52 protein-coding genes (1 of these 52 cut by a window edge) are annotated in these 56,467 nt (G+C 65.0%); 29 read left to right on the top strand and 23 right to left on the bottom strand.

Annotated features, from left to right (window positions below; translation table 11 throughout):
- From JQC81_RS17095 to JQC81_RS17085, 3 genes are all read right to left on the bottom strand, one after another.
- A protein-coding gene (locus JQC81_RS17095; RefSeq protein WP_203272991.1) for a chromosome segregation SMC family protein crosses the window boundary here: on the bottom strand, nt 1–855 show its start. The gene continues 2,604 nt to the left of window position 1, outside the view; the window shows 855 of its 3,459 coding nt (coding positions 1–855); its start codon is at nt 853–855; its stop codon lies beyond the left edge, outside the window.
- A gap of 45 nt (nt 856–900) precedes the next feature.
- Nucleotides 901–1,539 carry a DsbA family protein gene (locus JQC81_RS17090; protein WP_203272990.1) on the bottom strand — a complete coding sequence of 213 codons (639 nt, stop codon included), beginning with the start codon at nt 1,537–1,539 and terminating at the stop codon, nt 901–903.
- A 72-nt stretch (nt 1,540–1,611) separates the two neighbouring features.
- Nucleotides 1,612–2,121 (bottom strand): DUF721 domain-containing protein, encoded by a 510-nt coding sequence (locus JQC81_RS17085; RefSeq protein WP_203272989.1) that lies wholly within the window; start codon nt 2,119–2,121, stop codon nt 1,612–1,614.
- 57 nt (nt 2,122–2,178) lie between these two features.
- On the opposite strand from JQC81_RS17085, the gene mutY reads away from it, so the two are divergent.
- Entirely contained in the window at nt 2,179–3,297 is a 1,119-nt protein-coding gene (mutY, locus tag JQC81_RS17080; protein WP_203272988.1) for an A/G-specific adenine glycosylase, read from the top strand.
- Nucleotides 3,298–3,444: 147 nt separating this feature from the next.
- Here mutY and JQC81_RS17075 read toward each other — a convergent pair whose 3' ends face one another.
- Nucleotides 3,445–4,341, bottom strand: a complete 897-nt coding sequence (locus JQC81_RS17075) for a LysR family transcriptional regulator (RefSeq protein WP_203272987.1) — start codon at nt 4,339–4,341, stop codon at nt 3,445–3,447.
- 321 nt (nt 4,342–4,662) lie between these two features.
- Here JQC81_RS17075 and JQC81_RS17070 point away from each other — a divergent pair, with 321 nt between their 5' ends.
- Entirely contained in the window at nt 4,663–5,529 is an 867-nt protein-coding gene (locus tag JQC81_RS17070) for an alpha/beta fold hydrolase (protein WP_203272986.1), read from the top strand.
- 50 nt (nt 5,530–5,579) lie between these two features.
- Here JQC81_RS17070 and JQC81_RS17065 read toward each other — a convergent pair whose 3' ends face one another.
- From JQC81_RS17065 to JQC81_RS17045, 5 genes are all read right to left on the bottom strand, one after another.
- A complete protein-coding gene (locus tag JQC81_RS17065; RefSeq protein WP_203272985.1) occupies nt 5,580–7,391 on the bottom strand; it encodes an ABC transporter permease in 1,812 nt (603 codons plus the stop codon).
- Nucleotides 7,388–8,365: an ABC transporter substrate-binding protein gene (locus JQC81_RS17060; RefSeq protein ID WP_203272984.1), complete on the bottom strand. Its 978-nt coding sequence runs from the start codon at nt 8,363–8,365 to the stop codon at nt 7,388–7,390. The genes JQC81_RS17065 and JQC81_RS17060 overlap by 4 nt, the downstream gene beginning before the upstream one ends.
- A gap of 148 nt (nt 8,366–8,513) precedes the next feature.
- On the bottom strand, nt 8,514–9,710 hold the full coding sequence (locus JQC81_RS17055; protein WP_246520490.1) for a site-specific DNA-methyltransferase: 1,197 nt from the start codon (nt 9,708–9,710) through the stop codon (nt 8,514–8,516).
- A 157-nt stretch (nt 9,711–9,867) separates the two neighbouring features.
- The gene (gene rnhB, locus JQC81_RS17050; RefSeq protein WP_246520489.1) at nt 9,868–10,509 is read right to left on the bottom strand and encodes a ribonuclease HII; all 642 of its coding nucleotides are present in this window, start codon (nt 10,507–10,509) and stop codon (nt 9,868–9,870) included.
- Between the two features lie 161 nt (nt 10,510–10,670).
- On the bottom strand, nt 10,671–11,852 hold the full coding sequence (locus JQC81_RS17045) for a PA0069 family radical SAM protein (protein WP_203272982.1): 1,182 nt from the start codon (nt 11,850–11,852) through the stop codon (nt 10,671–10,673).
- A 124-nt stretch (nt 11,853–11,976) separates the two neighbouring features.
- On the opposite strand from JQC81_RS17045, the gene JQC81_RS17040 reads away from it, so the two are divergent.
- Both JQC81_RS17040 and JQC81_RS17035 read left to right on the top strand, forming a co-directional pair.
- Nucleotides 11,977–12,468, top strand: coding sequence for a glycosyltransferase family 2 protein (locus JQC81_RS17040; protein WP_203272981.1), 492 nt, complete (start codon nt 11,977–11,979; stop codon nt 12,466–12,468).
- Nucleotides 12,469–12,475: 7 nt separating this feature from the next.
- On the top strand, nt 12,476–13,237 hold the full coding sequence (locus tag JQC81_RS17035) for a hypothetical protein (RefSeq protein ID WP_203272980.1): 762 nt from the start codon (nt 12,476–12,478) through the stop codon (nt 13,235–13,237).
- Nucleotides 13,238–13,255: 18 nt separating this feature from the next.
- Here the strand turns inward: JQC81_RS17035 and moaB are convergent, their stop codons facing one another.
- The 4 genes from moaB to JQC81_RS17015 all read right to left on the bottom strand — a co-directional run bounded on the left by moaB (nt 13,256) and on the right by JQC81_RS17015 (nt 16,388).
- A complete protein-coding gene (moaB, locus tag JQC81_RS17030; protein WP_203272979.1) occupies nt 13,256–13,810 on the bottom strand; it encodes a molybdenum cofactor biosynthesis protein B in 555 nt (184 codons plus the stop codon).
- Nucleotides 13,811–13,987: 177 nt separating this feature from the next.
- Nucleotides 13,988–14,854, bottom strand: coding sequence for a KPN_02809 family neutral zinc metallopeptidase (gene ypfJ, locus JQC81_RS17025; protein ID WP_203272978.1), 867 nt, complete (start codon nt 14,852–14,854; stop codon nt 13,988–13,990).
- Between the two features lie 77 nt (nt 14,855–14,931).
- On the bottom strand, nt 14,932–15,750 hold the full coding sequence (locus JQC81_RS17020) for a uracil-DNA glycosylase (protein WP_203272977.1): 819 nt from the start codon (nt 15,748–15,750) through the stop codon (nt 14,932–14,934).
- Between the two features lie 71 nt (nt 15,751–15,821).
- Nucleotides 15,822–16,388, bottom strand: a complete 567-nt coding sequence (locus JQC81_RS17015) for a methylated-DNA--[protein]-cysteine S-methyltransferase (RefSeq protein ID WP_203272976.1) — start codon at nt 16,386–16,388, stop codon at nt 15,822–15,824.
- Between the two features lie 240 nt (nt 16,389–16,628).
- Between JQC81_RS17015 and JQC81_RS17010 the strand changes: the two genes are divergently transcribed.
- From JQC81_RS17010 to JQC81_RS17000, 3 genes are all read left to right on the top strand, one after another.
- Complete coding sequence (locus JQC81_RS17010; RefSeq protein ID WP_203272975.1) at nt 16,629–18,293, top strand: electron transfer flavoprotein-ubiquinone oxidoreductase; 1,665 nt, start codon at nt 16,629–16,631, stop codon at nt 18,291–18,293.
- 303 nt (nt 18,294–18,596) lie between these two features.
- Nucleotides 18,597–20,387, top strand: coding sequence for a tetratricopeptide repeat protein (locus tag JQC81_RS17005; protein WP_312887543.1), 1,791 nt, complete (start codon nt 18,597–18,599; stop codon nt 20,385–20,387).
- A 163-nt stretch (nt 20,388–20,550) separates the two neighbouring features.
- Nucleotides 20,551–21,423: a 4-(cytidine 5'-diphospho)-2-C-methyl-D-erythritol kinase gene (locus tag JQC81_RS17000; RefSeq protein WP_203272999.1), complete on the top strand. Its 873-nt coding sequence runs from the start codon at nt 20,551–20,553 to the stop codon at nt 21,421–21,423.
- 211 nt (nt 21,424–21,634) lie between these two features.
- Here JQC81_RS17000 and JQC81_RS16995 read toward each other — a convergent pair whose 3' ends face one another.
- Nucleotides 21,635–22,654, bottom strand: a complete 1,020-nt coding sequence (locus JQC81_RS16995) for a polyprenyl synthetase family protein (RefSeq protein WP_203272998.1) — start codon at nt 22,652–22,654, stop codon at nt 21,635–21,637.
- Nucleotides 22,655–22,763: 109 nt separating this feature from the next.
- On the opposite strand from JQC81_RS16995, the gene JQC81_RS16990 reads away from it, so the two are divergent.
- Nucleotides 22,764–22,988, top strand: coding sequence for a putative signal transducing protein (locus tag JQC81_RS16990; protein WP_203272974.1), 225 nt, complete (start codon nt 22,764–22,766; stop codon nt 22,986–22,988).
- The gene (locus tag JQC81_RS16985) at nt 22,981–23,721 is read left to right on the top strand and encodes a tRNA1(Val) (adenine(37)-N6)-methyltransferase (RefSeq protein ID WP_203272973.1); all 741 of its coding nucleotides are present in this window, start codon (nt 22,981–22,983) and stop codon (nt 23,719–23,721) included. The genes JQC81_RS16990 and JQC81_RS16985 overlap by 8 nt, the downstream gene beginning before the upstream one ends.
- Before the next feature lie 28 nt (nt 23,722–23,749).
- Here the strand turns inward: JQC81_RS16985 and JQC81_RS16980 are convergent, their stop codons facing one another.
- Nucleotides 23,750–24,109 carry a hypothetical protein gene (locus JQC81_RS16980; protein WP_203272972.1) on the bottom strand — a complete coding sequence of 120 codons (360 nt, stop codon included), beginning with the start codon at nt 24,107–24,109 and terminating at the stop codon, nt 23,750–23,752.
- A 147-nt stretch (nt 24,110–24,256) separates the two neighbouring features.
- Between JQC81_RS16980 and JQC81_RS16975 the strand changes: the two genes are divergently transcribed.
- From JQC81_RS16975 to JQC81_RS16945, 7 genes are all read left to right on the top strand, one after another.
- Complete coding sequence (locus tag JQC81_RS16975) at nt 24,257–25,141, top strand: S49 family peptidase (protein ID WP_203272971.1); 885 nt, start codon at nt 24,257–24,259, stop codon at nt 25,139–25,141.
- A 75-nt stretch (nt 25,142–25,216) separates the two neighbouring features.
- The gene (locus tag JQC81_RS16970; RefSeq protein ID WP_203272970.1) at nt 25,217–26,158 is read left to right on the top strand and encodes a glycine--tRNA ligase subunit alpha; all 942 of its coding nucleotides are present in this window, start codon (nt 25,217–25,219) and stop codon (nt 26,156–26,158) included.
- 47 nt (nt 26,159–26,205) lie between these two features.
- Nucleotides 26,206–28,500 carry a glycine--tRNA ligase subunit beta gene (gene glyS, locus JQC81_RS16965; protein ID WP_203272969.1) on the top strand — a complete coding sequence of 765 codons (2,295 nt, stop codon included), beginning with the start codon at nt 26,206–26,208 and terminating at the stop codon, nt 28,498–28,500.
- A gap of 146 nt (nt 28,501–28,646) precedes the next feature.
- The gene (locus JQC81_RS16960) at nt 28,647–29,285 is read left to right on the top strand and encodes a L,D-transpeptidase (RefSeq protein ID WP_203272968.1); all 639 of its coding nucleotides are present in this window, start codon (nt 28,647–28,649) and stop codon (nt 29,283–29,285) included.
- A 291-nt stretch (nt 29,286–29,576) separates the two neighbouring features.
- The gene (gene ppdK / locus JQC81_RS16955; RefSeq protein ID WP_203272967.1) at nt 29,577–32,255 is read left to right on the top strand and encodes a pyruvate, phosphate dikinase; all 2,679 of its coding nucleotides are present in this window, start codon (nt 29,577–29,579) and stop codon (nt 32,253–32,255) included.
- Nucleotides 32,252–32,530 carry a hypothetical protein gene (locus JQC81_RS16950; protein WP_203272966.1) on the top strand — a complete coding sequence of 93 codons (279 nt, stop codon included), beginning with the start codon at nt 32,252–32,254 and terminating at the stop codon, nt 32,528–32,530. The genes ppdK and JQC81_RS16950 overlap by 4 nt, the downstream gene beginning before the upstream one ends.
- A gap of 18 nt (nt 32,531–32,548) precedes the next feature.
- Nucleotides 32,549–32,905 carry a GFA family protein gene (locus JQC81_RS16945; RefSeq protein ID WP_203272965.1) on the top strand — a complete coding sequence of 119 codons (357 nt, stop codon included), beginning with the start codon at nt 32,549–32,551 and terminating at the stop codon, nt 32,903–32,905.
- Between the two features lie 262 nt (nt 32,906–33,167).
- Here JQC81_RS16945 and JQC81_RS16940 read toward each other — a convergent pair whose 3' ends face one another.
- Nucleotides 33,168–33,569: a hypothetical protein gene (locus tag JQC81_RS16940; RefSeq protein WP_203272964.1), complete on the bottom strand. Its 402-nt coding sequence runs from the start codon at nt 33,567–33,569 to the stop codon at nt 33,168–33,170.
- A gap of 125 nt (nt 33,570–33,694) precedes the next feature.
- On the opposite strand from JQC81_RS16940, the gene JQC81_RS16935 reads away from it, so the two are divergent.
- From JQC81_RS16935 to acuI, 5 genes are all read left to right on the top strand, one after another.
- Nucleotides 33,695–34,540, top strand: a complete 846-nt coding sequence (locus tag JQC81_RS16935) for a helix-turn-helix domain-containing protein (protein WP_246520492.1) — start codon at nt 33,695–33,697, stop codon at nt 34,538–34,540.
- An 80-nt stretch (nt 34,541–34,620) separates the two neighbouring features.
- Entirely contained in the window at nt 34,621–35,874 is a 1,254-nt protein-coding gene (locus tag JQC81_RS16930) for a cell wall hydrolase (protein ID WP_203272996.1), read from the top strand.
- Between the two features lie 87 nt (nt 35,875–35,961).
- Complete coding sequence (locus JQC81_RS33885) at nt 35,962–37,374, top strand: M10 family metallopeptidase (RefSeq protein WP_203272963.1); 1,413 nt, start codon at nt 35,962–35,964, stop codon at nt 37,372–37,374.
- 134 nt (nt 37,375–37,508) lie between these two features.
- On the top strand, nt 37,509–38,750 hold the full coding sequence (locus tag JQC81_RS16920) for an MFS transporter (RefSeq protein WP_203272962.1): 1,242 nt from the start codon (nt 37,509–37,511) through the stop codon (nt 38,748–38,750).
- Between the two features lie 84 nt (nt 38,751–38,834).
- Nucleotides 38,835–39,821, top strand: coding sequence for an acrylyl-CoA reductase (NADPH) (gene acuI / locus JQC81_RS16915; protein WP_203272961.1), 987 nt, complete (start codon nt 38,835–38,837; stop codon nt 39,819–39,821).
- Nucleotides 39,822–39,958: 137 nt separating this feature from the next.
- On the opposite strand, the gene JQC81_RS16910 is transcribed toward acuI, so the two are convergent.
- Nucleotides 39,959–40,906 carry a LysR family transcriptional regulator gene (locus tag JQC81_RS16910; protein WP_203272960.1) on the bottom strand — a complete coding sequence of 316 codons (948 nt, stop codon included), beginning with the start codon at nt 40,904–40,906 and terminating at the stop codon, nt 39,959–39,961.
- A 170-nt stretch (nt 40,907–41,076) separates the two neighbouring features.
- Between JQC81_RS16910 and wrbA the strand changes: the two genes are divergently transcribed.
- Nucleotides 41,077–41,679 (top strand): NAD(P)H:quinone oxidoreductase, encoded by a 603-nt coding sequence (wrbA, locus tag JQC81_RS16905; protein ID WP_203272959.1) that lies wholly within the window; start codon nt 41,077–41,079, stop codon nt 41,677–41,679.
- Between the two features lie 123 nt (nt 41,680–41,802).
- Here wrbA and JQC81_RS16900 read toward each other — a convergent pair whose 3' ends face one another.
- A complete protein-coding gene (locus JQC81_RS16900) occupies nt 41,803–42,792 on the bottom strand; it encodes an L-threonylcarbamoyladenylate synthase (RefSeq protein ID WP_376772415.1) in 990 nt (329 codons plus the stop codon).
- Between the two features lie 107 nt (nt 42,793–42,899).
- On the opposite strand from JQC81_RS16900, the gene JQC81_RS16895 reads away from it, so the two are divergent.
- From JQC81_RS16895 to JQC81_RS16880, 4 genes are all read left to right on the top strand, one after another.
- Entirely contained in the window at nt 42,900–44,678 is a 1,779-nt protein-coding gene (locus JQC81_RS16895; RefSeq protein WP_203272958.1) for an acyl-CoA dehydrogenase family protein, read from the top strand.
- A 4-nt stretch (nt 44,679–44,682) separates the two neighbouring features.
- A complete protein-coding gene (locus JQC81_RS16890; RefSeq protein WP_203272957.1) occupies nt 44,683–45,534 on the top strand; it encodes an SDR family oxidoreductase in 852 nt (283 codons plus the stop codon).
- 171 nt (nt 45,535–45,705) lie between these two features.
- Complete coding sequence (locus JQC81_RS16885) at nt 45,706–46,701, top strand: magnesium transporter CorA family protein (protein WP_203272956.1); 996 nt, start codon at nt 45,706–45,708, stop codon at nt 46,699–46,701.
- A 174-nt stretch (nt 46,702–46,875) separates the two neighbouring features.
- Nucleotides 46,876–47,625 (top strand): SOS response-associated peptidase, encoded by a 750-nt coding sequence (locus JQC81_RS16880; RefSeq protein ID WP_203272955.1) that lies wholly within the window; start codon nt 46,876–46,878, stop codon nt 47,623–47,625.
- A 134-nt stretch (nt 47,626–47,759) separates the two neighbouring features.
- Here the strand turns inward: JQC81_RS16880 and JQC81_RS16875 are convergent, their stop codons facing one another.
- Nucleotides 47,760–49,010, bottom strand: coding sequence for a class I SAM-dependent RNA methyltransferase (locus JQC81_RS16875; protein ID WP_312887541.1), 1,251 nt, complete (start codon nt 49,008–49,010; stop codon nt 47,760–47,762).
- A complete protein-coding gene (locus JQC81_RS16870) occupies nt 49,003–49,731 on the bottom strand; it encodes a TlyA family RNA methyltransferase (protein ID WP_203272953.1) in 729 nt (242 codons plus the stop codon). The genes JQC81_RS16875 and JQC81_RS16870 overlap by 8 nt, the downstream gene beginning before the upstream one ends.
- Nucleotides 49,732–49,837: 106 nt before the next feature.
- On the opposite strand from JQC81_RS16870, the gene JQC81_RS16865 reads away from it, so the two are divergent.
- Entirely contained in the window at nt 49,838–50,551 is a 714-nt protein-coding gene (locus JQC81_RS16865) for a superoxide dismutase (protein ID WP_203272952.1), read from the top strand.
- 134 nt (nt 50,552–50,685) lie between these two features.
- On the opposite strand, the gene dxs is transcribed toward JQC81_RS16865, so the two are convergent.
- A complete protein-coding gene (gene dxs / locus JQC81_RS16860) occupies nt 50,686–52,593 on the bottom strand; it encodes a 1-deoxy-D-xylulose-5-phosphate synthase (protein WP_203272951.1) in 1,908 nt (635 codons plus the stop codon).
- 321 nt (nt 52,594–52,914) lie between these two features.
- On the opposite strand from dxs, the gene JQC81_RS16855 reads away from it, so the two are divergent.
- Together JQC81_RS16855 and JQC81_RS16850 are read left to right on the top strand one after the other, a co-directional pair.
- Nucleotides 52,915–54,168, top strand: coding sequence for an O-antigen ligase family protein (locus JQC81_RS16855; RefSeq protein ID WP_203272950.1), 1,254 nt, complete (start codon nt 52,915–52,917; stop codon nt 54,166–54,168).
- A gap of 9 nt (nt 54,169–54,177) precedes the next feature.
- On the top strand, nt 54,178–55,380 hold the full coding sequence (locus JQC81_RS16850; protein ID WP_203272949.1) for a glycosyltransferase family 61 protein: 1,203 nt from the start codon (nt 54,178–54,180) through the stop codon (nt 55,378–55,380).
- A 16-nt stretch (nt 55,381–55,396) separates the two neighbouring features.
- Here JQC81_RS16850 and JQC81_RS16845 read toward each other — a convergent pair whose 3' ends face one another.
- Together JQC81_RS16845 and JQC81_RS16840 are read right to left on the bottom strand one after the other, a co-directional pair.
- A complete protein-coding gene (locus tag JQC81_RS16845) occupies nt 55,397–55,645 on the bottom strand; it encodes an exodeoxyribonuclease VII small subunit (RefSeq protein ID WP_190844970.1) in 249 nt (82 codons plus the stop codon).
- Nucleotides 55,646–55,805: 160 nt separating this feature from the next.
- Nucleotides 55,806–56,324 carry a tyrosine phosphatase family protein gene (locus JQC81_RS16840; protein WP_203272948.1) on the bottom strand — a complete coding sequence of 173 codons (519 nt, stop codon included), beginning with the start codon at nt 56,322–56,324 and terminating at the stop codon, nt 55,806–55,808.
- Nucleotides 56,325–56,467: the final 143 nt, after the last annotated feature.

Below are 56,467 nucleotides of genomic sequence, written 5' to 3'. Positions count from 1 at the left end.
CTCCTGGCGCAGGCCGGGCAAGGCATGGGCGGCAACCGCCTGGGCGGTGGCCGCGCGGGTCTGCTCCTCAGTGGCATCGGCCACGGCCTTCAGGGCGTCCGCGACCTGGCGTTCGGCCGTGGCTGCCTGCTCCCGCGCCTCGGAGAAGCTGATGGCGTACATCAGGGCTTCAAGCCGGCGGATCTCGGCCGAGAGGTTCTTGTAGCGGGAGGCCTGGCGGCCCTGGCGCTTCAGGCTCTCGATCTGGCTTTCCAGCTCGCGGGTCACGTCCTCGACGCGAACCAGATTGTCCTCGGCGGCCTTCAGCCGCAGTTCCGCTTCATGGCGACGGGCATGGAGACCCGCGATGCCGGCGGCGTCTTCGAGGATGCGGCGGCGGGCCTGGGGCTTGGCCGAGATGATCTCGCTGATCTGACCTTGGCGCACCAGCGCGGGCGAGCGGGACCCGGTGGCGGCGTCGGCGAACAGGATCTGCACGTCGCGGGCGCGCACTTCCTTGCCGTTGACCCGGTAGGTCGAGCCTTCCTCGCGCTCGATCTTGCGCGAGATTTCCAGCAGGTCCGTATCGTTGAAGGCGGCGGGCGCCGTGCGCTCTGCATTGTCGATGGTGAGCATCACCTCGGCCCAGTTGCGGGCCGGGCGGCCGCCGGAGCCGGAGAAGATGACGTCGTCCATCCCCGTGGCGCGCATGTTCTTGAAGGAGTTCTCCCCCATGACCCAGCGCAGGGCCTCGACGAGGTTGGACTTGCCGCAGCCGTTCGGCCCGACTACGCCGGTCAGGCCCGGCTCGATCAGGAAGTCGGTGGGCTCGACGAAGGTCTTAAAGCCTGCAATGCGAAGGCGCGTCAGCTTCATGGACGCGCCTTCCCGTCCCGCCCCAGGGGGGCAGGGGAGGAGAGCTTACTCTCCCAGGATCGGCTTGATGACCTTTTCAATCTCATCGATCGACAGGCTTCCAGGATGACGCTGGCCATTGATGAAGAAAGTGGGCGTGGAGTCCACACGGAACTGCTCCATACCCCGGTTCTTCACCGCGTTGACTGCGTCATATAGTTTCTGGTCCTTGAGGCAAGCGTCAAATTTTTCCTGTGAAAAACCGGCCTGGCGCATCAGGCCGCGCAGGGCGTCGAGAGGCTTGTCGGTGAAAGCCCAGTTCCGCTGCTGCTCGAACAGCAGGTCCGTGATCGGGTAATACTTGTCGGCGCTGTCGCAGCGGGCGAGCATGAAGCCGGCGGTGGCGAGCGGGTCGAGAGGGAACTCGCGCAGGACGAAGCGCACCTTGCCGGTGTCGATGTAGCGCTTCTTCAGCTCCGGCCAGGTGGTCTTGTGGAAATTGGCGCAATGGGAGCAGGTGAGCGAGGCGTACTCGATGATCGTCACCTTGGCGTTCTCAGGCCCCAGGGCCACATCGCCCAGCGGTCCCTGGACCGCGAGATCGGATGCGGACACGTTCTGGGCGAGGGCCGGCAGGCTGGTGGCGAAATAGGCCGCAACGGCTGCGGTTCCGAGAAGCTGAAGCGTCTGACGCCGGGTGATCATCGTAATGGAACTCCTGAAGGGATTTCTGTCTGCGGTAGAATGCCTTGCCTCAAGAGGCAAGTTCCGGCCATGTCACGCTTTCGTGCGTGAACCGGAGCTGACGATCGCCTGGCCCAGCCGGTCGAGGGCCGCCTTGAGACCCTCCTCCTCGATGGGCTGAACGGCCCTGTCGACCTTCTCCCGGTCTGCCGGGGTGAGGGCTGGAGGAGCCGGGCGCTTCTTCTCAACCCGCCGAACCGGCCCTTGTTTCAGCACGACCTTCCCGATGCAGCGCCAGCCGTAATAGGTGTTCACCCGGTCGATGACGGTGGGGGCCATGTGCTGGAGCTCGAGGCCAAAGGCGCTCTCCACCCGGATCACCAGGGTCGCAGGGTCCGGCCGCGTCTCCGGATCCGCATGGGGGGCTTTGCGTTTCCACTCGATCTTGAGCGGCTGGGTGAAGGCGGCCAGCCGCTCGCCGACGATCTCGGGCCAGGCCATGATGATGTCCGACGTGGCAAAGCCCTGCGCCGCCAGGCTGGGGGACAGACAGACGTCGAGGAACTCGGCAAGCGGGCGGGCGAGGGGCCGCGGTCGTCTCATGTTGAATGTCCAAAAGCCGCGTTGGAATATTCGGTATAGAACGCTATTCCAAAGCCCATGTTAACGCCCGCTTCGAGCGCGACCAAGCCCGACCCGCAGGATCTTCTCGTCTGGTACGATCGTCACCGGCGCGACCTGCCGTGGCGCGCCAAGCCAGGCGAGACCGCAAACCCTTATCGCGTCTGGCTGTCCGAGATCATGCTGCAGCAGACGACGGTCGCGGCGGTCAAGCCCTATTATCTGAAGTTCCTGGAGCGCTTCCCCACGGTCGAAGCCCTCGCGGAAGCGCCTTCGGATGCCGTGATGCACGCCTGGGCCGGGCTCGGCTACTATTCCCGCGCCCGCAATCTCCATGCCTGCGCCAAGGCAGTTGTAGACAAGCACGGCGGAAAATTTCCGGCGACTGAGGCCGAACTCCTGAAGCTTCCCGGCATAGGTGCCTATACGGCAGCAGCGGTCGCGGCCATCGCCTTCAACGAGAAGGCCGCGGCGGTGGACGGCAATGTGGAGCGGGTCATGTCCCGCGTGTTCATGGTCGAAGAGCCGCTGCCGAAGGCCAAGCCTCTCATTCGCTCCCTGACCGAAGAGCTGGTGCCGGAGGATCGTCCGGGCGACTTCGCCCAAGCCGTGATGGATCTCGGCGCCACCATCTGCACGCCCAAGCGCCCAGCCTGTGCGCTCTGTCCCTGGATGGTGCCTTGCCGGGCCCGGGCCGAGGGCCTGCAGGAGACCTTTCCGAAAAAGCAGAAGAAGGAGGCCGGGCAATTGCGCAAAGGCGCGGCCTTCGTGGTTCTGCGCGCTGACGATACGATCCTGCTGCGCACGCGGCCGCCGACCGGTCTTCTCGGCGGCATGGTCGAGCCGCCGACGAGCGAGTGGGTGCCGGATTACGAGCCCTCCCGCGCCGTGCTCGACGCCCCCATCGAGGCGCGCTGGCAGCGCCTGCCGGGCACGGTGCGTCACGTCTTCACCCACTTTCCCCTGGAGCTGACGGTGCTTTTCGCCAAGGTGGCGAAGGGCACGCCCGCCCCGGACGACATGCGCTGGACGCCACGCCTGCAACTGCACGAGGAGGCGCTGCCCGGCGCAATGAAGAAGGTGCTGGCGCATGCGCTTGGCGAGTTGCCGGGTGCGAAGGCGAAAGCGTCGGGGCAGAAGCAGGCGAAGGGCACCTAAGCCACCCGCAAGGCTCACTCACAGCCTCATCCTGAGGAGGTGCGTCAGTACCGTTGCGAAGGGCGAGGCGTCTCTAGTGTCTGCTGGAGCCTCCTTCGAGACGCCGCTTTCAGCGGCTCCTCAGGATGAGGTTTGTATTGTGCAAATTCACCCGCCTACTAGCGCCTTCTGATTACGTTTGAACAGCGTCGCGAGCGCATTCGCCACCCGCGTCACGTTGGGGCGGTTGCGGCTGCGGCGGTGCATGACGAGGAAAACATCCTCGATCAGGTCGCCCTCGGGCTTCATCACCTGGACGAGGTCAGGGTCGGAGTCGCCGAGCCAGCAGGGGAGGAAGGCCGCGCCTAGTCCTGCCTTGGCAGCCTGATAGCGGATCGGCATGTCGCCGATGCGGGCCGCGATGGTGCGGCCTTGCGCGAACTCGGCCACATAGGCGGCTTGCCGCGACAGGGTCGGATCCTCCGGCGGGGCGATGACGGCTGTGGGGTTTTCGTCACGGGCATAGATGGCAAAGGCGATCTGGCCGATCTTGCGGGCCACGAGATCGTCCGTGCCCTCCGGCAGGGTGCGCATGCGCAGCCCGATATCGGCTTCGCCTGAGGCGAGATCGAGCCGTTGCCGGGTTGGGATATAGGCGATCTCCACGGGTGCTGCGGCCTCGTGCAATTCCGCCGCGTGAAGCGACAGGAACAGGGTGACCGAGGCGGTCGCGGTGACGCGCACGGGAGCGTCGGGGTCGGGCCGGTAGGCCGCGGCGGTGCGGGACACGATGGCGGCGGCCTCGCCCATGGGAGCGGCCGCTTCGAGAACGGCGTGCCCGGCTTCCGTCAGCTCGAGATTGTTGGGGCCGCGCTGAAAGAGGGTAAGTCCGAAGGTTTCCTCCAGCACCTTGATGCGCCGGGCGATAGTCGGCTGGCTCTGGCCCAGCGCCTTGGCGGCGCTGTTCATCGATCCATGAGCCACCACGGCGAGAAAGATCCGAAGGTCGTCCCAGGACGGTTCGGTGAGGGCGAGGCGGAAGGGGTCGAGAGACGAAGGAGCCATGTGAGGATGCTAAAGCGCTGAACCGGGTTAGGCATAGGGGAATGTTCCAGCCTTGGAAGGTGTCCACACCATCGCCCAAGGCACATCAACCCGCAGCCCGTCAGGCGCATGGGAGACCTCTTCAGTTTTGAAGGAGAGCCGGGGCCTTCACAAATCTTCCCGTTTGAGCGAGAAAGGCCGCCCGACATCGAAGGACATCCCCCATGCGCCTCATCCGTTAGCGACGCGATCCGTCAAACCCTCGTGGCCGAGGAGCCACGACTTGTTTGCGCCGAAACGCCCGTTTCGGCCGGATCATCACGCATGGATGAAGGGATCATCATGTCTGACAGCAATCGCGCCGTCTCGCGCGGAACCATCCACTCGGGCCCGTTCGAACTGGCCTATTCCATCGAGGGCGAGGGGAAGCCCGCTCTCGTGATCGGCAGCGCGGTGTATTACCCGCGCGTCTTCTCGCAGAACCTTCGGCAGTCAATGAAGCTGATCTTCGCCGATCATCGCGGCTTCGCGCAGCCGACGGACGCATACACCGCCTCCGATTACACGCTGAATGTCGTGCTCGACGACATCGATCTCGTGCGGCGGCACCTCGGCTTGGAGAAGGTGATCATCGTCGGCCATTCCGGCCATGGATACATGGCGCTGGAATACGCCAAGCGCTATTCACAACATGTATCCCATGTAGTGATGATCGCCACCGGTCCGAGCCACAGCGTCACGCACCAGGCCGCGACGGAGCAGTACTGGCAGGAATCCGTCTGCCCGGAGCGCAAGGCGAGACTCGATGCCGACCTCGCCGGGCTGCCGGCGGAGATCGAAGCCGCGCCCGACAGGCGCTTCGTCACCTTCTGCGTGAGGATGGGCGCGCGAAGCTGGTACGATCACACCTTCGACGCCGCGCCCCTGTGGGACGGAGTTCACGTGAACATGCCGGTCTTCGACCATCTCTGGGGCGAGGCCTTCCGCGACATCGATATTGCGCGAGGGCTGGAGCATCTCGACGTGCCGGTTTTCCTGGGGCTTGGTCGCTACGACTATCTCGTGGCTCCATACGCGATGTGGGCGCCGTATCGGGAGCAGTTCAGGGACCTGACCGTTCGCGTCTTCGAAAAGAGCGGACACACGCCGCCCTTCGAGGAGAGCGATCTCTTCGACGCAGAGCTGCTGCAGTGGCTTTCAGCGCGGTGATGGTCTGAAAATGCATCATGGCCGGGTTGCTCGGCCATGATGCTCGCACCTTAAGCGCTCAGGGCCGGCCTCGGCTCAACCTGAGTGATCGTTCCTGGGCGAATGAGTGCCTGGTTTGGCCTGCGGGCTGAGGCTGCTGCGCCCTCTCCCTCGATATGCCAAGGCAAGGTGCCCGCAGGAAGGTGTCGGCCCAGGGCATTCAGCGCCAGCATGGCGAGGGTGATGACGGCCACGATCACGATGGCGACCGCCGAGGCTTGGCTCGCGAGCCCTGCCTCCTCGAGATTGTAGAGCACCACCCCGATGGTCTCCGTGCCGGCCGACCAGAGCAGGGCCGAGACGGTGAGCTCGCTGAAGGCGAGCAGGAACGCCATCAGGCCGCCTGCGACGGCAGCGGGAAGCAGCGAGGGCACAATAACATCCATGAGGCGACGCCTGAGACGTGCGCCATCAAGGGCTGCGGCCTCCTCCTGCGCAAGATCGACCTGAGTCATGCCGGCGAGCGCGGGCTTGAGCACCACCGGGAGAAAGCGTGCGAGATAGGCGAAGACGATGATCCACGGCGTGCCATAGAGCGATACGCCGACGAGCGGCAGCGGCTTCAGGAACAGCAGGATGCAGGCGATGGCAAGCACGATGCCGGGCAGCACATAGGAGATCTCGAGCAGGGCCGTGGCCGGGATCCTCATCGATCCCATCAGCCTGACCAGCCCATAGGCCATAGGGATGGCGAAGCACGCAAGCAGGCAGGCCGCTCCGCCTGCATAAAGCAGCGAATTGAGGAACGCCCGGACGGTGACCTCCTGCCGTGCCAGAACCTCGACGAAGTTGTCGGAGGTGATCGTCGAGAGCGTCAGCGGCATGCCGTAGGAGGGAACGAGCGCTGCAGTCAGGAGCGACAGCATCGGCAGCACGAGCGTGACGGCAATCACCGCAATGACGAAGGTCTCCGCGACCGCGCCGGCGCGCCCCAGCATCCAGAACGGCTGGAGCGGTGCATCCTCTTCCAGGAGCACATCGCCCCGGCGGGCCAGGATCTGGCTTGCCGCTACGCACACGATGGCGATGACCGCCACGAGCAGTCCGAGCGCCGCAACGTCGCCGAGGATGTCCGTGCCGAAACTCGACAGACGGCGATAGATGAGCACGGGCAGCGTGAGGTAGTTCACCGGGGCGCCGAGCAGCGCCGGAATGCCGAAATTGCCGATGCCGGCCACGAAGGCGAGCAGGCCTGCGCTCATCAGATGCGGCCGCAGAAGCGGCAGGAGATGATCAGTCACGACCCTGAGCGGCGGCGAGCCATCCATGCGAGCGGCCTCGACCACGGCGAGCGGAATGCGCTTTAGGCCCGAGCTCATGATCACATAGACAAGGGGCGCATGATGGAGTCCTAGCACGAGAATAATGCCCAGGCGCCCGAGCATCGGGTTGGCGCTGCCGGCCTCAGGTGCGAGTCCCAAGGTGTTCAGGATCGGGGAGGCGGGACCGGCAAGATGCAGGAAGGCGAGCGCGATCACCTGCGGCGATATCATCAGCGACAGGACGAACAGAAACGACGCGAACCGGCGGCCGCGGATGTCGGTGACGCCGAGCACCAGCGCCATGAGAGTGCCGAGGGGCAGGGCCAGCAGCGTGGAGAAAAAGGCGGTCTCCAGCGTGGCCCAAGTAGCGCGGACCGCCGAGCGGCTCGCAAGCACCGCGAGTGCCTTGTCGGGATCGAATACACCGCCGGGTGCTAACGCCGTCAGCAGCAGGCGACCGGCGGGCAGAAGATCGAAAGCCAGGATAGCCAAAGCAATCGGAGCGAGGAGGCCGAGACCTCCCCGCTCCAGGAATGACTTGGCGTGCGTACGGTGTCTCACTGACCGAAGATGTCGGCGAAGGTCGCCTTGTTCTTGGTCTCGTCGGCCACCGCCTTGGCGGCGTCGAAGCCCATGACCTTGATCTCACCGCGGGACGGATAGCCGGCCGGCAGCGCCACGGCCGGGTGGGCTGCGATGTAGCCCTGCTTCAGCGCCAGCTCCTGACCCTCCTTGGAGAGCAGGAAGTCCACGAAGGCACGCGCCGCGTCGGCGTTCTTCGTGGTCTTGAGAATGGCGATGGGCTCGGACACAGCCGAGACGCCCTCCTTCGGGAAGACGAACTCGACCGGCGCGCCCTTGGCCTTCTCGCGGATCGGCATGAAGTCGACGATGACGCCGTAGAGCTTCTGCCCGCCGGCCACCTGCTTGAGCACGTCGCCGTTGCCGCCGCCGGCCACAGCGTCGTTGTCCTTCAGCGCCTCATAGTATTTCCAACCGCCTTCGAGATTGCCCGTGAGCGTCGCCGCGTGGATGAGTGCCGCTCCCGAGGTGAGAGGGCTCGGCATGACGAGTTGGCCCTTGACCTCCGGCTTGGCGAGATCCGCCCAGGAGGTCGGCTTGAAGGACGCCTTGGTGTTGTAGGCAATGCCTGTGGTGATCAGCTTGGTGGCAAACCAGAAGTTTTGGGAATCATGGGTGCCGGCGGGATAGGCCGACACATCGGCCTTTTCATGCGCCAGCAGACGGCCTTCCTTCTTGAGCCCTTCCATGGTGACGCTGTCGGCGATCAGCAGCACGTCCGCCTGAGGCTGGCCGGCCTCGAACTCGGCGCTCAGCTTCGCGAGGATCTTCGGCGTGCCGTCACGGACGAAAGTGACGTTCACGCCCGGATGCTTCGCCTTGAAGGCGTCGATGGTCTGCTGCGCATCGGTGTTGGGCTGGCTCGTATAGAGAACGAGGTTGCCGGAAAGACCCTGCGCCTGCGCGAAGGCAGGCATGAGGGCGACGAGCATCGGGAGAATAATCCGCTTCATGGACACGGGGCAGTCCCTCTCTTTCGGTAAGGCTTCCCCGCGCTAGCGGTGTTGGATGACGCCTCTGTGACGAAAGGTTAGCGCGGCAAATGAAAAGGGCCAGCACGTGGCTGGCCCTATCACGAATTTGCGATGTCGCAGGCAGCGGTCAGGCCGCCATGTCGGCCCGCACCTTGGCGCGGAACTCGTCGATCGAGACCAGCTTGCCGCCGCGCTCCACGTTCCAGAAGGTCCACCCGTTGCAGGAGGGGAACCCCTGCGTCAGTGCACCAATCTTGTGGATCGACCCGACGATGGCGCCGAGCGCGAGCGTGCCGTCGGCCCGCACCACCGCCTTGTGCCGGCGGCGCTCATCCACCAGGGTCTCGCCGGCTTTGACGAGCCCGGCTTCGATGAGCGACAGGAACGGCACGCGCACTTCCGTGCGCTTCTCGGGGGCGGCTGCAATCGACACGTCCGAGAGAGGCTCAACTGCGTCGATGCGCTTGCGCGCCGCCTTGGCATAGGTCGAATCGCGCTCGAGGCCGATGAAGTTGCGGCCGAGCATCTTGGCGACCGCCCCCGTGGTGCCGGAGCCGAAGAAGGGGTCGAGCACCACGTCGCCGGGATTGGACGAGGAGAGCAGGATGCGCGCAAGAAGGGCTTCCGGCTTCTGGGTCGGATGCACCTTGCGTCCTTCAGCGTCCTTCAGACGCTCGTCGCCCGTGCAGATCGGGATGAACCAGTCCGAGCGCATCTGCACGTCTTCGTTGCCGGCTTTCAGCGCATCGTAATGGAAGGTGTAGCCCTTCGACTCCGCACTTTTCGAGGCCCAGATCATGGTCTCGTGCGCATTGGTGAAGCGGCGTCCCTTGAAGTTCGGCATCGGGTTGGCCTTGCGCCACACGATGTCGTTCAGGATCCAGAAGTTCAGATCCTGCAGGGCCGAACCCACGCGGAAGATGTTGTGGTAGGAGCCAATGACCCAGAGCGTCGCGTTCTTCTTCATCACGCGGCGCACGGCGAGAAGCCACGCGCGGGTGAACGCGTCGTAATCGGCAAAGCTCGCGAACTTGTCCCAGTCGTCGTCGACCGCGTCGACAAGGCTCTGGTCCGGGCGCGTCAGCGCCTGTTCGAGCTGGAGATTGTAGGGCGGGTCCGCGAAGACCACGTCCACGCTCTCAGGGGGGAGCTTCTCGAGATTGGCGATGCAGTCGCCGAGAAGGATCTCATTGAGAGGAAGAGAGGGCGGCAGAACGGAGAGGGGCGTTTTACGCCCCGTCCGAGGTGCCGGCGCAGACCGCCCGGTACGCGAGACATGGATCCGGGAGGCGGCGCCGGCAGCCCCGGTACGCGAGGTACCCATGGGTGATCACCGGTTACGCAACTGACACTCAGGATCATGATCGGATAGGGTAAAGAGGAGGTTTCCAAACGCGATAAAATCCAAATATTTTGGATCGGCAAATCTTGCCTACGCTTTGAAAATATTGAGCTTTTTAGTTAATCAAAGTTAAGGGAGGTTACAGGTCCAGTAACCCTTGGCGCAGGGGCGAGAAACTCATGCGATGAAACGGGCAGGGGCCCTCGCTTGCCACCGCCGTGAGATGCGCCTTGGTGCTGTAGCCCGCATTGCTGGCAAAACCATAGGCGGGATAAGCATTCCCGAGCCGCGCCATCATGCGGTCGCGGATCACTTTCGCGACAATTGAGGCCGCGGCGATCGACGCGATGCTCGAATCACCTTTGATCACCGCTTCTGTCGCGCAGGGAAGGCCAGGGGGATCGTTGCCGTCGACAAAGGCGATATCCGGCGTGCAGGGGAGCGCAGCCAGCGCCCGGCACATGGCGAGCAGCGAGGCCTGCCGGATGTTGATCGTGTCGATCTCCTGATGCGACACGGAGGCGATGCCCACACGTGACGTTGCCAGGATCTCAGCAAACAGCGCCTCGCGCTTGACCGCCGTGAGCGCCTTCGAATCGGCCAGCCCTTGAGGCACGTTGGCGAGATCGAGCACCACGGCCGCCGACACCACCGGCCCGGCGAGAGGCCCGCGCCCGACCTCGTCGAGGCCGGCAATGCAGGTGTAGCCTTCCGCGTGGGCGGCGAGCTCGCGGGCGAGGCCAAGGCCGGAGGACTTGGAGGGGCGAATCACGGCAGTCATGGCGGGGATCAAAGCTGCCAGAGATGTTATTGTCATCCGCACATGATGCCGCCGGTGTGAACACCTGCGCCGTCATCCCCGGACTTGTTCGGGGGATCCACGTGATTAACCCGTCTTAAGCCGTGGATGGCCGGGACGAGCCCGGCCATGACGAAGAAGACCTAGAACAAGCTCAGCTGCCCCGTCTCCTTCGGGGGCACCTTGAACAGGTCCGTGCTCAGGCGCAGGCTGCGCTTGTTGAGCCCCAGCCGCTCGGCCGTGGTCTCGAACCTCCGGCCGAGCATCCAGGCATAGGGGCCGATGCCGGACTGACGGGTGCTCCAGTTGGCATCGTAATCCTTGCCGCCGCGGGCCTCCTGCAGCAGCGTGAACACGTGATTGAGCTTGTCCGGGTAATGGTCCACGAGCCAGTCGCGCATCAGGTCCTTGAGGTCATGCGGCAGGCGCAGGAGCACGTAGCCGGCCTCCTGGGCGCCGGCCTCGGCGCAGGCCTTCAGGATGGCCTCGATCTCGTGATCGTTGATGGCCGGAATGATTGGGGCGACCAGCACTGTCACGGGAATGCCTGCCTCGGTGAGCCGGCGGATCGTCTCGAGCCGCTTGGCCGGTGTGGCGGCGCGGGGCTCCATGCGGCGGGCGAGCTTCGGGTCGAGGGTCGTGACAGAGATCGCCACCTTGGCGAGCTGCCTCTCCGCCATCGGGCCCAAAATGTCGATGTCGCGGGTGACAAGGGCCGACTTGGTGACGATGGCGACTGGGTGATGCATCCGGTTCAGCACCTCGAGGATCGAGCGCGTGATGCGGAAGCGCCGCTCCACCGGCTGGTACGGATCGGTGTTGGAGCCGAGCGCGATGGGAGTCGGCTGGTACTTCGGCGACTGCAGCTCCTTCTCCAGCAACTCCGCCGCATTGGGCTTGGCGAAGATCTTGGTCTCGAAGTCGAGGCCCGAGGACAGTCCCTGATAGGCGTGGGTGGGGCGAGCAAAGCAATAGGAGCAGCCGTGCTCGCAGCCGCGATAGGGGTTGATCGACTTCTCGAACAGGGTGTCAGGCGAATCGTTCCGGGTGATGATGGTGCGCGGCTTCTCGACGATCATCTCGGTGGGGAGTGTCGGCAGTTCCTCGTCGATGCTCCAGCCATCGTCGAAGGCCTCGCGCTGCGCCGGCTCGTAGCGGCCTGACGGGTTGGCCGAGGCGCCGCGGCCGCGGCGGCGGTCCACCTCGACCCGGTAGGCCGGGTCGTCCATGCGCCGCCGGGCGGCCTCGGCTGCCTCCAGAGGCGTGCGCTTCACGGGCCTGGAGCGGAGGGGATCGCGGGCATGATCTTTGGCGCGAACACTCATGATGGCCTCGGGCGAATCTGTTACCGGAAGCTGCAAGTTTAGGAACAAAACAGGAACAAAATCAAGATGGGATCGGCCGAAATGTTCTGGCGACGGACTGCCGGAGAAGGGCTATAGTGTTCATATGATTACCGTTCTCGTACGCGTGACCCACGGGCCCGAGGCCCTGGCCGCCACCTTGAGTGCCCTTGTCCCCGCCGTGGCCGAAGGCTTGATCGGTGATGCCGTGATCCTAGTGGACAGGCAGGACGAAGTCTTGGCGAAGGTTGCTGATGCCGCCGGCGCAACCCTTGTGGTGGCCGAGCGCGGCTCCTGGGCCGAGGGCGCGCGAGCGGCGCGGTGCGACTGGCTCCTGTGCCTCGATGATGGTGACATTCCGCAGGAAGGCTGGATCCGGGTGCTCGACCGGTTCGTGGCCCTGTCCAAGCCGGAGCAGGGGCTTGCCCGGATGCGGCGTCGGCGGGCAGGCGTGGCGCGTGCTCTCACCAATCTGTTTGCGGATGTGAAGGTACGGGCCGGCGATCTTGTTCACCGCCGGGTGCTGCTGAACGAGGTAAGGGCCCGCATGCCCGTGCGGCTCTCTGCCACCATCGAGCGCGATCCGGTGTTCGGCTGAGCCGCCCATGAACGATTCTCCGCCTGCACACGTGTTCTGCGACGATGCCGAACTCGGCTACGAGCGCAGCCGGACGCGCTTCACCTCCGGCGAAGGGCTCGTCCTCGATGAGACCTACCGGCTTGCCCATCTGCCGCTCGTGGCACCGGATCATCCGCGTGTGATCAGGACGCGGGAGGGCTCGTCCTACGTGATGGGCCGGCATGAGAGGGTGTTTTCTCTCGTGCTGCCCATCTCCGGCGATCTGCTGTTCGGATCGCCAGCTTATCGCGCGTTGAACGAGGCCCTGAGAGCGGCGCCGTTCGCCCACAAGATCGCCTGGGATCTGCTCGACAGACGCAAGGACAAGCTGCATGCAACGATCTGCGGCTCGCTCTCGAGCGGAGAGCCGCCTGTTCTTTCCCCGATGCAGCGGCAGGAACTCGTCAAGATCGGGCCGGTCCATGTCGCCCTGCGCGGATTGTTCTCCGGCAATGTGAATCGCGGAAGGCTTTATCTTCGCGCCTATCCTGAAAACCGGAAAGGCGAGAACGTCTTCCGGCACATTCAGCGCAGGTTGGGCTGCCGCGAAACCGATCTCTATGTGGTCGGTCTCTACAATCTCATAGACGATCTCGATGCCGTAGAGACGGCGGCGCTCGCGTCCCTCATTGATCGCTGGTGGGATCGCACGATTTTGCAAATCACCGTCGATCACCTCTGGCTCATGGGAGCATGCGACGATCTTGTCCTCGACTCCACGATCGCTGAGGCGGTGTCGCTCGTGTGAGGCCGAGAACCCGCGTCCTCAGGCCTTGAGCTTGCCTCGCTTCAGGTGCTCGTCCAGGCGCGGCATGATCTCGACGAAATTGCACGGCCGGTGCCGGTAATCGAGCTGATTGGCCAGGATGCCGTCCCAGGCGTCCTTGCAGGCGCCGGGTGAGCCCGGCAGCACGAACACGAAGGTCGTGCCGATCACGCCGGCGGTGGCTCGCGACTGAATCGTCGAGGTGCCGAACTTGTCGTAGGAGATGCGGTGGAAGACGGCGGAAAAGCCTTCCATCCGCTTGTCGAACAGGGGCTCGATGGCCTCCGGCGTCACGTCGCGCCCGGTGAAGCCCGTGCCGCCCGTGGTGATGACCACATCAACCGTGGGATCGGCGATCCAGCCCTGCACCTTGCCGCGGATCGCGTCCACGTCGTCCGTCACGATGGCGCGGTCGGCCAGCTTGTGTCCCGCTTTGATGAGCCGCTCCGCCAGTGTGGCGCCGGATTTGTCCTCCTCCAGCGAACGCGTGTCGGATACGGTCAGCACGGCGATGCCGAGCGGGATGAAAGGGAGCGTTTCGTCGATGCCGGGCATGGGAAGACTCTGATGTAATCGACATCTTTGTAGCCGAGGCGCGAGCCTCCTGCCACCGGTGTCATCCCGGACGGAGCGCAGCGAAGATCCGGGATCGCTTGACGAGAATAGCGCCTAATCGTGGATACGATCCCGGATCGGCTTACGCCGTCCGGGATGACGGTTTTTTCAACGAGCTTAAAGCCTGCTCGCACGGAACGTATCGCAGGCCTGAACCTGTCCGGTCTTCAATCCCGTGGTGAGCCAGCGCATGCGCTGTTCGGAGGAGCCATGGGTGAAGCTGTCCGGCACGACGCGACCCTGTGACTGCTTCTGCAGCCGGTCGTCGCCGATGGCCTCCGCGGCCCGGATGGCCTCCTCAATGTCGCCCTGCTCCAGGGACTGCCAGCGCTGGTTGGAATGATGCGCCCACACGCCGGCAAGGCAGTCGGCCATCAGCTCGACGCGTACGGAGAGCTGGTTGCCTTCCGTCCGGCTGACCTGCTGCTGACGCTCCTGCACGCGGGGCAGGATGCCGAGCACGTTTTCCACATGGTGGCCGACCTCGTGGGCGAGCACATAGGCGTAAGCGAAGTCGCCTCCCGCACGGAAGCGGCTCTGCATTTCTTGGAAGAAGCTGAGGTCAATGTAGATGGTCTGGTCGAGCGGGCAATAGAACGGCCCCATGGCCGATTGCGCGCCGCCGCAGCCGGACCGGGTCTGGCCGGAGAAGAGCACGAGTTTCGGAGCCTGATACTGGCGATTGGCCTGCTGGGGCAGCACGGTGTTCCAGACGTCTTCCGTGTTGCCGAGAATGGCGGAGGCAAAACGGCCCATCTCGTCCTGCGGCGCGCCCTGCCGGCCCTGTTGCTGCTGCTGGTAGCCGGAGCCTCCGCCCGCGATCATCTCGGCGCCGCCGATGAGGATGCGAGGGTCGATACCAAGGGCCCAGCCCACAAGGCCGAGGATTACCATGGCGCCTATTCCGAGCCCTCCGCCGCCCGCCATGCCCATGCCGCGGCGGTCTTCCACATTGGACGAGGTTCGAAAGTCTTGCCAGCGCATCGTTCACCTTCCAGCCGCAGTACGAGCCACTGCAGGAGCTTAAGGCGTAAGCATATGAACCGGTTCCGAAAGGTCGCCTAGTCGCGCCCGTCCAAGGCCCGTCGCAGAGCCTGGAAATCGCGCCAGCCGAGACGCTTCTGCAAGGGCTGGCGCAGCAGATAGGCCGGGTGCAGGGTCGGCAGCGCCTTGATCTCGCGCCCGTCATCGGCCTTGTAGGTGAACCAGCGGCCGCGGGTGCGCAGGATGCCGTCCTTAACGCCGAGCAGGTTCTGGGCGGCGGGCCCGCCGAGGCAGAGCAGGAATTCAGGCGATGCCAGCTCGATCTGCCGCGCGATGAAGGGCTTGCAGATCGCAATTTCCTGGGGCGTCGGCGTACGGTTGCCCGGCGGACGCCAGGGCACGATGTTGGCGACATAGACCTGGGATCGGTCGAGGCCGATGGTGGCGAGCATCCGGTCGAGCAGCTGGCCGGAGCGGCCCATGAAGGGCTTGCCGATCCGGTCCTCGTCGGCGCCGGGCGCCTCGCCCACCAGCATCACCCGGCCTTCCGGGTTGCCGTCGGCAAAAGCGAGGTTCTTGGCGGAGAATTTCAGGGCGCAGCCGTCGAAGCCTGCCAGGATCGCCTCAAGTTCCTCAAGGGATTGCGCGTGGCGGGCCTGCTCGCGGGCGAGGCTTGCCACCTCCTCGGGCGCACTGGCGGCGGCCTTTGGAAGGGCTCGGGGGGAGGGCGCCGGCTGAGCGGGAGGAGCTTTGGGGGCCTGAGGCTTGGCGGCTTCCGCCTTGGGTTCCGCGAAGCGATTATGCGGGGTCTCGTCGAGCGCGAGATCGACGCCTGCCTCGACATGGAAGTCGAGCAGCGCCTGAAGAGCATCGCGATCAGAGGGGAGATCCTGCATGATCCGTATGTAAGCATTCCAGGGGCTGTGGACAACTCAAGCCCGCAAAGAACCCAAGGGATCTTATTCTCTTAAGAAATCAGGTCGAAGAGGGTCGGGCTCTCGTCGCGTCTGGCACCCTCGATGGCAAGGAGGCGGAGCTTGGTCGAGGCGCCGCCATTGGCCGAGAAACCTCCGAGCTTGCCGTCCGCCGCGACGACCCGATGGCACGGCACGATGACGGCAAACGGATTGCGCCCAAGGGACTGGCCGACCGCCCGGGCGTTGTCGATGCCGAGGCGCGATGCAACCTCGCCATAGGTCAGCACCCGGCCCGGTGGAATGCTGCGAGCCACTTCGTAAACGCGGCGGTCGAAGTCCGACACTCCGTTCATGTCCAGCGGCACGGCGGACAGACTGCGCGCCTCACCCTGAAGCAGAGCCGTCACATCAGCGATGATGCGCTGGATGTCCGAGGGCGGCGAGGTCTCGACAATACCTGGAAACCGCTTGGCGATGCGGTTGCGGGTGCTGGATGGATCGTCCTCGGGAAGCTGAAAGCCAGTCACGCCACGCTCGTTCCACGCCAGCCCGCAGAGGCCGATGGCTGTCTCGAACAGCGTATAGAACGCCGTATGGGTGGACGGATGGTCCTGCATGCTCCTTTGTAAACCTCCCATCCTTGCCGAACAACTGCTTGGTTCATCGGGTCGGTTGCGCAGGGCAAAGGCGTTTATTGTGTTTCCGCATAACCTTATGCGGAAAGAGAACTTCCAGCCTTGTTCCAATGAAGCTAGGACAATGTCTTGATTAGAATGGCTTGAGAATTCGAGCAGATTGTTCATATGTAAACGATCTGTCTCTTCAATCGCTAAAGCCGCGTACCAGGAGGAAAATTGATGTCCGATCTGCCCGCTCGTGAATCGATGGAATTCGACGTCGTCGTCGTGGGCGCGGGTCCCGCAGGCTTGGCCACTGCCATCCGGCTCAAGCAGCAGGCTGCCGAGGCGGGCTCAGACATTTCCGTCGTGGTGGTGGAGAAGGGCTCCGAAGTCGGCGCGCATATCCTGTCCGGCGCCGTGATCGACCCGATCGGGCTCGACGGCCTCCTGCCCGAGTGGCGCTCCGATCCGGACCGCCCACTCAAGACCGAGGTCACGGCCGACCAGTTCATGTATCTGGGCCATGCCGGCGGCGTGGTCCTGCCCAACATGTTCATGCCCAAGCTCATGAACAACCACGGCAACTACATCGGCTCGCTCGGCAACGTCGCCCGCTATCTCGGCCGCAAGGCCGAGGAACTCGGCGTCGAGATCTATCCGGGCTTCCCGGCCGCCGAGGTGCTGATCGAGGACGGCAAGGTGGTGGGCGTGGCCACCGGCGACATGGGCATCAGCCGCAACGGCGAGCCCAACGCCAACTTCACCCGCGGCATGGAGCTGCGCGCCAAGTACACGATCTTCGGCGAGGGCGCCCGCGGCTCGCTCACCAAGCAGATGGTCGAGCGGTTCGGCCTGAATGCGGGCAAGGATCACCAGAAATACGGCATCGGCATCAAGGAGCTGTGGCAGGTCAAGCCCGAGCAGTTCCGGCCGGGCCTCGTGCGCCATTCCATGGGCTGGCCGCTGCCGAACAATTCAGGCGGCGGCTCCTGGCTCTATCACTTCGACGATAATCTCGTGTCCGTCGGCTTCGTGGTGCACCTCAACTACAAGAACCCGACCCTGTCGCCCTTCGACGAGTTCCAGCGCTTCAAGACGCACCCGATGGTGCGCGACGTGTTCGAGGGCGGAAAGCGCATCGGCTACGGCGCGCGCGCCATCATGGAAGGCGGCTGGCAGTCGGTGCCGCGCCTTTCGTTCCCGGGCGGCTGCCTCGTGGGCGACTCGGCGGGCTTCGTCAACGTGCCGCGCATCAAAGGCAGCCACAACGCGATCCTGTCGGGCATGCTCTGCGCCGATCACGTGTTCGCGGCACTTCAGGCGGGACGGGCGCATGATGAGGTCGCTTCTTATGAGGAATCCTGGCGTTCCTCGCCCATCGGCTACGACCTCAAGCGCGTGCGCAACGTGAAGCCGCTCTGGTCGAAATACGGCACGACGGCCGGCGTGGCCTTGGGTGGCCTCGACATGTGGCTGACCGAGATCTTCAACTGGTCGCCCTTCGGCACCATGAGCCACGGCAAGCCCGACCACGAATGCCTGCTCCCGCTCTCCCAGGTAAAGCCGATCAAGTACGACAAGCCCGACGGGGTGCTCACCTTCGACAAGCTGTCCTCGGTGTTCCTGTCCAACACCAACCACGAGGAGGACCAGCCGGTCCATCTCAAGGTCAAGGACATGGGCCTGCAGAAAGGCTCCGAGCACGATGTGTTCGGTGGCCCGTCGCAGCGCTACTGCCCGGCGGGGGTCTATGAGTGGGTCGAAGGCGAGGGGGGTGTGCGCTACCAGATCAACGCCCAGAACTGCGTCCACTGCAAAACCTGCGACATCAAGGATCCCAACCAAAACATCAACTGGGTGACGCCCGAGGGCGGTGGCGGGCCGAACTATGTGAATATGTGAGGCTTAACCGTACCTCTGTCATTCCGAGCCGTGGAGCGGAGCCCGGAATCCATAACCGCTGACAATGCAGAATAGAACGGGAGCTACTGCTCTCTTTCCTGAGGCGTCGTGCTTATGGATTCCGGGCTCGACCTATGGTTGCCCCGGAATGACAGGGCGCTTCTAATCCTACCCCCTCACGAGGCTTTTACGCCCCAGCGGCAATTGTCCCCTTGCGGCGTCCCGAGGGAGGCGCCATTCTCCGGCCTGATTTGGCGCACATCTCCCTCTGATGAGATGCTGCGATGATTGGAGCCGCGCTTCGTGCCCACCTTGAAAATTTTGAAGTCCCGCAAGGGCTTGCCTGCCCTGATCCTGATGGCGGCCACCATGCTGGCCTCTCCTGCTGCCGTAGCCAATGCCGCCGGGGATGACGTTCTGCAGCCTGCTCAGAGCCTTGAGGGCAATTTCCTGTCGGCCTATGTGGCGGGTTCGGCGCGGGACACGGAGGCTGCAACGCTCTTCTTCCGCCAGGCCATCCAGGACGATCCTCGCAACCAGGAGCTTCTGGAGCGCGCCTTCGTGGCCTTCCTGGCCAACGGCTCCATGCCGGACGCAATCCGGGCGGCGGAGCGCCTTTCGACGCAGGACGGCTCGAACAACCTCGCTCAGTTCGCCCTCAGCGTGCGTGCCATCAAGACCCAGAAATATGCCGATGCCCGGGCCCGGCTCTCCAAGAGCATCCGTGGCCGTCAGGCGGATCTCACGGCGACGCTTCTCTCCGCCTGGACCTTCGCCGGCTCCAAGGACGGCAAGCAGGCGCTCGCCACCGTCGACAAGCTCAAGAACGAGCGCGCCTTCGACCAGTTCCGCGAGTACCATGCTGCCCTCATCGCCGACGTGACCGGCAATGCGGCCGAGGCGGAGAAGCGCTTCAAGGCGGCCTATGAGGGCGAGCGCAACACCCTGCAGGTTGTCGATGCCTATGGTCGCTTCCTCGCCAAGCGCGGTCGCAAGGACGAAGCCCTGAAGGTCTACAAGGCGTTCGACGAGGCGGCGCCGCGCCATCCGATCGTGCGCTCCGCCATGAAGGCGCTTGAGGAGGGCAAGCCCCTCATGCCGCTCGTGAACAACGCGCAGGACGGAGCGGCGGAGCTACTCTACGGCCTCGGCGTGGTGGGCAACTCCCAGGGCGACGAGCTGACCGCCATCATCTATCTGCGCCTCGGCCTCGATCTCAAGCCGGATCACCCGCTGGCCCTCGTGACCCTTGGGGACGTCTACGAGCGTCTGAAGCAGTACGACAACGCCAATGCGATCTTCGCGCGGATCCCCAAAGACTCGCCGATCCGCACGAGCGCCGACATCTCCATTGGGCACAATTACGAACTGATGGGCCGCGGCGAGGATGCCATCGCGCATCTCGAGAAGCTCATGAAGGAGCACCCCGAGGACGTGGACGTGGTCATGGCGCTCGGCAACGTGCAGCGCTCGCGCAAGAAGTTCGCGGAAGCGGCCGAAACCTACACCAAGGCCATCAACCTCGTCGGCCAGCCCGAGCGCGGCCACTGGATCCTGTTCTTCTACCGCGGCTCGTCCTACGAGCGCTCGAAGCAGTGGGACAAGGGCGAGGCCGATCTGAAGAAGGCCCTGGAGCTGGTTCCCGAGACCCTGAATGCCGCCCGCGCCCAGGTGATGAACTACCTCGCCTATTCCTGGGTCGACCAGAACATGAATATCGACGAGGCGTTCAAGATGCTCACCAAGGCCGTCGAGCTCGCGCCCCGCGACGGCATGATCATCGACTCCCTGGGCTGGGCCTATTACCGCATGGGCCGCTACGAGGACGCCGTGCGCGAGCTCGAAAAGGCCGTGGAGCTGAAGCCGGGCGACTCCACCATCAACGACCACCTTGGCGATGCCTATTGGAAGGTCGGCCGCAAGCTCGAGGCGAAGTTCCAATGGGACCACGCCAAGAACTCGGACCCGGAGCACGAGGAGCTGGTGAAGATCCTCAAGAAGATCGACAACGGCCTCGAAGAGGATCCGAAGCCGGCCGCAGCGGAGAATACCCCTGTGCCTCAGGCGGAGGCGCCGAAGCAGAACGGCGGGTAAGGTCGTCTTCTCTCTACACCTACTTCTACGTCATGGCCGGGCTCGTCCCGGCCATCCACGTTTTTGAACCCCATGCATGAAGACCTGGATGCCCGGCACAAGGCCGGGCATGACGGCAGAAGCCGCTCTTCCCATCCGCGCCTCTCTCGGGCATGGAAACGCCATGCCTCAGCCGCTTGCCACCCGCGCGCCCGCCAAGATCAACCTGACGCTCCACGTGCTCGGGCGCCGGGCCGACGGCTATCATGAGCTGGAAAGCCTCGTGGTGTTCGCCGGAACAGGCGACGACCTGCGGCTTGAGCCAGGCGGAACTCTGGCTCTCGCGGTGACTGGCCCGACGGCTCCGCTCGCCGGGAACCATGCCGACAACCTCGTGATGAAGGCGGCCCGCCTTCTCGCGGAGCGCGTCAGCGGCCTGAAGGTCGGCACCTTCTGTCTGACGAAGCGCCTCCCGGTGGCAGCCGGGATTGGCGGCGGCTCGTCCGATGCCGCCGCGGCGCTTCGGCTCTTAGGCCGCCTCAACAGCCTGCCGCTGTCGCATCCAGCCCTGCGGGAGGCGGCCCGCCTCACGGGAGCCGATGTGCCCGTGTGCCTCGAACCGAGAGCCCAGATGATGCGGGGCGCGGGGGAGGACCTGGGGCCTGGGCTGAGCCTGCCGCGCCTGTTTGCCGTGCTGGTGAATCCGCGGGTGCCCGTGGAGACGCCGTCCGTGTTCAAGGCGCTGGGCCTGCAGCCGGGGCAGGGGCTGCCTGCCGCTGCCCATCCCGTCCTGGAGGCGCCCTCGCCGGATGCGCTGCTCGCCCTGCTGAAGAACACCCGCAACGACCTTGAGCCGCCGGCGCTCCAGATCCAGCCCGTGATCGGTGAGGCTCTCGGCCTGCTGCGCGCAACGGACGGCTGCCGCTTGGTGCGCATGTCCGGCTCTGGCGCGACGGTGTTCGGGCTTTACGACGATTGCGATGCGGCCGCCAGGGCGGCACGGCAGTTCCGCCGCCTGCGCCCTAACTGGTGGGTCAAGGCGACGAGCTTGCGGTGATCGAACCCTTCAATGTCATCCCGGGACTTGTTCTGGTGATCTCCGTCATTCATCCCTCTAACCTCATCCTGAGGAGGTCGCGCAGCGACCGTCTCGAAGGAGGCTCCAGTGCTCTCTGGAGCCTCCTTCGAGACGCAGCCTGACGGCTGCTCCCCAGGATGAGGGCTGAGTTAAGCGAGGCATCGATAGCCGGATTAAGTCAGGCCCCCGCTCAATGGGCGCGGGCGATGCAGAAATCAACCGCATTGAGCAGCGCCTGCTTCATGGGGCCTGACGGGAACAGCGCCAGCGCGTCGCGGGCCATGGCGCCGTAATGGCGGGCGCGCTCAACCGTATCCTCGAGCGCCCGGTGGCGGCGCATGATGGCGACGGCCTGTTCGAGGTCCTTGTCCTCGATCTCGCCCTGCTCGAGCACCCGCTTCCAGAAGGCGCGCTCCTCGTCCGTGCCGCGGCGGAAGGAGAGGACCACGGGAAGGGTGATCTTGCCCTCGCGGAAATCGTCGCCGACGTTCTTGCCCAGCGTCGCGGCCTTGCCGCCGTAATCGAGGGCATCGTCCACGAGCTGGAACGCGATGCCGAGATTCATCCCGTAGGAGCGGCAGGCAGCCTGCTCGGCCTTGGGGCGTCCGGCAATGACGGGACCGACCTCGCAGGCGGCGGCAAAGAGCTCGGCCGTCTTGCCGCGGATGACCGCCAGATACTCGTCTTCCGTTGTCTCGGTGTTCTTGGCGGCGGCGAGCTGCATCACCTCGCCCTCGGCGATCACGGTCGCGGCGGCGGAGAGGATATCGAGCGCCCGCAGCGAGCCCACCTCCACCATCATGCGGAAGGCTTGGCCGAGCAGGAAGTCGCCCACCAGCACGCTCGCCTCGTTGCCCCACTTGATTCGGGCCGCGATCTTGCCGCGGCGCATGTCGCTCTCGTCCACCACGTCGTCGTGGAGGAGGGTGGCGGTGTGCATGAACTCCACGGAAGCCGCGAGCTTCACATGGCCGTCGCCCTGGTAGCCGGAGAGACCGGCGGTGGCCAGCGTCAGCATGGGGCGCAGGCGCTTGCCGCCCGAGGAGATGAGGTGGTTCGCCACCTCTGGGATCATGGTGACCTCGGAGCCCGTGCGCGACAGGATCATCGCATTGACCCGTTCCATGTCGGAGGCCACAAGGGACACAAGCTTCTCGATGCTCGCATTCTTCTCGGGATGCTTGTCTTCGAACGGAACGACGACGCCCACTGTCACGACCCGGGTTGCCGGCGGAAAAAGCCGGTAGGAATATGAACTGGCATGGCACTTTCCATGCTGCAATGCAAACGCTTACCGCAGAGGAAAGGGTCTCAGGCCGATGGTCGAAATCGTCCGAAGCAGCGATCTCGTTCTGGTCGGCTTCCTACAATCTCTCTTGGAAAACGCCAATATCCCGGTTCTGGTGGCGGATAACCACATGAGCGCCCTGGAGGGCATGATCGGCGCCTTCCCGCGCCGGATCCTGGTGCCTGAAGATCACGCGGCGCAGGCCCGCCGCCTCATTGTCGATGCCGGCCTGGAGGCCGAACTGCGGCATGGCTGAAATCACGCAGGATTTACTGCTCGGCGGGCGCGTGCGCTTGGCCCAGCCTGCCCGAGGCCACCGGGCCGGAACCGATGCGGTGCTGCTCGCCGCCTCCGCCCCCGTGAAGGCCGGTGACGTGGTGGTGGACGTGGGCGCCGCCACCGGGGCGGTCGGGCTGATGGTGGCCGCCCGGGAGGCTGCAGGGCGCTTCGTTTTCGTGGAGCGGGATCCCAACCTCGCGGAACTGTGCCGCAGGAACTGCCGGGAGAGCGGCCTTCGGGCCGATGTCGCCGTCGCCGATGTGCTGGACAGAACCTCGCGCCAGGCGGCTGGCCTGATGGCGGAGAGTGCCGATCTCATTCTCAGCAATCCGCCGTTCCTGGAAGAAGGGCAGGCCCGCATCTCGCCGGACCAGGGTCGGGCGGCCGCCCATGCCCTTCCGGCGGGCGGCCTGGAGGCCTGGCTCAGGGCCTGCACCGGGCTCCTCAGGCCCAAGGGACGGCTGGTGCTGATCCACCGGGCCGACCGGACAGCCGAGTGCCTGGAGATCCTGGGCAAATGGCTCGGCGGGTTGGAACTCCGCTTCGTCCATCCATCTGCCGACAGGCCGGCGATCCGCGTCCTGCTCTCCGGCCTCAAGGGCAGCCGGGCGCCGCTGAGCATCCTGGCGCCCCTGATCCTGAATGGTCCCGACGGGCGCTTTACCCCGGAAGCCGAGGCGCTGCACCGGGGCGAGGCAACTCTTCTATGAAAAAGGGCGCCTTTCGGCGCCCTTGGGTTCAGTAGCGATAGACATGCCGTGCGACGGGGCGTTGCACCGTGCGGCAGACCTCGACCGGACGACGGGTCCAGCCGTAGTTCGTCCAGACCCGCCGCCGCTCCACCCAGCAGCGCCGGGCCGTGCGGACCGGGCGATAGATCGGCGCAGGCCGGTAAGCCCGATAGGGGCGGTAGGCCCGGTAGGGGGTGCCGATCTGAACGCTGATCACCGGACGGGGGCGGACATAGCGGCGCTCGATTACGGGATGATAGCCGTATCCGTAGTCCCGGTAATAGGGCTGGGCCTCGACCGGTTGCGCCGAGAAGGCACCGAAGCCAAGAGTCACGAGGCCAAGAAGGCCGAACATCAGCTTACGCATTGTTTTCTCCTCACCTCTGCCCGACGTTGGGGCAGGGCTGTTCTCCATGGTGAGGTTTCTAGACGATCTTAGCTGAACGGAGGCCGACGAATTCCCTAACGGGATGTTCATCTTGGGAAGCCGGGCCGTGCACCCTACATAGACGCTATGGCTCAATCATCTCTCCTTTCCATGCTCCCCGCGCGCCTCCAGTTCCTCCTCCCAGCCAAGTACCGCGCCACCTCCAGCCCCGTCGTGCCCGTGGTGCGCCTGTCCGGGCCCATCGGCGCGGTGATGCCCCTGCGCTCAGGGCTTGCCATGTCGAGCGTGGCGCCCCTGCTGGAGCGGGCCTTCTCGGTGCCGGGCGCGAAGGCCGTGGCCCTCGTGATCAACTCGCCGGGTGGCTCGGCGGCGCAGTCCCACCTGATCTTCCGGCGCATCCGCAGTCTCTCCGAGGAGAAGAAGCTCCCCGTCATCGCCTTCGTGGAGGATGCGGCGGCCTCCGGCGGCTACATGATCGCCTGCGCGGCGGACGAGATCTATGCCGATCCGGCCTCCATCGTGGGCTCCATCGGGGTGGTGTCCGCAAGCTTCGGCTTCCACGAGCTGATCGAGCGCCTGGGCATCGAGCGGCGGGTGCACACCGCCGGCAAGAGCAAGGCCATGCTCGACCCATTCCGCCCCGAGAATCCTGACGACGTGATCCGTCTGAAGGGGCTTCAGGTGAAGATCCACGATGTCTTCGTCGATCTCGTGAAGGAGCGTCGGGGCGAAAAGCTCAACGACTCCTATGACGATCTCTTCTCCGGCGCCTTCTGGGTTGGGGCGGAGGCTGTGGATCTCGGCCTCGTCGACGGCCTCGGCGACATCCGCTCCGTCATGCGCCAGCGCTTCGGCGACAAAGTGCGGTTCCGCATGGTTGAGCCCGCCCGCCGGCCGCTCCTGGGCCGCCTGCTGGGCCGCCGCCCCATCGGCGACATCAGCCTCATCGATCCGGGCGAGATCGTCGGCACCCTGGAGGAGAGGGCTGCCTGGGCGCGGCTGGGGCTTTAGCACCCCAACGCTTGACTTGAAGCGCCCGTCATCCCAAGGGTTCGCTTGAAATTTTGGATGAAACCGGACGCCGATATGACGAGCGAACCCGCGCATATGAACCCTGCGCGCTCTTTCCAGGGCCTGATCCTCACGCTCCAGCGCTATTGGGCCGAACAGGGCTGCGTGATCCTCCAGCCCTACGACATGGAGGTGGGTGCCGGCACCTTTCATCCCGCCACGACCCTGCGGGCCCTTGGCCCGAAATCCTGGCGTGCGGCTTACGTGCAGCCCTCCCGCCGCCCGAAGGATGGGCGTTATGGCGAGAACCCGAACCGGCTCCAGCACTACTACCAGTTCCAGGTCATCCTGAAGCCGAACCCGCCGAACCTACAGGAGCTCTATCTCGGCTCGCTCAAGGCCATCGGCATCGACACCTCGCTCCATGACATCCGCTTCGTCGAGGACGATTGGGAAAGCCCGACGCTCGGCGCCTGGGGCCTCGGCTGGGAATGCTGGTGCGACGGCATGGAGGTCTCGCAGTTCACCTATTTCCAGCAGGTGGCGGGCTTCGAGTGCTCACCCGTCGCGGGCGAGCTGACCTACGGACTCGAGCGCCTCGCCATGTACCTGCAGGGCGTGGAGTCGATCTACGATCTCAACTTCAACGGCCTTGAGGGCGTCGAGAAGGTCACCTACGGCGACGTGTTCCTGCAGGCAGAGCAGGAATATTCCCGCCACAACTTCGAGCATGCCGACACGGAGATGCTGTTCCGCCACTTCCGCGACGCGGAAGCCGCCTGCCGCAAGTATCTGGAAGCCGGCGAGCCGAAGCCGGGTACCAACGACCAGCGCCACCTGATGGCGCTTCCGGCCTACGACCAGTGCATCAAGGCCAGCCACATGTTCAACCTGCTCGACGCCCGCGGCGTGATCTCCGTCACCGAGCGCCAGAGCTACATCCTGCGTGTCCGTGAATTGGCGAAAGCCTGCGGCGCCGCATGGCTGAAGACCGAGGGCGGAGGCGTGGCGGCCTGACCGCTGCGCCCCATCCGAATCCCTCTCTCCAATTTCAAAGCTTTCCCATGCCCGATCTCCTCCTCGAACTCTTTTCCGAAGAAATCCCGGCCCGCATGCAGCGCCGTGCGGCGGAGGATCTGAAGAAGCTCGTCACCGATGCGCTCGTGGAGCGCGGCTTCCTCTATGAGGGCGCCAAGGCTTTTGCGACGCCGCGCCGTCTGGCGCTGCACATCGCGGGCCTGCCCGTGAAGGGGCAGGACGTGCGCGAGGAGCGCAAAGGCCCGCGCGTCGGTTCGCCCGATGCGGCGATCCAGGGCTTCCTGAAAGGGGCGGGGCTTGCGTCCATCGAGCAGGCGAAGATCGAGAGCGATCCGAAGAAGGGCGAGTTCTACGTTGCCATCATCGAGAAGCCCGGCCGCTCGACGCCGGACGTGCTGGCCGAGATCCTGCCCGGCATCATCAAGACTTTCCCCTGGCCGAAATCCATGCGCTGGGGCGCGGCCTCTCGCGAGCCCGGCTCGCTCCGCTGGGTGCGTCCGCTCCATTCCATCGTCTGCACCTTCGGGCCCGAGACCGAGGATCCGGAGGTGGTGCGCTTCGATGTCGACGGGATCGGCTCTGGCGACGTCACGAAGGGCCACCGCTTCCTCGCCCCGGACGAGATCCGCGTGAAGCGCTTCGACGATTACGCGCCGGCCCTTGAGCGCGCGAAGGTCGTGATCGACACCGATCGCCGCAAGGACATGATCCTGCACGACGCCAAGGACCTCGCCTTCGCGCAGGGCCTCGAACTCGTCGAGGACGAGGCCCTGCTGGAAGAGGTCGCCGGTCTCGTGGAATGGCCCGTGGTGCTCATGGGCTCCTTCGATGAGGCGTTCCTCGATATCCCCCCGGAGGTGATCCGCACCACGATCCGGGCGAACCAGAAATGCTTCGTGCTGCGCGATCCGAACACCGGCAAGCTCGCCAACAAGTTCCTGCTGACCTCGAACCTCATCGCCAGCGACGGCGGCAAGACTATTGTCGGCGGCAACGAGCGCGTGGTGCGCGCGCGTCTCTCCGACGCGAACTTCTTCTGGAAGACGGACCAGCAGGTGAAGCTGGAAGACCGTCTGGAGAAGCTGAAAGCAATCGTGTTCCACGAGAAGCTCGGCACGCAATACGAGCGCGTGGAGCGGATCGCGGCGCTCTCCAAGGTGCTTGCTATTGGGGTTGGTGCCGATCCTGCGCTTGCCGAGCGAGGCGCGCGCCTCGCCAAGGCGGATCTCGTTACCGAAATGGTGGGTGAGTTCCCCGAGCTGCAGGGCCTCATGGGCCGCTATTACGCGATGCTGCAGGGCGAGCACACTTCCGTCGCGGCCGCCATCGAGGAGCATTACAAGCCGCTCGGCCCCTCCGACCGAGTGCCGACCGATCCGGTATCGGTAGTCGTAGCGCTCGCCGACAAGATCGACACGCTCGTGGGCTTCTGGGCCATCGACGAGAAGCCGACGGGATCAAAGGATCCGTACGCGCTCCGTCGTGCGGCATTGGGTGTGATCAGATTGGTGCTTGAGAATAGCATCCGTATCGAACTGTCCGCGCTTATACGCATGGCAACTGAGAATGCTGCGAAGCAAATTAGATCGAGACCAAATGCCCTTGTGCTACTGGGGCAGGATCCCGACCCAACCAATGCAGATCCACACGAGATCGACGAATTCCTTGACGTTGATATGAGAGTAGTGATCGCCGATCAGCGTTCGCTGCGATTAGAACAAGGGGAACTGCGAGCGGATCTCAATCCTAAAGACTACACGACCCTTCATGTTGGACCGAAATCTCGAGCTGATCTCCTTTCCTTCTTCGCCGACCGCCTGAAAGTCTATCTCCGCGACCAGGGCGCCCGTCACGATCTCATCGACGCCGTGTTCGCCCTCGAAGGCCAGGACGACCTGCTCATGATCGTCCGTCGCGTCGAAGCACTCGGCCGCTTCCTCGATACGGAAGACGGCAAAAACCTCCTCGCCGGCTATCGCCGCGCGGCCAACATCCTGCGCATCGAAGAGAAGAAGGACGGGCGGGCCTACAACGAGCAGCCCGATCTCCAGATCGTAAACGACCAGGGGCAGATCGAGGAGAAGGCTTTGGCCGTGGTTCTCGACGGCGCCAAGCGCGAGGCCGCTGCCGCCGTCGAGGCGGAGGATTTCGAGGGGGCGATGCGCGCCCTGTCGCGCCTGCGCCAGCCCGTGGACGCCTTCTTCGACAAGGTGACGGTGAACGCCGAGGACCCGGCACTCCGGGCGAACCGCCTGCGGCTCCTCAACAGCATACGCGAGGCGACCCGCACGGTGGCGGATTTCTCCCGGATCGAGGGATAGCCAGCGTCCGGCAAACCGCGAGGGTTGCACCACGCGCATGGGGCAGCCCTCGGGGGTTAATTCAGGTTAAGGTGTTGCCTGGGAGGCACAGCCAACCGGCCCCCCAGGCTCTAGGTAGGCGGCAACCGATTCCATTCAGAAGACCGATGATGATTCGACGCCTCCTGATCGCTGCTCTCCTGAGCGTGCCGCTGGCTGCCTGCCAGACCGCCCAACAGCCCGTCGCCACGGTGGACGACGACAATTGGTATGTGGGCTCGATCCCGGATCAGCCGCACAACATCCCGCTGGTCGACCGCCGCAAGATGGATGCCAAGTACGCCCGCCAGACGGTGGAGTACAAGGGGCCCGAGAAGCCGGGCTCCATCGTGGTCGATATCGACGAGCGCATGCTCTACCTCGTCCAGCCCGAGGGCAAGGCGATCCGCTACGGCGTCGGCGTCGGCAAGCAGGGCTTCTCCTGGCGCGGCATCGCCACCGTAGGCCGCAAGGGCGTGTGGCCCAACTGGTCGCCCACCAAGACCATGGTCGGCATCAAGCCGGATCTGCCCCGCTACGTAGAGGCTGGCCTGGACAACCCGCTCGGCGCCCGCGCTCTCTACCTGCACCAGAACGGCGCCGACACGCTCTTCCGCATCCACGGCACCAACGAACCCTGGAGCATCGGTGAGCAGGTCTCCTCGGGCTGCGTGCGCATGCTCAACGAGGACGTGGCCGACCTCTACGAGCGCGTGCCCGTCGGCACCACGGTCTATGTGAAGCGCAACGGGCGGTATCGGGTCTGAGCCCGAGTTCATGAGAGATTACGAAAGGCCGGGCATGTCCCGGCCTTTTTGTTTGCTCTTATCGTCATGGCCGGGCTCGTCCCGGCCATCCACGGCTTGAGCCGGGTTGAAGACGTGGGTCCCCGGAACAAGTCCGGGGATGACGGGGAGGAAAAGAGCCCCAGGCTACCCTAAGGTCTACCCGCCAGAAAAATCCGGAACCGTGGCTGTTCAGCTTGCGTTTGGGCTCCACATGTTTCAAGCCAACACCTGCGCGGCAGCAGGGCGTTTCTTAAGCCAAGGGATCGAGTGATGACGCAGTGGGTCTATACCTTCGGGGACGGTAAGGCCGAGGGCCAGGCGGGGATGAAGAACCTGCTGGGCGGCAAGGGAGCCAATCTCGCCGAGATGTCCAATCTGGGCCTGCCGGTGCCGCCGGGCTTCACCATCACGACGGAAGTCTGCACCTACTATTACGACCACGGCCGCGCCTATCCGGAGGAGCTGAAAGCCCAGGTCGAAAAGGCCTTGGACTATGTCGGCAAGCTCACCGGCCGCACCTTCGGCGACGCCGAGAACCCGCTTCTGGTCTCGGTCCGCTCCGGCGCCCGGGCCTCCATGCCCGGCATGATGGACACGGTGCTCAACCTCGGTCTCAACGACGTCACCGTCGAGGCGCTGGCCAAGGGCGCGGGCGACGAGCGCTTCGCCTACGATTCCTATCGCCGCTTCATCACCATGTATTCCAACGTGGTGCTGGACATCGAGCACCACCATTTCGAGGAGATCCTCGACGAATACAAGGACCGCAAGGGCTACTCGCTCGACACGGACATGACCGCCCAGGACTGGAAAGCCATTCTCCCGCGCTACAAGGCGCTGGTCGAGAAGGAGCTCGGCAGGCCCTTCCCGCAGGAGCCGCAGGAGCAGCTCTGGGGCGCCATCGGGGCCGTGTTCGGCTCCTGGATGAACAACCGCGCCATCAAGTACCGCGAGCTGCACGCCATTCCGGCGAGCTGGGGCACGGCGGTGAACGTGCAGGCAATGGTGTTCGGCAACATGGGCGAGACCTCCGCCACGGGCGTCGCCTTCACCCGCAACCCGTCCACCGGCGAGAGCGAGCTCTATGGCGAGTTCCTCATCAACGCCCAGGGCGAGGACGTGGTGGCGGGCATCCGCACGCCGCAGGACATCACCGAGAAGGCGCGCATCGCCTCGGGCTCCGACAAGCCCTCCATGGAGCGCGCCATGCCGGACGCCTACAACGAGCTGGTGCGCATCTACGGCATTCTCGAGAAGCACTACCGTGACATGCAGGACATGGAATTCACGGTGGAGACGGGCAAGCTCTGGATGCTCCAGACCCGCAACGGCAAGCGCACGGCGAAAGCCGCTCTGCGCATCGCCGTGGAGCTGGCATCCGAGGGACTGATCACGCAGGAGGAGGCCGTCACGCGCGTGGAGCCGGCGGCGCTCGACCAGCTCCTGCATCCCACCATCGACCCTAAGGCCGAGCGCAAGATCCTGGCCACGGGCCTTCCGGCTTCTCCCGGCGCCGCCTCGGGCGCGATCGTGTTCAATTCGGACGATGCGGAAGCGGCCAAGAAGGCCGGCCACAAGGTCATCCTCGTGCGCGTCGAGACTTCACCTGAGGACATCCACGGCATGCATGCGGCCGAGGGCATCCTGACCACCCGCGGCGGCATGACCTCGCACGCGGCGGTGGTTGCGCGCGGCATGGGCAAGCCCTGCGTGTCGGGTGCGGGCTCGATCCGCGTGGATTATGCCACCCAGACGCTCACGGTCGCCGGCCAGTCCCTGAAGAAGGGCGAGATCATCACCATCGACGGCTCCAACGGCCAGGTGCTGTTGGGCCAGGTGAAGATGCTGGAGCCGGAGCTGTCGGGCGAGTTCGCGACGCTGATGGGCTGGGCCGACAAGGTGCGCCGCATGAAGGTGCGCGCCAATGCCGAGACGCCGCTCGACGCCAAGACGGCGCGGAGCTTCGGTGCGGAAGGCATCGGTCTGTGCCGCACCGAGCACATGTTCTTCGAGGGTGACCGCATCGTGGCGGTGCGCGAGATGATCCTGTCCGACGACGAGGCGGGCCGCCGCGCGGCGCTCTCCAAGCTGCTGCCGATGCAGCGCAAGGACTTCTCCGAACTGTTCTCGATCATGAGCGGGCTGCCGGTGACGATCCGCCTGCTCGATCCGCCGCTGCACGAGTTCCTGCCGCATTCGGAAGAGGAGATGCAGGAGGTGGCGAAGGCCATGAATGCCTCCGTCGACAAGCTCAGGCACCGCGCCCGCGAGCTGCACGAGTTCAACCCGATGCTCGGCTTCCGCGGCTGCCGTCTGGCGGTGGCCTATCCTGAGATCGCGGAGATGCAGGCGCGCGCCATCTTCGAGGCGGCGGTCGAGGCTGGCAAGACGACAGGTCAGCCCGTCGTGCCCGAGATCATGGTGCCGCTCGTGATGACGAAGCCCGAGCTCGATCTGGTGAAGGAGCGCATCGTCGCCATGGCGGAAGCCGTAAAGGCGGAAAGCGGCGTCGCCATCGAGTATCAGGTCGGCACGATGATCGAACTGCCGCGCGCGGCTTTGCGCGCCGGTGAGATCGCGGAATCGGCGGAGTTCTTCTCCTTCGGCACCAACGATCTCACGCAGACGACGCTCGGCATCTCGCGCGACGATGCGGCCTCGTTCCTCGGGCCTTACACCCAGAAAGGCCTGCTGCCGGCCGACCCGTTCGTCACCATCGATCAGGAAGGTGTCGGCGAACTGGTGAAGCTCGCTGTGGAACGCGGAAAGAAAACGCGGGCCAACATCAAGCTCGGGATCTGCGGTGAGCATGGCGGCGATCCGGCGTCAATCCACTTCTGCGAGGCGACGGGTCTCGATTATGTGTCGTGCTCGCCCTACCGGGTTCCGATCGCGCGCCTTGCCGCCGCGCAGGCGGCGCTCGGGGCCAAAGCTGCGAGCCAGGCGTGATGCCGATGTCCCTGTCGCGCGGGCGCCTGCTCTACATCGCCACGGTGCTGGCTGCCGGCATCGTGATCGGCCTCGTCGTGGCGCCGCGGCCGCACCTGCAGGAACTGGCCGTACCGCCCGCGACCTGGCCCTTCGCCGTGTCGCTGGTGCTCGATCTGATCATCGGCCAGATGGCCGCGCAGGGCAGGGCGGAGCCGCTCACCATGGGCGATCGCTTCGTGGCTGTGCTCGGCGCGGGTCTGATCGTCACGGTCATGATAGCGATGGCGCAATAAGCGCGGAAGGGGGCAAGGATGGCGCTTCACAAGGGCTCGTGCCATTGCGGCAAGGTCGCGTACGAGGTTGAGACTGATCTCGCGCAGGTGATCGAGTGCAACTGCTCGATCTGCCAGCGCAAGGGCTATCTTCTGACCTTCGTGCCGCGCGGAGCCTTGAATGTGATCCGCGGCGAGGAGAACCTTGCCACCTACACCTTCAACACGCACACGATCCAGCACCGCTTCTGCGCCACCTGTGGCGCGGCCACCTTCGGCGAAGGCAAGCAGCCGACGGGTGAGGCGATGGCGGCCATCAATGTGCGTTGCCTGGAGACGGTGGAGCTGTCGGAGATCAAGCCGGTCCCGTTCAACGGGCGGGATGTGAGAGGCTGACCTGTAACGTCATCCCGGACGAAGCACAGCGAAGATCCGGGATCGTAGGACGAATGTGGCGCGAGAACTCTCCTCCCCCTTGTGGGGAGGAGTTGGAGGTGGGGGTGCCGGCGCTTCGCTGGTCCAGTCCAGCGCTCACACCCCCACCCCGGCCGCTACGCGGCACCCCCTCCCCACAAGGGGGAGGGAAACAGCGCTCTATCCTGCACGCGATCTCGGATCGGCTCGCGCCGTCCGGGATGACGAGTGGTTGCTCGGCATTTCACGCCACGGCTTCCTGCGAACGCCGCAATCCCACATACTGGAATTCCGCATACATCAGCACCACCAGCGCCTGCGCAATCACGAAGGCATAGCCCGCGCTTGTTGGCGCAACCCAGCCGCTCACCAGAAGCAGAACGCTGTCGGCCACCCAAAGCGCGTTGCCCAGCACCACGGCCCATGCGATGGGCTTACTGATCGTCTCGCGCATTCCGAGCCAGCCGATGAAGCCCGCATAGGGCAGGAGGACGAGGCCTGCGATGCGCAGGAGCATCTCCGGCAGCCCGAGCACGCCGCTCAACGGGCCGGCACCGATCAGCATCAGGAGCCCGAAGGCGGCGCTGGTGGTGGCATCGGCCACGAGAGCCTGGCGAAGAAGCGGGGAGGAGTGGATGTTCATCATGGCTGTCTCCTGTGTTCCATCGGCTGAAGGCCTCAACCGTGGATGCAGGATTGCGCCAGGACGGAGCGCCGTCGATTACCTCCGAGGTCATGGAACACTGCCTCGCCTCAAGCTATGGTCCGCTCATGAAAACCGCGAGCCAACCCGTGAACAGCACCTTGCCTGTGGGCGATTATCTTCGTGAATGGCGCCAGCGCCGGCGCATGAGCCAGATGGACTTGGCACTCGAAGCCGAGATCTCCACCCGGCACCTGAGCTTCCTCGAGACGGGCCGCTCGCAGCCGAGCCGCGAGATGGTGCTGCTGCTGGCCGAAAAGCTCGACATGCCCCTGCGCGAGCGCAACATCATGCTGGTCTCGGCGGGCTATGCGCCGGTCTATTCGCAGCGTTCCCTCGACGATCCGGCGCTGGCGAGCATGCGCCAGGCGGTCGATCTCGTGTTGAGGGGGCACGATCCGTATCCGGCGCTCGCCGTCGACCGGCACTGGTCGCTGGTCTCCGCCAACGATGCGCTCGTGTCGCTGATCGGCGATGTGGATCCGGCCCTGATGAAGCCGCCCGTGAACGTGCTGCGCCTGAGCGTTCATCCGGCAGGGCTCGCCCGGCGCATCGTGAACTTCACCGAGTGGCGCAACCACCTCGTCCATCGCCTGCATCGGCAGGTGGATGCAACCGGCGACGCCGCGCTCGCGGCTCTCATCGAGGAGTTGCGCTCCTATCCGACGCCCGATGCGGCAGCCAGTGCCCCCAAGACAGGCCATGACTACGCCGGCATCGTCGTGCCGCTCCAGCTCACCACGGAGGAGGGCGTGCTGACCCTCTTCAGCACCACTACAATTTTCGGCACGCCGGTGGACGTGACCCTGTCGGAACTCGCCATCGAGGCCTTTTTCCCGGCCGATGCGCACACCGCGAATGCGTTGCGGCGTCTGGCCGAGAAGCGTCAGGCTGCCGCAGCCGCTGTCCGATAGAGCAAACCCGCCTTAACCACCCATCAACCTTAACCCGCGATAACTTTAAGCCGTCGGAGCCCTCCTGCTGGATGCTCCGGATTGTGCTTCGTTTTTGCAGGGTGTTGCGCGTGCGTCTTCCGTATCGTCGATCTCGGGTGAAATGGATCTGCGCCACCACGGCTCCCTGGGCGCTGGCCACGGGCTTGCTGATCTCGTTCACGGCATCGGCCAGCAACGATCTCCATTCCGGCGTGAGCTTCGCCCCGCGCAGTGCCACCGCCCGCCTCGTCGATACCGCCCTCGTGCCGCCCACCGGCGCCTCCGTGGCCGGGGGCAGGCTCGGAGTCGAGCGCGACATTCTCCGCACCCTGCCGCGTTACGACCTGCCGGACGAGATGGCCGATTCCGAACCTCTCAAGTCCGAGCGGAAGGCCGATGCGGGCACTGACGCGGTCATCGACCGTTCCCTGAAGAGCAACCCGCTGGTCGCACCGCATGCGACCCTGTCCCGCCGCGCCAAGCAGCTGCGCCCGGTTCTCAACCAGGCCGGCAGCGCCCGACTGCTCTACAGCCGCGACGAGGACCTCCTGCCGCCCACCGTCCTCATGGAGGGGCAGCTCGAAGAATTCGAGATGGAACAGGCCTTCGAGCCCTGGCAGGCGCCGGAATACACCACGACCCAGCAGGCCACCTCGGTGCAGTCGCCGGCTGCCGCTGCGGCCGGTTCGACCGGAGCCTCGTCCAGCCCGACGACACCGATGGTGAAGCGGGCCGTCACCCTGTCGTCGGCAACGCCGGCGCCCATGGATGCAACGCCCATGGAGATCGCCGCCGCCCCCGTGTCGCTGCAATCGCCGCGCCTCGACCGGGGCGAGGTGACCATCCTGCCGAAGAGCGACGATCCCGACCGCCCGCGCTATGCCGACCTGATCGACCCGGACAACATGAACAAGGAGCAGCGCTGCCTGGCCGAGGCGGTTTATTTCGAAGCGCGCAGCGAACCCTTGGAAGGGCAGGCGGCGGTCGCTCAGGTGATCCTGAACCGGGTGAAGAGCGGGTTGTATCCCTCATCCATCTGCGGCGTGGTCTACCAGAACCGCCACCGCCATCTCGCCTGCCAGTTCACCTTCGCCTGCGAGGGCAAGTCCCTGCGCATCCGCGATACCGAATCCTGGGAACGGGCGACGCGCGTGGCGAGCGCCGTGCTCGAAGGCAGGACCTATCTGGCCGATGTGGGCGGTGCCACCCACTACCATGCGAACTACGTTCGTCCTTCCTGGTCGCGCCGTTTGAAGAAAATGGACGTGATCGGCCGCCACATCTTCTACAAGCTCAAGCCGGGGCAGACTTAAGGTAAGCTTGGCCTGTACGTTTCGACACTAGGAGAAATGTAATGGAGTCGTAAAAGCTTGAGGTGCGATGTCTCAAGAGAGGGAATGATGGCGACGATCCGAAATGCTGTGCCGGGCGCCGGCTATGGAAACGTCTTTGTGGATTCCCTGATCTGGGGCGGCACGGCGTGGGACGCGGCCATCGAGCCGATCAAGGTCTATTTCGGCCAGAGCGGCGACTTCGCGGCGGCCAGTGCCCGCCATGGCGAAAGCGAGGTTTTGACCAGTGCGGCTCAGGCGCAGGACTGGACTCTTGCGGAAATGGAAGTCTTCGACTACGCGGCCGCCGTCTACGGGAGCGTCTGCGGCCTCAGGTTCCAGCTCGTCGATACGGTGAGCGCGGCCGACATCGTCTGGTGGAAGACAGCGATCGGCGGCAACACGCTCGGCATCCACGAACTGCCCGCCGGCGGGCAGGTCTGGGGATACTTCGATCCCTTCACGCCGTCTTGGAGCAACATGCATTTCGGGGGCGATGGCCTCAACACGGTGCTGCATGAACTCGGGCATGGCTTGGGTCTGGCGCATCCTCATGATGGCGGGGACGAGGGCGGCACCACTTTTCCCGGTGTGTCCGACGCTTCCCCGACCGGAACCTATGGCCTGAACCAGGGTGTCTGGACGGTCATGTCATACAACACCGGCTGGGATCGTGCCGGCTATGATGTGACCTATGGTAATCAAGCGGGACTAGGAGCCTTCGACATCGCAGCCCTGCAGGCTCTTTATGGAAAGAACATGGCAACGGGGGCGGGCAAGAATGTCTACACCTTGCCGACATGGAACCTGTTCACGGAGGAGCAGGGGTGGTTCTGCATCTGGGATGCGGGCGGGACGGACACGATCACGGCTGCGAATGCAGCGGCTGGCGTGCAGATCGACCTGCGGGCTGCGACCTTGAAGGCTGGCGATCGCAACGCGGGAGGGTTCATCTCGCGGGAGTCGAAAGTCGCCGGCGGCTTCACGATTGCGAATGGCGTGGTGATCGAGAACGCCACGGGCGGCCGCTCCAACGACAAGCTCTACGGAAATGCCGCAGCCAACACGCTGAAGGGCAATGGCGGCAAGGATAGCCTGTACGGCAGCTCCGGAAACGACATTCTCATGGGCGGAGCCGGGAGCGACATCCTGAGCGGAGGCTCCGGGAACGATGCGTTCGTCTTCAATACCAAATCCAGCAAGACCGCCAATTTGGACCGGATCTCCGACTTCAACGCCCGGTATGATGCCATCCGTCTGGAGAACGCGATCTTTAAAAAGATCGGCAAGGTCGGAACGCTGAAAAGCAAGCACTTTGAGGTTGGCACGAAGGCCGGCGACGCGGATGACTACATCATCTACAACAAGTCGAAGGGCATCCTGTATTACGATGCCGACGGGTCGGAACGAGGGCGCGCCGTCGAGATCGCCGTTCTGTCGAACAAGGCCAAGATAACGGCGGCCGATTTCATCGTAATCTGAAACTGGCAGATCGGCGTGACGAACCCACCCGATCCATCACAATGCGTCATACCAAACGCGACAAACTTTCAATTCTGCTGATGGGGAACTTGGGCTAGGGTGGCCCTCCAGTTTTGCGCCCTGAGGCCGTGACCATGCCCGCATCGACCGTCCGCTCCCGCGTCTCCCCGGAAATCATTGTCGTCTGCGGCTGCCTCATCGCCCTGATCACCTTTGGGCCCCGGGCTTCCTCGGGGCTGTTCCAGCTTCCGATGATCACCGAATACGGCTGGGGCCGCGACACCTTCGGCTTTGCCATCGCGATCCAGAACCTCCTTTGGGGCGTCGGCCAGCCCTTCGCCGGCGCGGTGGCGGACCGGTTCGGGGCCCTGCGGGTGCTGTGCGTGGGCGCTCTGCTCTATGCCCTCGGCCTCGTGGTCATGGCCTATGCGACCACGCCCGGCGTCCTGCATATCGGCGCGGGCGTGCTCATCGGCTTCGGCCTCTCCGGCTGCTCGTTCAACCTGGTGCTCGGCGCCTTCGGCAAGATCCTGCCGGAGAAGTGGCGCCCGATGGCCTTCGGCGCCGGCACCGCGGCGGGCTCCTTCGGCCAGTTTCTCTTCCCGCCCATCGGCAACGTGCTGATCGAGTCCTTCGGCTGGCAGCATACCCTTCTGGTTTTCGCCGCCAGCGTCCTCATCGTCATGCCCCTGGCGCTGGCGCTTGCGACCCGGCCCACCGGCGATACGGCTCAATCCGGGCCGGCCGCGGCTCCGAACCAGTCGATTGCCCAGGCCCTGTCAGAGGCCTTCAAGCATCGCTCCTACGTGCTGCTCGTGCTCGGCTTCTTCACCTGCGGCTTCCAACTCGCCTTCATCACCGTGCATCTGCCGGCCTACCTGAAGGATGCCGGCCTCTCGGCGGCCGTGGGCGGCTGGACGCTCGCCGTCATCGGCCTCGCCAATGCGGCCGGCTCCCTGGGCTCGGGCTGGCTTTCCACCCGCATGTCGAAGCGCTGGCTGCTGGCCTGGATCTATCTCGGGCGGTCGGTGGCGATTGCCGCCTTCATCCTGATTCCGGCCTCGCCCGTGACGTCGATCCTGTTCGGCATCTCAATCGGGTTGCTCTGGCTCTCCACCGTGCCGCCCACGTCATCCCTGGTGATGCTGATGTTCGGCACCCGCTACATGGCCATGCTCTACGGCTTTGCGTTCTTCTCGCACCAGGTCGGCGGCTTCCTCGGCGTGTGGCTCGGCGGCCTGCTCTACGAGATCAACGGCAATTACAGCATGGTCTGGTGGCTCTCCGTCCTGCTCGGCCTTCTGTCGGCCCTGATCAACCTGCCGATCAAGGAGCAGCCGGTCGATCGCGCCCCAGCGCTGCAGCCGGCGGAGTAGGCTCGCCTCCCTGCGAAGGGATGAGCCCTTCGCGCTTGTCCTCACCCTCTATCGCGCCACAAATGGGCACGGGGAGGAATCGGCATGAGCGCATTCAAAGCCGTCGTCATCGACAAGTCTGAGGCCGGACAGAGCGTCGGGATCCGTGAATTCAACGAGGCGGATCTGATGGACGGCGATGTCACCGTTCGCGTGTCGCACTCGACGCTGAACTACAAGGACGGGCTCGCGCTCACCGGCAAGGCCCCGGTGGTACGGCGCTTCCCGATGATCCCCGGCGTCGATCTCGCCGGCACCGTGGAAGCCTCCTCCAATCCCGAGTTCAAGCCCGGCGACGCCGTCGTCCTCAACGGCTGGGGACTGGGCGAGACGCATCTTGGCGCCTATGCCGAGAAGGTGCGCGTGAAGGGAGATTGGCTCATCCCGCTGCCCGAGAGCCTCTCGCCGCAGCAGGCCATGGCCGTCGGCACGGCCGGCTACACGGCGATGCTCTGCCTGATGGCCCTGGAGCGGCACGGCCTGCGTCCGGATCGCGGGCCCGCCATTGTCACGGGAGCCGTCGGCGGTGTGGGCTCGGTGGCGGTGGCGCTGCTCGCCAAGGCCGGTTGGCACGTGATCGCCTCGACCGGGCGGCCTGACGAAGCGGATTATCTTAAAAGCCTGGGTGCTGCCGAGATCCTCGATCGCAACGAACTCGCCGCACCCGGAAAGCCCCTCGCCAAGGAGCGCTGGGCCGCCGGCGTCGATACAGTCGGCACTACGACGCTGGCCAATGTGCTGTCCATGACGAAGTATGGCGGCGCCATTGCGGCTTGTGGGTTGGCCGGCGGCATGGACCTGCCCAGCACCGTCGCGCCCTTCATCCTGCGTAACGTGTCCCTGCTCGGGGTCGATTCAGTGATGGCCCCCAAGACGCTGCGGCTCGAGGCCTGGAACCGGATCGCCCGCGAGCTCGATCACGACACGCTCGCCGCCATGACCTCGACGATTCCGCTCGATGGGGTGCTGGAAGCAGGCCGGGAGATCGTGGCCGGGCGCATCAAGGGCCGGGTGGTGGTGGAGATCGGCTAGAGCATCGCGCGGACAACGCTTGCTCGTCATGGCCGGGCTTGTCCCGGCCATCTCGGTCAATTGAGCCTCAGCGTTTCACGTAATCGGGATCACCGGCACAAGGCCGGTGATGACACGAAGGGGAAGGCTGCTGATAGCTAGCCGACTTCGCTGAGCAGGGCGCCTTTCGTCCCGGCTCCCTCAATCCGCTTCTTCTGCTTGGCGATCTCGGTGGCCATGAAGTCCATGAAGGCCCGCACACGCGCGGACTGGCGCAGGTCCGGGTGGGTGAGGAGCCAGAGGCCGGCGGCGAAATCGGCGTTGATGTCCGACAGCCGCACGAGATTGGGGCTCGCATCGGCGATGAAGCAGGGCAGGGGGCCGATCCCGGTTCCGGCTTCCACCGCCTCGGAAAGGCCGAGCACCGTGTTGACCTTGTAGACGATGTTTTCCGGCGCCACGTGCTCGCGCACGAAACGGGCGACCTTCAGGGTCGCCAGGTTGTCACCCAGCGCCACCCAGTGCCGGTCGAAGAGATCGGTAAGGGTCACGTCTTCCGGTCCCCGGACATCGGGAAAATCCGCCTTCCGGCCATAGATCGCCCAAGCGATGGTGGCCACGCGCCGCCCCACCAGGGTCTCGGGCGGGTCGTCCGTGGCGCGGATCGCCACGTCGGCATCACGCTTCGAGAGGTTGAGGGCCTGGTTGGCGAGAACCACGTCGAGCCGCATCTCCGGGCAGGCCTTGATGAAGCGGGCGAAGATCGGTGTCAGCAGGTGGACGAGCAGCGTGTCGTTGGTAGTGACCCGCAGTTCACCCGCGGGCGCGACGGCTTGGCCTGCGAGCTTGCGGGTGAACGCCGTGACGTTCTCCTCCATCTGCTCGGCCAGGGACGTCATCTCCTCGCCGGCCGTGGTGAGCACGTAGCCGGTCCGGTGCCGCTCGAAGAGCTTGACCCCGAGGGTCTCCTCCATCTGGCCGAGACGCCGGAAAACCGTCGAGTGATTGACCCCAAGGCGTTCGGCCGCGCCTGCAAGCCCATTGGCTTCGGCGATGATCTTCACGAGCCGGAAGTCGTCCCATTCGAGATGCTGCTGCTTGGACATCGTTTGCATTCACGCAAGAGAGGCCCTGCATCTCTAGCACTGGTTTTGCAGAGGAGAAAGCTTATCCTCTTGGATGTCCAACACCCGCAGGGCAGTGCAGCCCAGGCCTCTCGTCAAGAGCGGCTAGGCAATGGCTGGCCTGCGTCTCAATCCAACCAATTGGAGTTCACATGACCAAGGTTCTGGTTCTTTATTATTCGTCCTGGGGGCACATCGAGCAGATGGCCTATGCCGCAGCCGAGGGCGCCCGCGAGGCCGGCGCCGAGGTCGTGGTGAAGCGCGTGCCGGAGCTCGTTCCGGCTGAGATCGCTCAGGCCGCCCACTACAAGACCGACCAGCAGGCGGCGATTGCCACCGTCGAAGAACTGCCGGAATACGATGCCATCATCATCGGAACGCCGACCCGCTACGGCACCATGACGGCTCAGATGAAGAACTTCCTCGATCAGACCGGCGGTCTGTGGGCGAAAGGCGCCCTCATCGGCAAGGTTGGCTCGGTCTTCACCTCCGCGGCCACCCAGCACGGCGGCCAGGAAGCCACCATCCTCACCACGCTGCCGGTGCTCCTGCACCACGGCATGGTGGTGGTGGGCCTGCCTTACTCGTTCCAGGGCCAGATGGGTGTCGACCAGATCCGCGGCGGCTCGCCCTACGGCGCCTCCACGACCGCCGGCGGCGACGGATCGCGCCAGCCGACCGAGGTCGATCTCGACGGCGCCCGCTTCCAGGGCCGGCACGTGGCTCAGATCGCCGCCAAGCTCGCGGCGAAGTAAGCGCCTCTTACGTCATGGCCGGGCTTGTCCCGGTCATCTCGATGCTGTGAGGCTCGACGGATCGAGATCACCGGCACAAGGCCGGTGATGACACGATGTGGGTTGATGAATTCCTCGGAGCAGTCACCGCTCCGCCGCAGCGCGCCTCAGGCGGTCATTGATGGCTTCGCCCAAGCCGGTCTCAGGGATCGGGCTCACCGCGATGGTCCCGGCCCCCGACGCGTCGAGCTGCCTCAGATAGGAAAACAGATGAGCGGCGGCCTCCATGAGGTCGCCGTTTTTGCTGAGGTTCAGGGCGGTGCGCGCTGCATCCGCGCCCTTAGGAGCATCCCGGCCGAACAGCAGGACGGCCTCATCGGCCTCGACGCTCGCAGCATTCAGGCGCACCCGCGCACGGGGGGCGTAATGGGACGCCAGCATGCCCGGAGCCAGCGGGCTCTTGCCGCCTTCCGCTCCGGCTTCAAGCTTCATCCCGATCAGGGCCTCGATGGCTTCCCGCGGCACGCCGCCCGGGCGCAGCAGGCGTGGGGTGTCGCTCAGGCAGGCAACGATGGTCGACTCCACGCCAACCTGTGACGATCCGCCGTCGAGCACCGCATCGATGCGCCCGTCGAGATCACCGAGCACATGGTCCGCATCCGTGGGGCTCACGCGCCCAGAGCGGTTGGCGGAGGGTGCGGCGACCGGGCGGCCTGTTGTCTGCAGGAGCGCGTGGGCGAGGGGATGGGCCGGCACGCGCAGGCCCACGCTGTCGAGACCGGCGCGGGCGAGGTCGGAGATGGTGCAGGTGGGCGCCACCGGCACCACGAGGGTGAGCGGGCCGGGCCAGAAGGCCTCTGCCAGGCGCCGGGCCGTCTCGTCGAAAACGCCCTGCTTCTGGGCGGATTCGAAGCTGTCGAGGTGGGAGATCAGCGGGTTGAAGCTCGGGCGCTCCTTGGCGGCATAGATGCCGGCCACGGCCTGCGCGTCCGTGGCATCGGCCCCGAGGCCGTAAACCGTCTCCGTCGGGAAGGCCACGAGGCCGCGCCGGCGCAGGATCTCCGCCGCGCGGGCAAGTCCGGCCTCGTCGGATGTCAGACGCTGCGTTTGGCGCATTGACCCAGGATTGTTCACGTCTAAACTATTCCTTGCCCGTGGGGAAAATCCCCTTGCCGGGCGGGTTTAGCGGCGCGAGAACACGCGTCAATATGAAAAGCCCTTACCGTTGAGAGGAACCGCCAATGACCTACCGCGCGCCCGTCCCCGACATCGTCTTTACCATGCGGCACGTGGCAGGGCTCGACCGTGCCGTGGCGGACGGCGTCTATGGCGACCTCTCCACGGATCTGGCCGAGACCATCCTGGAGGAGGCGGGCCGCTTCGCCAATGACGTGATCGCGCCTCTCAACCGCGAAGGCGACAAGCACGGCGTGGTCCTCAAGGACGGCGTTGTCACGACCGCTCCCGGTTGGAAGGAGGCCTATAAGGGCTGGACCGAGGCCGGTTGGAACGCGCTGCCCGGCCCGGTGGAATACGGCGGCCAGGGGCTGCCGACCCTGCTCAACTCGGCCTGCGTCGAGATGTGGAACGCTGCCTCCATGGCGTTCGGCATCGGCCCGGTGCTCACCATGGGGGCCATCGAGGCTCTGGTTCAGCACGGCTCGGAGGATCTCAAGAGCCGGTATCTCGAAAAGCTCGTCTCGGGTGAGTGGACCGCTACCATGAACCTCACGGAGCCGCACGCGGGCTCCGATCTCGCGGCCCTGCGCTCGCGCGCCGAGCCGGCGGGTGACGGCACCTACAGGGTCACGGGCCAGAAGATCTTCATCACCTACGGCGAACACGATCTCACCGACAACATCATCCATCTCGTGCTCGCGCGCCTGCCCGACGCGCCCGCCGGCACGCGCGGCATCTCCCTGTTCCTCGTGCCGAAATTCCTGCCCGATGGCACGCGCAACGATGTGCGGTGTCATTCAATCGAGCACAAGCTCGGCATCCATGCCTCGCCCACCTGCACCATGATCTTCGGCGACAACGGCGGCGCGGTCGGCTGGCTCGTCGGCGAGGAGAACCGCGGCCTCAACTGCATGTTCACGATGATGAACAACGCCCGTCTGGCTGTTGGCCTGCAGGGTGTGGCCATAGCCGAGCGTGCCTACCAGCAGGCGCTCGGCTATGCCAACGAGCGCAAGCAGGGCCGGGCCATCGGAGCGGTGGAGGGCATGAGCCCGATTGCCGTGCATCCGGACGTGCAGCGCAACCTGCTCACCATGAAGGCGCTCACCGCTGCGGCCCGTGCCATCTGCTACATGACGGCCGAGGCCATTGACCGCGCGCATCTCGAAGAAGACCCGGCACGCCGGAAGAAGGCGCATGAGCGTGCCTCCCTACTGACGCCCGTGGCCAAGGCCTTCTCGACGGATATCGGCATGGAGGCGGCCTCCATCGGTGTGCAGGTCCATGGCGGCATGGGGTTCATCGAGGAGACCGGCGCGGCGCAGCATTTCCGCGACGCGCGCATCGCGCCGATCTACGAGGGCACCAACGGCATCCAGGCCATCGACCTCGTCACCCGCAAGCTGCCGCTCTCCGGCGGCGAGGCGGTGCGGACGCAGATCGCCGCCATGCGCGCTACCGTCGCGCGCCTTCTCAAGGAAAGCACGCCCGCCTTCGGCATGACTGCGCCGCGTCTGCGCGATACCATTGAGAGCCTCGACAGGGCGACAAGCCATCTGCTGCGATCACTCTCGTCGAATGCGCAAGGCGAAGCGCTTGCCGGCGCAACGCCTTACCTGAGACTCTTCGCGCTCGCGCAAGGCGGCGCGGCCCTTGCTGAGATGGCGCTGGCAGCGAACGCGCAGGCCGCCGGGGGCGACACCGACCCGGCCCATGCCGGCCGCATCGCGCTCTGCCGCTTCTTCGCCGAGAACATCGCGGTCGGTGCGAAGGGGCTTGAGGAAACGGTCATGAGCGGTGCAGGCTTCCTGCAGGACGCAACCCTGGCACTCGCGAGCTGATCCCATGAGCCTCAACGGAAAAACCCTCTTCATCACCGGCGCCTCGCGCGGCATCGGCCTTGCCATCGGCCTGCGGGCGGCGAAGGACGGCGCGAACGTGGTCATCGCCGCGAAGACCGCGGAGCCGCATCCCAAGCTGCCGGGCACGATCTACACGGCCGCGCAGGAGATCGAGGCCGCGGGCGGCAAGGCGCTGCCGCTCGTGGTCGACGTGCGCGACGAGGAGGCAGTGAAGGCCGCGATCGCAAAAACGGTCGAGACTTTCGGCAGCCTCGACATCGTGGTCAACAACGCGAGCGCCATCAGCCTCACGCCGACGCCGCAGACCGACATGAAGCGCTTCGATCTGATGCACCAGATCAACACACGCGGCACCTACATGGTGTCGAAATACGCCATCCCGCATCTGGAAAAGGCCGAGAACCCGCACATCCTCATGCTCTCGCCGCCGCTGGACATGAGCGAGAAGTGGTTCGCGCCCCATCTCGCCTACAGCATGGCGAAGTACGGAATGAGCCTGTGCGTGCTGGGGCTTGCTGGCGAGTTGCGGGGGCAGGGCATCGCCGTCAACGCGCTCTGGCCGCGTACCACCATCGCGACCGCGGCGGTCAAGAACCTGCTCGGCGGCGACGCGCTCGTGCAGGCCAGCCGCACGCCGGAGATCCTGGCGGACGCGGCCTACACGATCTTCCAGAAGCCCTCGAAGGGCTTCTCAGGCCACTTCCTCATCGACGATGCCTTCCTGTACGGGGAGGGCGTCACCGATTTCGAGAAGTATCGGGTTGATGCGACGCAACCGCTTGCACCCGATTTCTTCGTGCCCGACGACACGCCGCCTCTGTCATCCTTGCGTTAGGTTCACTAACCATTGTTATTGTAGCGCCATCAGCCCTCCTCCCCGTGTGGGGAGGAGTTGGAGGTGGGGGTGTGGGCGAGAGCCTATCAGCGTTTGGCGCCAGCACCCCCACCCTGGCCCTCCCCACAAGGGGGAGGGGAGAAGAGCGGTCGTGAAGGGGCGAGAACGCGTATGATTTTGATCCACAGGCCAGCGCAGACGACGGGACCGGCCGGTCAGTCCCTCGACCGTTACGTCCTGCCGCCGGGAACGCCCATTCCCGACGATGCCCTGTGGATCGACCTGATCGAGCCCACCCGCGAGGAGGACAAGCTCGTCGAGGTCCATCTCAATATCGAGATCCCGACCCGGGAGGAGATGGCCGATATCGAGCCGTCCGAGATCCTCTATCACGAGAACAACGCGCGCTACATGACGGCGCGGGTCCTGTGCAGCTCCGAGACGGACACGCCGAAGCTCATCGACGTGTCGTTCATCCTCACCGAGCGGGCGCTCGTGACCGTTCGCTATGGCGAGCCGCGCTCCTTCAGCATGTTCATGGCCCGGGCTGGCAAGCCCGGCGGGTGCCGCCATCAGCCGGAGGCCGTGCTCGATGGTCTCATTGAGACCATCATCGATCGCGCGGCCGAAATCCTCGGTACGGTCGGCTCGCGCATCGACCGCCTGTCGCAGGCCATCTTCGAGAACGAGCGGCAGGGGGCCAAGCGCGCGGCGTCCTACCGCGCTGCGCTCAAGTCCATCGGCCGCAAGGGCGACATCATTTCCAACGTGCGCGAGAGCATGGTGTCGGTGGAGCGCATGCTGCTTTTTCTCTCGGCCAGCATGCCGCGGCCGCAGAAGGCCTCAGGCTATCAGTCCGAATGGCGCACGGCCCTGCGTGACGTGCAGTCCATCGAGGAGCACGCCACGTTCCTGTCCAACAAGATCCAGTTCCTGCTCGACGCGACGCTCGGCCTCGTCACCATCGAGCAGAACGACATCATCAAGATCTTCTCGGTCATGTCGGTGATCTTCCTGCCGCCGACCCTGGTCTCGTCGCTCTACGGCATGAACTTCAAGGTCATGCCCGAACTCGAATGGGATTTCGGCTATGCCTGGGCCATCACCCTCATGATCCTCGCCGCAGCGCTGCCCTATCTCTTCTTCCGCTGGAAACGGTGGTTGTAAATGCATTCACTGTCATTCCGGGGCGGCCAGAGGCCGAGCCCGGAATCCATAAACACGACGGTTCGAAGAGAGACACATCACGTTGCATATCGTCGTGCATCGTTAGCGGTTATCGATTCCGGGCTCCGCTCCGCGGCCCCGGAATGATGGTGACGAGCGGAGGGAGAAATAACCATGTGCGGGCGCTATGCGATCACGCTCCCACCCGAAACCTACCGGGAGTTCTACGGCTATTCGGAGCAGCCGAACTTTCCACCGCGCTACAACGTGGCTCCCACGCAGCCCGTGCCCATCGTGCTGGAGGATCGGGGCGAGCGGCATTTCATGCTGGTACGCTGGGGCTTCCTGCCCTCCTGGGTGAAGGACCCGAAGGATTTTCCGCTGGTCATCAACGCCCGCGGCGAGACCCTGCAGACGAAACCGACCTTCAAGGCGGCCCTGAAGCGCCGGCGCTGCATCTTCCTGACGGACGGCTTTTACGAGTGGCGACGGGAAGGGCGTGAGAAGACGCCGTTCCTGATCCGCCCCCGTGACCGCAGGCCCATGCCTCTCGCCGGCCTGTGGGAAACCTACAGCAGCCCGGATGGCGGCGAAATCGACACCGCGGCCATCGTGACAACGGACGCAAACGGAACGCTATCCGCCGTGCATCATCGCATGCCGGTGATCCTGTCGCCGGACGACATTAGCGCTTGGCTCGATGTGCGGGACGAGCGCGCCGACGTGATGCGCCTCGTGCGGCCATGCCCGGATGAGTGGATCGACATGGTGCCGGTCTCGAGCCGCGTGAACAAGGTCGAGAACGACGATCCGGGTCTGTTGGAGTCCCTGTCCGAGCCGGAGTCTGGACCCGTGACGGAGAAGAAGCCCAAAGCCAAGAAGCCGCTCTCCAGCGACGAGGATGAGCAGGGGAGTTTGTTTTAAGATCCCTCAGCAAACCGACAATCGTCATGGCCGGACTTGTTCCGGCCATCCACGTCTTAGGACCACAACGTTGCAAAAGACGTGGATCCCCGGGACATGCCCGGGGATGACGCAGAGCGTGAGATTGAGGGGGCCTACCGCCGCTTCTTCGCCACGTCGCGGCGCAGGATGCCCACGACTTCCAGGTGCGGTGAGTGCTTGAACTGGTCGACGGGGATCACGCGCTCCAGGCGGTAGCCACCGGCCATCAGGATGGACGCATCGCGGGCGAAGGTGGCAGGATCACAGGAGACGCTCACCACGAGCGGCACTTTCGACACGGCGATCTGCTTCACCTGCGCTTCCGCGCCCGCACGGGGCGGATCGAGCACCACTGCGTCGTAGGCATTGAGCTCCGGCGTGAGCAGCGGCCGGCGGAAGAGATCGCGCGCTTCCGTCGAGATCCGGCGAAGACCCGGCGTGGCGCGGGACGCCTTGTCAAGCGCCGCCATCGAACCCTTGTCGAACTCGACCGCATGAACCTCCGCCTTTTCCGCGAGGCGCAGGGAGAAGGGCCCCGATCCGGCAAAGAGATCGACCACGCGCTTGGCCTTCGCGCAGGCTTCCGTCACGAGCCCTGCGAGCACCTCCTCGCCGAGCTTCGTTGCCTGCAGGAACGAGCCCGCAGGCGGCACCACGGAGGCGCGGCCCATGACGATCGCAGGCGGACGACGCTCCACGATCACGTCGCCATGAATCGACAGGCGCGAGAGGTCGAGCGAACTCGCGAGATCGATGAGCTTCAGGCGCTCCGCATCCTTCATGGCACCATAACCGCGCACATCCACGTCGAAGCCGGTCTGCGTCTGCGTGATCTGGATGTCGAGCGGCTTGCGCGGGCCTTTCAAGTGCTCGCCGATGGCGCGGGCGATGCCTGGCGCCTGCTCCTTCAGGCCGGGCTCCGCAATCGGACAAAAGGCGATCTCGACGATCTGGTGGCTGCGCGGCGCCATGTAGCCCACATGCATGGCGCGGTCAGGAAAGCGCACGTGCAGCGTCACGCGACGCCGGCCCTCGCCGTGAGCATCGACGAGCGGCGCGATGGGCGCTTCGATCCGCGCCTGGCTCAAGGTGTGCGCAAGGATCTCCTGCTTCCAGGTCTGATAGAAGCCGTGCTTCATGTGCTGCGTGGCGCAGCCGCCGCAGGCGTCGAAATAGGGGCAGAATGGCGTCTCGCGCTCGGGCGAGGAAACATCGACGCTCACAAGACGCGCGTGCGATCCGTCGCGCTCCACCGTCACGGTCTCGCCCGGCAGCACCTTCGGCACGAAGATGGAATCGGAAGCGCTCTCGGCGATGCCGTCGGCTTTTGCGCCGAGGCGCCTGATGTTGACCTGTTCAGCCACGTCGGGCTCCCAATAAAAACTCGCGGTTTCCATCCCCACCCTCGATGGGCGAGGGGATGAGCCCCATAACCTCGAAGCCGAGCGAGGCCACGAAAGCTCTCATATACTCGCACACGGCGCGGTGCACGGTCTCATCGCGCACGATCCCTTTCTTCACGAGATCGCGCCCGGCTTCGAATTGCGGTTTCACGAGAACGGCCAGTTCGGCTTGAGGTTTCAGCAGGGCGACGGCTGCCGGCAGAACCAGCTTGAGCGAGATGAAGCTCACATCTGAGACAAGAAGATCCGCCGCTTGAGGGATGAGGTCCGCATTCAGCGCGCGGGCATCCGTTCCTTCCAGATTGGTGACGCGCGCATGGCCGGCGATGGTGGGGTGAAGCTGGCCGTGTCCCACATCCACCGCATAGACATGCGCCGCGCCCCGGTTGAGCAGCACCTCCGTGAAGCCGCCCGTGGAGGCCCCGATGTCGAGGCAGATCTTGTCCTTCGGGTCGATCTGGAACACGTCGAGGGCCGCTGCCAGCTTCACGCCGCCGCGGGACACGTAAGGGTGCGGCTGCTCGGCCGTGATCACCGCCTCCTCCGGTACGGTGTCGGAGGCCTTGCGGATGACGGCGCCGTTCACAGTGACGAGGCCGGCGGCAATCGCCTCCTGCGCTCGGGCGCGGCTTGTGAAGAAGCCGCGCTCGACCAGGGCCACATCGGCACGCTTGCGGGTCATTGAAGTCTCACATCCATGTGCGTTCACGATCTCTTCATGGGCAGGAACCGGGCCCGGCCCTAAATCATCTCTCGTTCACAAGCTTCCCACAGCCAACGGAGATCCCATGATCAGCCGTCGCCACCTCCTGACAGGCGCCACCCTGCTGGCCGCCAGCGCTGCCATTCCCCGCGCCTGGGCGCAAGCCCCATCGGGTCCCTTCAAGCTCGATCCGTTGCCCTATGCCCCGTCCAAGAACGAGCCGCACATCGACGCTCAGACCATGGAACTGCACCATGGCAAGCACCATGCGGCCTACGTGACCAACCTCAACACGGCGCTGGCCCAGAATGCCGAGGCGGCCAAGATGCCGCTGCACGAGATGCTGGCAAAGATCGGCGAATTGCCGGAATCCATCCGCACGGCGGTGCGCAACAACGGCGGCGGCCACGCCAATCACACCATGTTCTGGCAGATCATGGGCGGCCAGGGCGGTGAGCCTTCGGGCGAGCTCAAGAGTGCCATCGACCGCGATCTCGGCGGTTTTGCGAAGTTCCAGGAGGACTTCAATGCCGCAGGCACCCGGCAGTTCGGGTCCGGTTGGGTCTTCGTGACCGTCACCCGCGACGGCAAGCTCGGCCTCGTGAACAAGCCCAACCAGGACACGCCCCTCATGGACGGGCAGCGGGTTCTCATGGGCAATGACGTGTGGGAGCACGCCTATTACCTGAAGTACCAGAACCGCCGGGCGGACTACCTGAAAGCATGGTGGAACGTGCTCGACTGGAACCGGATCGGCGAACGCTATGCGGCTGCGAAGGCCGGGACGCTGACGATTTAGCCTTGCACGCCGCCATCCATTCGCTCGACGTCATGCCCGGCCTTGTGCCGGGTATCCACGTGTTACTTTCTTAGGACGCAAAGACGTGGATGGCCGGGACGAGCCCGGCCATGACGGTGAGGGGATGGGTCTTCTTAAGCCCGAACCTTGCGGGTCTCTTCCTGCCCAAGCGCCTCGAACACCTTGGTCACGATGCCAGCCGCATCGAGCCCTGCCTTGGCATACATGCGCTCCGGCTTGTCCTGATCGATGTAGAGGTCAGGCAGCACCATGGAGCGCACCTTCAGGGTGCCGCGGTCGAGGGCGCCTTTGTCCGCGAGGAGCTGCAGCACATAGGAGCCGAAGCCGCCGACGGAGCCTTCCTCCACGGTGATCAGCACCTCATGGTCGTGGGCAAGGCGCAGGATCAACTCCTCGTCGAGAGGCTTCGCGAAGCGGGCATCGGCCACGGTGGTGGAGAGGCCACGCGCTTCAAGCTCCTCGGCGGCCTTGAGAGCCTCTGCGAGCCGTGTGCCGAGCGACAGGATGGCGATGCGGCTGCCCTCCTTCACCACCCGGCCGCGGCCGATGGCGAGCGGCACGCCCTGCTCGGGCATGTCGACGCCCACACCCTCGCCGCGCGGGTAGCGGAAGGCGATGGGTCCGGAATCGTAGGCCGCGGCGGTGGCCACCATGTGGACGAGCTCGGCCTCGTCGGCCGCTGCCATCACCACCATGTTCGGCAGGCAGCCGAGATAGGCGATGTCGAAGGAGCCCGCATGGGTGGGGCCGTCCGCGCCCACGAGGCCTGCCCGATCCAGGGCGAAGCGCACGGGCAGGTTCTGGATCGCCACGTCGTGCACCACCTGGTCGTAGGCGCGCTGCAGGAAGGTGGAATAGATGGCGCAGAACGGCTTGTAACCTTCCGTGGCCATCCCGGCGGCGAACGTGACCGCATGCTGCTCGGCAATGCCCACATCGAAGGTTCGGGTGGGGAATTCCTTGCCGAAGAGGTCGATCCCCGTGCCCGACGGCATGGCGGCCGTGACGGCTACGATCTTGTCGTCCTTCCGCGCTTCCTTCGTCAGGCTCTCGCCGAAGACCTTGGTGTAGGCGGGAGCGTTGGCTTTGGCCTTGGTCTGGGCGCCCGTCACCACGTCGAAGGTGACGACGCCGTGGTACTTGTCGGCCGCTTCTTCCGCCGGCGCGTAGCCCTTGCCCTTCTTCGTCACCACATGGACGAGGATCGGGCCGGTCTCGGAATCGCGGACGTTCTTCAGGATCGGAAGCAGGTGGTCGAGGTTGTGGCCGTCGATGGGGCCGACGTAGTAGAAGCCCAGCTCCTCGAACATGGTGCCGCCGGTCCAGAAGCCGCGGGCGAATTCCTCGGCGCGCTGTGCCTTCTCGTAGATGAATTTCGGCAGCTTCTTGGCCAACTGCTTGGCGGTCTCGCGCAGGCCCCGATAGGCGCCGCCGGAGACGAGGCGGGCGAGATAGGACGACATGGCGCCGGTGGGCGGCGCGATCGACATGTCGTTGTCGTTGAGGATCACGATGAGGCGCGAATGCATGGCGCCTGCATTGTTCATAGCCTCATAAGCCATGCCGGCCGACATGGCGCCGTCGCCGATCACGGCGATGACGTTGTTCTTTCCGCCCTCCAGATCCCGCGCCACGGCCATGCCGAGGCCGGCCGAGATCGACGTGGAGGAATGGGCAGCCCCGAAGGGATCGTATTCGCTCTCCTGGCGCTTGGTGAAGCCCGACAGGCCGTCCGCTTGGCGCAGGGTGCGGATACGGTCGCGGCGGCCCGTGAGGATCTTGTGAGGGTAGGCCTGGTGACCCACGTCCCAGATCAGCCGGTCGCGGGGGGTGTCAAAGACGTAGTGCAGCGCCACGGTCAGCTCGACCACGCCCAAGCCTGCTCCCAGGTGTCCGCCCGTGACGGAAACCGCGCTGATTGTCTCCGTCCGCAGCTCATCCGCCACCTGGCGGAGCTGGCTCTCGGGCAACTGACGCAGATCGTCTGGGGTGTTGAGGGTGTCGAGGAGGGGTGTGGACAACGTTTTACTCGCCAAGCTTCGACCGAAGGCCAGATGAAGGAGATAGGGGCTTAACCGGGGAGGGTCAAATCGGAAACCTCGCTCCATCTATCCGGGCGGCTGGGTTGTGCCTCAGGTAGGGCGGAGGCAACCTGTCGCACCAGCCCAAGGGAGCCGCAGCGTGGCCTTCACGCAGTGGCCGTCAAGACTCCCTTGCTCCTGGCGTTTGGCAGGCTGCCGTTAGATCACGATTGGTTGAAAACACGGAATCGAAGTGCTAGAGGGCGAGCATTCCCGAAATACTGTTCCAGACCCCCATGGGGACAAAGTCTGCCGGTTCTGATGACGTTCGACACCTCCCGACTGACTGTCTCCACCTCCCTGGTTCGCAAGCACCTTGCCGATCGTGGTCGGCTTCACGTGCTGAGCGCAGCAGCCTTCGTTCTCTTTGTCGTTGCCATCTTCTTCGCCAGGGGCGGAAAGGCCCCCGGCCTGTCTGTCTCGCCCATTTTTGCCGGGGCACTTCTGGCTTTCGCCAGCGGGGCGGCCGCGCAGACGCTGCGGAAAAACCTGTGGCTCTGGCTCTCCCTCAGTTTTCTGGTCGCATGGCAGGCGGCAGGCGCCCTGTTCGGGGATATGCCACGGTCGGTCGACGATTTGTCCAAAATCGGATTGCTGGCCGCGTTCTTTCTGTTTGCCGTACAGACGTCTCGGGTCCTAAGCACCCGGCAGATCCTCTGGATCATTGCCGGCATAGGCGCGGCAAGCGCCTTCCTGTCGATCATCGTCCATGTTCTGAAAGCTCCGGATCTCATGGACCGCATGATCCCCCTCGGGCGGGGCGGCAATCCCATTCCCGGTGCCGGAGCACTCGCCAGCGCACTCATCGCTACGGTGGCGCTTTGGCTGGAAGAGAAGAGCCGGGACGGGAGGACAATAGTCACCCTCCTGATGCTGGCGGTGCCGCTGGTGACCGGTCTCGTCCTGACCCAGAGCCGGGGCCCGCTCGTCGCCCTCTGCTTGGCCCTGCCGCTTGCTTTGCTGTTTGAACGGCGCGGCCAGCTTGTCGTGCTCATGGCGTGCCTGGCGAGCTGGCTCATCGTGACAGGCCTCGTGATTTTCGAGCCGACCATCAAGGCCATCATCTGCGGCGACAACAGTGACTGGTGCCGGCCCTCGAACCGCAACCAGGTATGGGAACTCGTTCGCGATCAGATCGCACTCCATCCCATTCTGGGCAGCGGGCCGGAGTTCCGGTTTCCCTATGAATGGTTGAGCCATGCCCATAACGGTCTTTTCGGGATTGCCCTTTATTTCGGTCTCGGAGGACTTGTTGCATCCGGTCTCATGATTGCAGGCTACGCCCGGTGCCTCGCCCGCGGGACGGACGACACCTTGCGGTTCTTCGGCCTCGCGTCGCTCATCTTCTCGTTCGGCTATATGGGGGCCGACCTGCCGAATCCGTTCGCGTTCTTCAACACGCATTACCTGTTCATGTGGTTCCCTATCCTGCTCGTTCTGGCGCGCGATAGGTCCTCATTCAACGTCAAAGCGATGTCTGCGGCTCCTGTGCCCGGCACCGCCCAGCGCATTTAACGGATCGCGATGGCTCGACACCATTCCGCCCTTCACCGGACCTTCGATCTCAAGCCCATCGCGTTCCGCGTGATGAAGGGGCTCACGGGCTCTAGTCCGGCGTTGCGGAAGGCCGTCTCGTTCTTTCCGGATTTCGGCTGGCCGGATGACGGGAAGGTGAGGCTTATCGAGGACAGCGTTCACCCCTTCCGTCTGATGCAGAGCCGGTACGACCGGCAGCGCGCCTTCGTCAGCGAGCACAATGTCGATGTGATGAAGCCGTCCTGCCGGTTCACGGAACCGGATTCCGCCCACCGGGTGGTCGCCCTGCTGTCGGGCATCCTGGTCCCCGGCCATACTCTGACACCCGTGGATGCGGCCACGGGACGGCAGCTGTCCTTCGACACGACATCGGACAGCAACTGGAACTTCGCCCATCCGGCGCCTGCGGCCTTTCACACGCGCCGCGTGGGCGGAATTGTTGCTGCGATTCCGCCTTATTCCCATTACGGCCATCTGCTCACCGATGTTCTGATGCCGCTGTGCCATGCTCTCAATCGGGGTGCCGTGGCCCCGGGGGAGACCCTCACCATAGCCACGGCACGATCCGTCAATCCGCTGGTCCTGAGCTTCATCGACGGCCTGCGCCGCAAAGGCCTTTCCATCGATCATGTGAGGCTCGCGCCCTGGGAACGGATCCAGACGGATTCCTACCTCTACGCGCGCACCCATTGCTGCAATGTCGAGAGGCTTTTTGCGACGCCCGAGGCGATTGAGTTCGCCCGCTCGCTCTTCGAGGCTGCATACCAGGATCGACAGCTCCCCGAGCCTGCGCCACGAATCTACCTGACCCGGGGCGACACGCGCCTGCGCCGGGTGGACGGAGAGGTCGCCCTGATGGAGGGGCTGCGCCAGCGCGGGTTTCAGATCGTTCAGGCATCCTGGTCGAACCACTACGAGCAGATGCAGTGGTTCGGCAAAGCCCAGATCGTCATGGGGGTCCACGGGGCAGGCCTTGCCAACATTCTCTGGGCGCAGCGCCAGCCTCTGCTCATCGAGCTGATGGCGCAGAACGGGCGCAAGAGCACGGGCCTGCATTGGGCTGCCGAAGCGGGTGCCGATTACGAGCCGGTGATCGGCGGAGCCGAGGGACAGAAGCAGGCCTTCGCCATCGATCCCGACGCCGTGCTCCGGGATGTCGACGCGGCCATCGAGCGGAGCCGCGCCCCCTGAGACTCTGCAGGATGCGCTAGTTATCCACGTCCAGCGGGGCCGTGCCCGAGGCGGCGCCGTCGGGCCCGATGGTGATCTTCTCGATCCGGGCTTCGGCCTTTTTCAGCAATTGCTCGCAATGCTTCTTCAGGGCCTCGCCGCGCTCATAGATCGCAATCGAATCCTCGAGAGGCACGTCGCCGCGCTCGAGGCGCCGCACGATCTCCTCCAATTCGGCCAGAGCCTTCTCGAAGGGGAGTGTCTTGATGGAGGCGGTGTCGGTCATGCGGCTGTCCGTAAAATGTCTGCTTGAGGCAATGTCACGCTGGATTGCGGCATTGCCGGGTCGATGGGCAATCGCTCTGTGATAGACGAGACCGGCGGCGATGAGAACAAGGCCAGCCAAGAAATGAGGGGACGCGCATGGCCGCCCCGGGGAGGCCCGGCTAGCTGTCGCCGAGCCGCAACAGGAAGGGCGTACCCTCCATAGCCTCGGCCCCGCGCCCGATCGACCGGATCGCATCCACCATTCGCCCCCGTCGGCCGAGAAGGTCGTCAGCGAGCGCGACGAAGCGGGCGTTCGGGGTGGCGCTGGGGGAAGCCTTGCGCAGGGCAGCCGCAATGTCTGCCTCGTCCCGCTCCGGCGCCAGCGCGCAGGCCGCGATGTACGCGGCGGCGGTCGAGCGGCTGATCCCGGCCCAGCAATGGAGCACGAGGGGGCTCTCCCGGCCCCATGTGCGGGTGAAGGCGAGCAACTGCTCCATGTGCTCGGCTCCCGCGAGCACATAGCCGTCGAGCGGCTCCACGATGTCGCTGACGCCGATGAAGAGATGGCGCCCGGCCTTGATGCCCGTGAGGCGAGGCACCTCGGCGCCGGCTCCCAAGAGGCTCACCACATGGCTGGCGCGGGTCGCGGCCACGGTGTCGTGCAGGCGGGAGAGAGGGCAGACGTGGATGGTCGGCATGGATCTTCAGCTCATTGAGTTCGGCTCGTCCTACACGATTCGGATCGCAACTGCCGTTAAAACGAACTCTGACCTCATCCTGAGGAGGCGCAAAGCGCCGTCTCGAAGGAGCTTTCAGAGAGCACTGGATGATCCTTCGAGAC

Source organism: Microvirga arabica (genome assembly GCF_016811235.1).
GTDB classification, from domain to species: Bacteria; Pseudomonadota; Alphaproteobacteria; order Rhizobiales; family Beijerinckiaceae; genus Microvirga; species Microvirga arabica.
Note: the sequence above shows the minus strand (reverse complement) of the source record. Positions and strands in the feature narration are given on the sequence as shown.

Bases quoted from the DNA above. Each gene is read 5' to 3' on its own strand.
- JQC81_RS17040 (WP_203272981.1), top strand. From the start codon at position 11,977: ATGATTACCGTTCTCGTACGCGTGACCCACGGGCCCGAGGCCCTGGCC.
- glyS (WP_203272969.1), top strand. From the start codon at position 26,206: ATGCCCGATCTCCTCCTCGAACTCTTTTCCGAAGAAATCCCGGCCCGC.
- JQC81_RS16985 (WP_203272973.1), top strand. From the start codon at position 22,981: ATGGCTGAAATCACGCAGGATTTACTGCTCGGCGGGCGCGTGCGCTTG.
- JQC81_RS17010 (WP_203272975.1), top strand. From the start codon at position 16,629: ATGTCCGATCTGCCCGCTCGTGAATCGATGGAATTCGACGTCGTCGTC.
- JQC81_RS17060 (WP_203272984.1), bottom strand. From the start codon at position 8,365: ATGAAGCGGATTATTCTCCCGATGCTCGTCGCCCTCATGCCTGCCTTC.
- JQC81_RS16840 (WP_203272948.1), bottom strand. From the start codon at position 56,324: ATGCCGACCATCCACGTCTGCCCTCTCTCCCGCCTGCACGACACCGTG.
- JQC81_RS16850 (WP_203272949.1), top strand. From the start codon at position 54,178: ATGGCTCGACACCATTCCGCCCTTCACCGGACCTTCGATCTCAAGCCC.
- JQC81_RS16970 (WP_203272970.1), top strand. From the start codon at position 25,217: ATGACGAGCGAACCCGCGCATATGAACCCTGCGCGCTCTTTCCAGGGC.
- JQC81_RS16980 (WP_203272972.1), bottom strand. From the start codon at position 24,109: ATGCGTAAGCTGATGTTCGGCCTTCTTGGCCTCGTGACTCTTGGCTTC.
- JQC81_RS16945 (WP_203272965.1), top strand. From the start codon at position 32,549: ATGGCGCTTCACAAGGGCTCGTGCCATTGCGGCAAGGTCGCGTACGAG.
- JQC81_RS16910 (WP_203272960.1), bottom strand. From the start codon at position 40,906: ATGTCCAAGCAGCAGCATCTCGAATGGGACGACTTCCGGCTCGTGAAG.
- JQC81_RS16845 (WP_190844970.1), bottom strand. From the start codon at position 55,645: ATGACCGACACCGCCTCCATCAAGACACTCCCCTTCGAGAAGGCTCTG.
- ypfJ (WP_203272978.1), bottom strand. From the start codon at position 14,854: ATGCGCTGGCAAGACTTTCGAACCTCGTCCAATGTGGAAGACCGCCGC.
- JQC81_RS16935 (WP_246520492.1), top strand. From the start codon at position 33,695: ATGAAAACCGCGAGCCAACCCGTGAACAGCACCTTGCCTGTGGGCGAT.
- JQC81_RS17075 (WP_203272987.1), bottom strand. From the start codon at position 4,341: ATGGCTCCTTCGTCTCTCGACCCCTTCCGCCTCGCCCTCACCGAACCG.
- JQC81_RS16880 (WP_203272955.1), top strand. From the start codon at position 46,876: ATGTGCGGGCGCTATGCGATCACGCTCCCACCCGAAACCTACCGGGAG.
- acuI (WP_203272961.1), top strand. From the start codon at position 38,835: ATGAGCGCATTCAAAGCCGTCGTCATCGACAAGTCTGAGGCCGGACAG.
- moaB (WP_203272979.1), bottom strand. From the start codon at position 13,810: ATGCCCGGCATCGACGAAACGCTCCCTTTCATCCCGCTCGGCATCGCC.
- JQC81_RS16870 (WP_203272953.1), bottom strand. From the start codon at position 49,731: ATGACCCGCAAGCGTGCCGATGTGGCCCTGGTCGAGCGCGGCTTCTTC.
- wrbA (WP_203272959.1), top strand. From the start codon at position 41,077: ATGACCAAGGTTCTGGTTCTTTATTATTCGTCCTGGGGGCACATCGAG.
- JQC81_RS16855 (WP_203272950.1), top strand. From the start codon at position 52,915: ATGACGTTCGACACCTCCCGACTGACTGTCTCCACCTCCCTGGTTCGC.
- JQC81_RS17070 (WP_203272986.1), top strand. From the start codon at position 4,663: ATGTCTGACAGCAATCGCGCCGTCTCGCGCGGAACCATCCACTCGGGC.
- rnhB (WP_246520489.1), bottom strand. From the start codon at position 10,509: ATGACTGCCGTGATTCGCCCCTCCAAGTCCTCCGGCCTTGGCCTCGCC.
- JQC81_RS16920 (WP_203272962.1), top strand. From the start codon at position 37,509: ATGCCCGCATCGACCGTCCGCTCCCGCGTCTCCCCGGAAATCATTGTC.
- JQC81_RS16975 (WP_203272971.1), top strand. From the start codon at position 24,257: ATGGCTCAATCATCTCTCCTTTCCATGCTCCCCGCGCGCCTCCAGTTC.
- JQC81_RS17045 (WP_203272982.1), bottom strand. From the start codon at position 11,852: ATGAGTGTTCGCGCCAAAGATCATGCCCGCGATCCCCTCCGCTCCAGG.
- JQC81_RS16960 (WP_203272968.1), top strand. From the start codon at position 28,647: ATGATGATTCGACGCCTCCTGATCGCTGCTCTCCTGAGCGTGCCGCTG.
- ppdK (WP_203272967.1), top strand. From the start codon at position 29,577: ATGACGCAGTGGGTCTATACCTTCGGGGACGGTAAGGCCGAGGGCCAG.
- mutY (WP_203272988.1), top strand. From the start codon at position 2,179: ATGTTAACGCCCGCTTCGAGCGCGACCAAGCCCGACCCGCAGGATCTT.
- JQC81_RS17090 (WP_203272990.1), bottom strand. From the start codon at position 1,539: ATGATCACCCGGCGTCAGACGCTTCAGCTTCTCGGAACCGCAGCCGTT.
- JQC81_RS17085 (WP_203272989.1), bottom strand. From the start codon at position 2,121: ATGAGACGACCGCGGCCCCTCGCCCGCCCGCTTGCCGAGTTCCTCGAC.
- JQC81_RS33885 (WP_203272963.1), top strand. From the start codon at position 35,962: ATGGCGACGATCCGAAATGCTGTGCCGGGCGCCGGCTATGGAAACGTC.
- JQC81_RS16940 (WP_203272964.1), bottom strand. From the start codon at position 33,569: ATGATGAACATCCACTCCTCCCCGCTTCTTCGCCAGGCTCTCGTGGCC.
- JQC81_RS17020 (WP_203272977.1), bottom strand. From the start codon at position 15,750: ATGCAGGATCTCCCCTCTGATCGCGATGCTCTTCAGGCGCTGCTCGAC.
- JQC81_RS16895 (WP_203272958.1), top strand. From the start codon at position 42,900: ATGACCTACCGCGCGCCCGTCCCCGACATCGTCTTTACCATGCGGCAC.
- JQC81_RS17000 (WP_203272999.1), top strand. From the start codon at position 20,551: ATGCCTCAGCCGCTTGCCACCCGCGCGCCCGCCAAGATCAACCTGACG.
- JQC81_RS16990 (WP_203272974.1), top strand. From the start codon at position 22,764: ATGGTCGAAATCGTCCGAAGCAGCGATCTCGTTCTGGTCGGCTTCCTA.
- JQC81_RS17015 (WP_203272976.1), bottom strand. From the start codon at position 16,388: ATGCAGGACCATCCGTCCACCCATACGGCGTTCTATACGCTGTTCGAG.
- JQC81_RS17055 (WP_246520490.1), bottom strand. From the start codon at position 9,710: ATGGGTACCTCGCGTACCGGGGCTGCCGGCGCCGCCTCCCGGATCCAT.
- JQC81_RS16890 (WP_203272957.1), top strand. From the start codon at position 44,683: ATGAGCCTCAACGGAAAAACCCTCTTCATCACCGGCGCCTCGCGCGGC.
- JQC81_RS17035 (WP_203272980.1), top strand. From the start codon at position 12,476: ATGAACGATTCTCCGCCTGCACACGTGTTCTGCGACGATGCCGAACTC.
- JQC81_RS16885 (WP_203272956.1), top strand. From the start codon at position 45,706: ATGATTTTGATCCACAGGCCAGCGCAGACGACGGGACCGGCCGGTCAG.
- JQC81_RS16865 (WP_203272952.1), top strand. From the start codon at position 49,838: ATGATCAGCCGTCGCCACCTCCTGACAGGCGCCACCCTGCTGGCCGCC.